We start from the raw sequence: 57,671 nt of genomic DNA, 5'->3' as shown, positions 1-57,671 counted from the left end.
GTCCCGCGCGTTCCCGGACTTGTACCGTGATTTGCAGGTGCAGCACCTCACCGGTTTCTTTCGCACGCTCCAGGAAACCCTGGCTCGCCAGGCGCCGGGCGACGACCAGCCACCGCTGATCGTGCTGCTCACGCCAGGCCGTTTCAACGAGAGCTATTTCGAACACCTGTACCTGGCGCGCCAACTCGGCTACCCGTTGGTAGAAGGCGGCGACCTCACCGTGCGCGACAGCACTGTGTTCCTGAAAACCCTCAGCGGCCTGCGTCGGGTCCACGCGATCATGCGCCGCCTCGACGATGATTTCTGCGACCCGCTGGAGCTGCGTACCGACTCGGCCCTCGGCGTGCCTGGCCTGCTCGACGCCGTGCGCCAAGGTAACGTGCTGGTGGCCAATGCCCTGGGCAGCGGCGTGTTGGAGTCCCCAGGCTTGCTGGGTTTCCTGCCAAAGATCAACGAATTCCTGTTCGGTGAAGCGCTGATCCTGCCGTCCATTGCCACCTGGTGGTGCGGTGAAGCGCCGGTGCTGGCCGAAGCCCTGGAAAAACTCCCGGAGCTGCTGATCAGGCCGGCATTTGCTTCGCAGAGTTTCGCCCCGGTGTTTGGTCGCGACTTGAACGATGAGCAACGCCAGGCTCTGGCCGAGCGTATGTGTGCTCGGCCTTACGCCTACGTTGCCCAAGAGCTGGCGCAGCTGTCCCAGGCGCCGGTGTGGCATACCGAGGAAGATCATCTGCAACACCGCGCCATCGGTATGCGCGTGTACGCGGTGGCCAGTGATGAGGGGTATCGCGTGCTGCCCGGTGCCCTGACCCGTGTGGCTGCCGAGGCCGATGCTGAGGTGGTATCGATGCAGCGCGGCGGTGCCAGCAAGGACACCTGGGTGTTGGGTGAACGTGCCAGCGTCGGCGAACAGTGGCGTGCCCAGCGTGCGATTGGCGCCCACGACCTGGTACGTCGCGACCCTTATTTGCCGTCGCGGGTGGTGGAAAACCTGTTCTGGTTTGGCCGCTATTGCGAACGCTGTGACGACAGTGCGCGCTGGCTGCGTGTCGTGCTGGCGCGTTATGTGGATGGCGATGATCCGTTGGCATTGCAGGCAGCGATCGAACTGGGAGAAAGCCTGCGCCTGTTGCCAGAGGAGGGCGAGCTGCCCGAGCGCCTGCTCGCCGCCTTGCTCGGTGATGATTGGCCTTCGAGCCTGCGCGCCAACTTGCAGCGGCTGCAGTGGGCGGCGTCCCAGGTACGCGGCAAGCTGTCCCGGGAAAACTGGCAGGCGCTGGTGGAGCTGCAACGCGAAGCCATGGAGCTGGAAAGCCAGACCCCTGATTTTGGCGAGCTGCTGGATTTCCTCAACCGCCTGGTGATGTCCCTGGCGGCGCTGTCCGGGTTTGCCCTGGACGATATGACCCGCGATGAAGGCTGGCGTTTCTTGATGATGGGCCGGCGTATCGAGCGCCTGCAGTTTCTCAGCAGCAGCCTGGCAGCGTTCCTGCGTGGTGTAGCGGTGTTCGATCAGGCCGGGCTGGAGTGGTTGCTGGAGCTGGGCAACAGCAGCATCACCTATCGCTCGCGCTACCTGGCGGTGCCGCAGTTGATCCCGGTGCTCGACCTGTTGTTGCTCGATGAGCAGAACCCCCATGCGGTGCTGTTCCAGTTGAAACTGGTGAGCCGCACCCTGCGTCGCCTCAATGATGATTTCGGTGTGCCTCGGGAAACCGGCCTGGCGCCGTTGGTGGAGCGCCTGGCGCGCTTCGAGCTGGGCTGCCTGGAGAACCCGTTGTTCGGCAAGGCCAGCGTGCGTGCTGCGCTGGACGGCCTGGCCGACCTGTTGCAAACGGTCGCCGATGAAAGTGGGCAAGTGTCCGATCGCCTGGCGCTGCGCCATTTTGCCCATGTGGACGATGTCAGCCAGCAGACGGTGTCGGTGTGATGAGCGCGCGTTATCAGATTTTCCACGATACCCATTACCACTACGACAGCCCGGTGTCCCTGGCGCAGCAGTTGGCGCATTTATGGCCACGGCAGTGTGCCTGGCAACGATGTACCTGGCAGCAGCTGGAGATCAGCCCGCAGCCGTCTTCGCGTCGCGATGAGCTGGATGTGTTCGGCAACCCGATCACCCGCCTGGCGTTCGAGCGGCCCCATGATGAATTGCTGGTGAACGCGGCGCTGACCGTGGAAGTGCTGGCGCGGCCTGCGCTGGATTTCCAGCAGTCGCCGGCTTGGGACCAGACTCGCGACAGCTTGACCTACAGCAGCCAGCCCATGGCAGCGCAACTGATCGAAGCCTGTCGATACCGCTTCGAATCGCCCTACGTGCATTTGAAGAAAACCTTCGTCGAGTTCTCCGAAAGCTGCTTCCCGCCCGCCGAACCCTTGCTTTTAGGCACGCAGGCGTTGATGCAGAAGATTTTCAGCGAGTTCACCTTCGATGCCCAAGCCACTCAGGTCGCCACGCCGCTGGTGGAGGTGCTGGAGCGGCGGCGCGGGGTGTGCCAGGACTTCGCCCACTTGATGCTCGCCTGCCTGCGCTCGCGTGGGCTGGCGGCGCGCTATATCAGCGGTTACCTGCTGACCCAGCCGCCGCCCGGGCAGCCACGGTTGATCGGCGCCGACGCGTCCCATGCCTGGGTCTCGGTGTTTTGCCCGGAGTCGGGCTGGGTGGATTTTGATCCGACGAATAATGTGCAGCCGGCACTGGAGCACATCACCCTGGCCTGGGGCCGGGATTTCTCTGATGTGTCGCCGCTGCGTGGGGTGATTCTGGGGGGAGGTAGCCATGACCCGGAGGTGCGGGTAACGGTGATGCCACTGGAATAGCGGTGGGTTGTGGTGAGCAGGGAGGGCCTGCTCACCACAACAAAATTTATTCCGCCGGGTCTTTCGGGGTTTCGGTCTCGTCAGTCGCCACTTCACCTTCCGCATCCGGGTTCAGTGCGCCTGCTTCTTCGTCTGCAGCGGCTTTCTTGCGTTGCAGTTTTTCCTCTTTCTTCTGTTCCTTGGCCAAGTCTCTCTGACGTTTGGCGAAGGAGTAATTAGGTTTGGCCATGGGCGATCCTCTAGGGTCGAAGGTGAGGGTGGGCGGCGCGCAGCTGCCTTGGGTCGTCATGGTAGCAGCTTCAAGGTGCCTTTCGCCTTCACTTACCGCAGGCGTAGGCGGCCAGCAGGCCGTTGAACAGGTGATTGAGGTGCATGGCGCGAACTCCAGTGGGCAATGGGACGATCATAGGCAGCCTGCGGCACTTTGGCTGGTTGATTGTGTTGATCAAGCTGATAGCCTAAAGTTGTATACAATCTGTTGATGCAGATCATAAGAACCTAAGCCTGCTTGAGGCACCCTTGTCGCAATACGCGTTTTCTAACCCTGCCTTGGAGATTCACATGTTTGCCAAACTCGTTGCTGTTTCCCTGCTGACCCTGGCGAGCGGCCAGTTGCTTGCTGCAGAGTGCAAGGTCACCGTCGACTCTACCGACCAGATGTCCTTTAACACCAAAGAAATCACCATCGACAAGAGCTGCAAGCAGTTCACCGTTGAGCTGACTCACTCGGGTAACCTGCCGAAGAACGTGATGGGGCATAACTGGGTGCTGACCACTGAAGCCAACATGCAGCCTGTGGCGACTGACGGTATGGCTGCGGGCATCGATAAGGATTATCTGAAAGCCGGTGATGACCGCATCATCGCCCACACCAAGATCATTGGCGCTGGCGAGAAAGACTCGGTGACCTTCGACGTCTCCAAGCTCAAGGCCGATGAGAAGTACAGCTTCTTCTGCTCGTTCCCTGGCCACATTTCGATGATGAAAGGTGCCGTGGTCCTGAAGTAACACCGCGTCATCGTTCATCGGGGGCAAGCCCCCTCCCACATTTGAATGTATTCACAAATAAAAGTGTGGGAGGGGGCTTGCCCCCGATGGCATTCTGGCAATCACTGCAAAATCAGCTGGCTCACCTCAAGGCGCAAACGGCATCACCCGCTTGTGTTCAGTCTTGCGATAGGTCTCGCAGATAATCCTGAACGCCTCTTCACGCACGGGCTCACCGTGCAGGAACGCATCGATTTCGGCATAGGTCACCCCGTGTGACGCTTCGTCCGGCTTACCTGGCGACAGGTCCTCCAGGTCGGCGGTCGGGACTTTCTCCACCAACGATTCCGGCGCGCCAAAGTGCCGGGCAATCGCACGCACCTGGTTCTTCACCAGCCCGCTCAATGGCGCCAGATCGCAGGCGCCATCGCCGAACTTGGTGAAAAAGCCCATTACCGCTTCCGCCGCGTGGTCGGTGCCGATCACCAGCCCACCCGCCGCGCCGGCGATGGTGTACTGCGCCACCATGCGCATGCGCGCCTTGGTGTTGCCCAGCACGAAGTCGCGGGACACCGCTGCCTTGCCTTCAAACGCTGCCACTTCATTGGCCAGGGCCTTCACCGCCGGGCCGATGTTGACGGTGTGGCGTTCGTCCGGCTCGATGAATTCCACCGAGGCCTGGGCGTCGTGTTCATCGAACTGGGTTTCGTAGGGCAGGCGCACGGCGATAAAACGATAAGACTCGTCGCCGCTGCTGGCACGCAGCTCCTGCACCGCCCGTTGGGCCAGCAGGCCGGCGGTCAGGGAGTCGACGCCGCCGCTGATGCCCAGTACCAGGGTTTTGAGCCCGGAATTGCGCAGGCAGTCCTGGATAAAGACTACGCGTCGGGCGACCTCGGCTTCAAGGCTGGCCTGGTCGTTGAACGGCGCTTGGACCTTGAGCTGCTGCGCAATCTCACGCTGTACGGCTTGCATGATTCACTCCTTGCTGGAAAGGGCAGGTACTTTGAAAACGTGACGCAAATAGGCGACAAAATTCGGGTCGGTGCAATGGGTCTTGCCCGCTTCATCGGAGATCTTGGCGACGGGCTGGCCATTGCATGCGGTCATTTTTAGCACGATGCTCATCGGCTCCACCCCTGGAATATCGCAGGTCAGGTTGGTGCCGATGCCAAAGCTCACATTAATGCGGCCACGCAGCGCACGGAAAATCTCCAGGGCCTTGGGCAGCGTCAGGCTGTCGGAGAACACCAGAGTTTTGCTCATCGGTTCGATGCCAAGCTTGTGGTAGTGGGCGATGGCTTTTTCCGCCCACTGGATGGGGTCGCCGGAGTCATGGCGCAACCCGTCGAACAGCTTGGCAAAGTACAAATCAAAGTCGCCGAGGAAGGCGTCTGTGGTAATGCAGTCGGTCAGGGCAATACCCAGCAGGCCACGGTATTCACGCACCCAGCAATCGAGGGCGGCGATCTGGCTGTCGATCAGGCGCGGGCCGAGTTGCTGGTGGGCCATGATCCATTCGTGAGCCATGGTCCCCAAGGGCTTCATATCGAACTCGCGGGCCAGATGCACGTTGCTGGTGCCGACAAAACGCCCAGGGAAATCGTGCTTGAGCACACTGACCACTTCCTCCTGCACGCGGTAGGAGAAGCGTCGGCGCGTACCGAAGTCGGCCACTTGCAGTTCCGAGAGCTCGTCGCTGCTGGCATTCGCCGTCAGCCAATCGAATTTGCGGTACAGCTGCTCGCGGGCCTGTTCGAGGATCACCGTCTGGTAGCGGTAGCGGTTACGCACTTCGCTGACGATGGCCAGCATCGGCACTTCAAACAGGATCACATGCAGCCACGGCCCGCGCAGGCGGATAAACAACTCGCCGTTTTCGATACCGGTCTGCACGTAGCGCAGGTTGAAGCGGAACAGCCCGAGAAACCGCAGGAAGTCCGGCTTCATGAAGCTGATACGTTCAAGGAAACCCAACTGGTCGGGGCTCAGGCTCAGCTCGGCGAGGCGCTCGATCTGGTAGCGGATCTCCGCCAGGTACGGGCGCAGGTCTTCGCTGTTGCGGCAACGAAACTCCCATTCAACTTCCACATTCGGGTAGTTGTGCAGCACCGCCTGCATCATGGTCAGCTTGTAGAAGTCGGTGTCGAGCAAGTTCTGCACGATGCGATCGGCAAACACACTCTCGCTCATAACGGGAATCTCCAGACGGGTCGGCGATGAGGCGCCGGCCTTTACGCATAATTAAGTAAGGGGGCTAGTGGCGCATAGACCTGTGGGGTTTTGCCAGTGATTTTTTTGGAATGACCACTGGCCCCATCGCAGGCAAGCCAGCTCCCACACTTGAAATGCATTCCAAATGTGGGAGCTGGCTTGCCTGCGATGGCGGTGGTGCAGCCAAAAAATATCTAAACCTGTTCCATCATCCACTTCACAAAATCTCGCACTTTGGGCACTTCCGCCGAATGCTCGGGGTAGGCGAGGTAATAGGCATCCTGGCTCGGCATTGCATGCTGCCAGGGAATCACCAGCTTGCCCTCGGCCAGTTCCTCTTCCACCAGAAAGCGCGGCAGCAACGCCACGCCACAACCCACCTGCGCGGCGCGGATGCACATATAGAAGGTGTCGAAACGCGGCCCGTGGTAGCTGTGCTCGGTATGCAAGCCCTGGCTGGCAAACCAGTCATGCCAGCCCTGGGGCCGCGAGGCGTTTTGCAGCAGCACCAGCTCGCTCAGTCGCGTGGGGTCGGTGAAGGGCAGGGCGGGCAGGCTGTCGGGCGCACAGACAGGTACCAGCTCTTCGCTGAACAGCTTCAAGCTCTCGGTACCGGGGCGTGCGCCCTGGCCGAAATAGAACGCCATATCGGCCTTGCCTTGCAGTAACTCGTCAGGTTCCTGCTCGTTGCACAGGTCCAGGTGAATCTGCGGGTGGCGCAGGCGCCAACCCTTGAGGCGCGGCACCAGCCAGCGCGCGCCGAAGGTGTAGGGCGTGGATACCCGCAGCACTTCGGTCTCGCCGCCGTAGGAGCGCAGGTAATGGGTGGACATCTCCACCTGGGTGAGGATCTTGCGCACTTCCACCAAGTACAGATCACCCGCCGGGGTCATCTGCAAGCGACGGCGTACCCGGCGAAACAGCAGGTGTTGCAGCAGCTCTTCCAACTGTGCCACCTGCTTGCTCACCGCGCTTTGCGTAAGATTCAGCTCTTCGGCTGCACGGGTAAAGCTCAGGTGGCGGGTGGCGGCTTCGAAACACTGCAGGGCGGTGATCGAGGGCAAATGTCTTTTGTTCAGCACGGCATGCCTCTTTTTATTCTTTGCATGAATAAACGGAATGATATCTCGCCTAATCGTCGTTTGTTGGCAAGTCTTGGGCCAGCTACAAATAAGCTCTGGATCGCCGTGTCGGTGGCGGCGCGAATTTTCTGTTTGAGATTGAAGGAGTGACCCATGGTTGCCGCATTGCTTGATCGTCTCGGGGTAAACCCGGCGCTGTACCAATCGGGCAAGCAGCCCGTGCATTCGCCGATCGATGGTAGCCAGATCGGCAGTGTGCACTGGGAAGGCGCCGCCGAGGTGGAGCAACAGGTCAGTCGCGCCGAGCATGCATTCGAGGCCTGGCGCAAGGTGCCGGCGCCGCGACGCGGCGAGCTGGTACGCCAGTTTGGCGACGTGCTGCGCCAATACAAGGCCGACCTCGGCGAACTGGTGTCATGGGAAGCCGGCAAGATTACCCAGGAAGGCTTGGGCGAAGTGCAGGAGATGATCGACATCTGCGACTTCGCCGTCGGCCTGTCGCGCCAGCTGTATGGCTTGACCATCGCCTCCGAGCGCCCCGGCCACCATATGCGTGAAACCTGGCACCCGCTGGGCGTGGTCGGCGTGATCAGCGCCTTCAACTTTCCGGTGGCCGTGTGGGCGTGGAATACCACCCTGGCCCTGGTGTGCGGTAATGCGGTGATCTGGAAACCCTCGGAAAAGACCCCGCTCACCGCACTGGCCTGCCAGGCACTGTTCGAGCGCGTACTGAAAAAATTCGACGGTGCCCCCGAGTACCTCAGCCAGGTGATCATTGGCGGTCGCGACGCCGGCGCCGCGCTGGTGGATGACCCGCGCGTCGCCCTGATCAGTGCCACCGGCAGCACGCGCATGGGCCGCGAAGTGGCGCCGAAAGTCGCCGCCCGCTTCGCCCGCAGCATCCTCGAGTTGGGCGGCAACAACGCCATGATCCTCGGCCCGAGCGCCGACCTGGACATGGCCGTGCGCGCGATTCTGTTCAGCGCCGTCGGCACTGCCGGCCAGCGCTGCACCACCCTGCGCCGCCTGATTGCCCACGAGTCGGTCAAGGACGAAATTGTCACTCGCCTCAAAGCCGCCTACGCCAAGGTGCGCATCGGCCACCCGCTGGAAGGCAACCTGATCGGCCCGCTGATCGACAAGCAGGGCTTCGACAACATGCAGGATGCCCTTGAGCAAGCCTTGAGCGAAGGCGGCAAGGTGTTCGGCGGCAAGCGCCAGCTGCAAGACCAATTCCCCAATGCCTATTACGTGTCACCGGCCATCGTGGAGATGCCCGAGCAGAGCGACGTGGTGTGTACCGAGACGTTCGCGCCGATTCTCTACGTGGTCGGTTACACCGATTTCGCCGAAGCCTTGCGCTTGAACAACGCCGTGCCCCAGGGCTTGTCGTCATGCATCTTCACCACCGATGTGCGCGAAGCCGAACAATTCATGTCGGCCGTGGGCAGCGACTGCGGCATTGCCAACGTCAACATCGGCCCGAGCGGCGCGGAGATTGGTGGCGCGTTTGGCGGCGAGAAAGAGACCGGCGGTGGGCGTGAATCGGGGTCGGATGCATGGCGCGGGTATATGCGCCGGCAGACCAATACCGTGAACTATTCGCTGGAGTTGCCGTTGGCGCAGGGCATCACGTTCGACTAAGTCCTCAAGTCCAAGTGAGGTCAAAATGTGGGAGGGGGCTTGCCCCCGATGGCAGTGTGTCAGTCAAAAGATGTCCAACTGAACTACCACCATCGGGAGCAAGCCCCCTCCCACAGTTGATCTCATTTACACATCAAGATTGTTGTCTGTTAGGTCTCATCGGAGTCTGGCAATGGCACTACGCGAAACATGTTTATGGGAACACCTCACCCCTGGCCGGCCGGATCGTGCCGCGCTCAAGGGCGCGGTCAAGGTGGATGTATGCGTGATCGGCGCCGGCATCACCGGTTTGTCGGCGGCCATACATTTGCTGGAACAGGGCAAAAGCGTTGCCGTGCTTGAAGCACATCGCACCGGCCATGGTGGCTCGGGGCGCAACGTCGGGCTGGTGAATGCCGGCATGTGGATTCCACCGGACGAGATCGAAGCCGGTTTCGGTACGGCGGTGGGCAGCCAGCTCAATCGCATGTTGGGCGCGGCGCCGTCCCTGGTGTTCGGCCTGGTCGACAAGTACCGCATCGATTGCCAATTGCGCCGCGAGGGCACTTTGCACATGGCCCACAATGCCCGTGGCGAGGCGGATTTGCGCAGCCGTGAAGAGCAGTGGAAACGCCGTGGTGCGCCGGTTGAGTTACTGACCGGGCAAGCATGCGAGCAAGCCACGGGGACCAAGAAAATCGCTGCCGCGTTGCTGGATCGGCGCGCCGGCACCTTGAACCCCATGGCTTACACGACGGGCTTGGCGAATGCCGCCGTGGGGCTGGGCGGGCAGCTGTTCGACCATTCCCCGGTCACCCAGCTGGAGCGCCAAGGTGCCGATTGGTCAGTGCAGACCGCCGAGGGCGCGGTGCAGGCCGCACAGGTGGTGATCGCCTCCAACGCCTATACCGAAGGCGAATGGACCGAGTTGCGGCGCAATTTCTTCCCCGGCTATTACTACCAAGTGGCGTCGGCACCGCTGACCGACGATGCCGCCCAGCAAATCCTTCCCGGCGGCCAGGGCTCATGGGACACGCGCCAGGTATTGAGTAGCATCCGTCGTGATGCCGATGGCCGCCTGTTGCTTGGCAGCCTGGGCAACGGCAACCAGAAACCAGCCTGGTTCCTCAAGGCGTGGGCTGATCGGGTGCAGCAGCACTACTTCCCCTACCTCAAATCGGTGCAGTGGGAATGCACCTGGACCGGTTGCATCGCCTTCACGCCAGACCATCTGATGCGCCTGTTCGAGCCGGCGCCAGGGCTGGTGGCGGTCACCGGCTATAACGGCCGTGGCGTGACCACCGGCAGTGTGGTGGGCAAGGCGTTTGCCGACTATCTGTGTCACCAGGATCCCCAGGCCCTGCCGATCCCGTTTGCGCCCATGCAATCCTTGACCGGGGCAAGCCTGCGCAGCTGCTTGTATGAAGCTGGATTCTCGCTGTATCACGCCGGGCAATGCCTGAGGATCGTGATCTGATCAGCGAAATACCTGTCAGAAGCCTGCATTTTCTTAGCAGGCTACCCATCTGTATTGGTGCAAGTCGTAGCAATCACGCACTGTAAATGTGCAGTTCCGTTACGCGCATTGTTACAGGTGTAGGAACTGTCGTTTATCCCTCTGGTTGCAGGTGCGACCTATCGAGGTTGTACTTTTTTGGCTGTCTGGTTGCACCTGTCGGTGCTAGACGGTTGCACGTCCTGGCAAAACGCGTCGAAACGCCTGTAATAACAATGACACCGTGTCTTTTTGAAGAATAAAAACGTAATGGCACGCGGCTTGCTCTGAGCTTTCGGTGAAAAGTTTGAATGCAAGTTGTCGTGCCAAAAATCAAAAATATCGGAGCACCACTCATGTCCCAGACGTTTTACAAGAAAGGTTTTCTGGCCCTCGCCGTTGCAGCGGCGCTGGGTGTTTCTACGTTTGTTCAAGCCGATGTGAAGATTGGTGTGGCGGGCCCGATGACGGGTGCCAACGCCGCTTTCGGTGAGCAGTACATGAAGGGTGCCCAGGCGGCAGCCGACGTTATCAACAAGGCCGGCGGCATCAACGGCGAGCAGATCAAGCTGATTGCCGGCGATGACGCCTGCGAACCCAAGCAAGCCGTGGCCGTGGCAAACCGCCTCGCGGACCAGGACAAAGTCATCGGCGTGGTCGGGCACTTCTGCTCCTCGAACACTATTCCGGCATCCGAGGTCTACGACGAAGCCGGCATCATTGCCATCACCCCAGGTTCCACCAACCCCCAAGTCACCGAGCGCGGCCTGAGCGCCATGTTCCGCATGTGCGGGCGTGACGACCAGCAAGGCATCGTCGCCGGCGACTACATCGTCGACGTGCTCAAGGGCAAGAAGGTCGCGGTGATCAACGACAAGGACACCTATGGCAAGGGCCTGGCCGACGCTACCGCTGCGCAGTTGACCAAGCGTGGCGTCAAGCCGGTGCTGGAAGAGGGCCTGACCCGTGGCGAGAAAGACTTCAGCGCCCTGGTTACCAAGATCCGTTCCCTGGGCGCCGATGTCGTGTATTTCGGCGGCTTGCATCCGGAAGCCGGCCCGTTGGTGCGCCAGATCCGTGAAGCCGGTTTGAAAGACGTCAAGTTCATGTCCGATGACGGCGTGGTGACCGACGAACTGGTGGCGACTGCCGGTGGCGCGCAGTACGTCGATGGCGTGTACATGACCTTCGGCGCCGACCCGCGCCTGCTGCCGGACAGCAAGGCGGTGGTAGAGGAGTTCCGCAAAAACGGCACCGAGCCGGAAGGCTACACCCTGTACGCCTACGCCTCGATCCAGGCCCTGGCTGCCGGCTTTAACGGTGCCAAGTCCAACAAGGGTGAAGACGCTGCCAAGTGGCTCAAGGCCAACCCGGTTAAAACCGTGATGGGCGAGAAAGCCTGGGATACCAAGGGCGACCTGAAAGTCTCTGACTACGTGGTTTACCAGTGGGACAAGGACGGCAAATACCATCAGTTGGAAAAGCAGAAGTAAGCCTGAGCACCACAGTACCAATGTGGGAGGGGGCTTGCTCCCGATAGCGCAGTGTCAGCCAATACATGCATGACTGACCCACCGCAATCGGGAGCAAGCCCCCTCCCACAGGAGAGTGGCGTTGTTATTGAGATCTGTTTTTTCCTCCAGAAGCGCCGCACACCCACTGGTGTGCAGGTGCTCACCGCGTGAGATTGCGTTATGGATGGTATTTTCCTGCAGCAACTGGTCAACGGCCTGACCCTCGGGTCGGTCTATGGCCTGATCGCCATCGGCTACACAATGGTCTATGGCATCATTGGCATGATCAACTTCGCCCACGGCGAGGTTTATATGATTTCCGCTTACCTCGCGGCGATCAGTCTGGCACTGCTGGCTTACTTCGGCATCGAATCCTTCCCGCTGCTCATTCTCGGCACCTTGATCTTCACCGTGGTCGTCACCGGCGTTTATGGTTGGGTCATTGAGCGTGTCGCCTATAAACCGTTGCGTAACTCCACCCGACTGGCTCCGCTGATCAGCGCCATCGGTATCTCACTGATCCTGCAGAACTACGCCCAGATCGCCCAGGGCGCCAAGCAACAAGGCATCCCGACCCTGCTGGCCGGCGCCTGGCGCGTCGATATCGGCACTGGCTTCGTGCAACTGACCTACACCAAAGTGTTCATCCTCGTGGCGGCGTTCGCCGGCATGGCTTTGCTCACCTACATCATCAAATACACCAAGCTCGGCCGCATGTGCCGTGCCACCCAGCAAGACCGCAAGATGGCCTCGATCCTGGGCATCAACACCGACCGCGTGATCTCCTACGTGTTTGTCATCGGTGCTGCCATGGCTGCCCTGGCCGGTGTGCTCATCACGCTCAACTACGGCACCTTCGACTTCTACGCCGGCTTCATCATCGGCATCAAGGCATTTACCGCAGCGGTACTCGGCGGCATCGGCTCCCTGCCTGGGGCGATGCTCGGCGGGATCATCCTCGGTATCTCCGAGTCGTTGTTCTCGGGGTTGATCAACTCTGACTACAAAGACGTGTTCAGTTTCTCCCTGCTGGTGGTGATTCTGATTTTCCGTCCCCAGGGCCTGCTTGGTCGCCCACTTGTGGCGAAGGTGTAAACATGTCTGCTGCCAAATCTATCGATATCAAGAAAAGTGTGGTCGATACGGTCCTCGCCGGGCTGATTTCGCTGATCGTGTTCGGCCCGATCGTCGGCGTAGTGCTCGACGGCTATAGCTTCAACCTGGAGCCGCTGCGTGTTGCCACGTTGGTCGCCATCGTCATGGCTGGGCGTTTTGCCTTGAGCCTGTTCCTGCAAACCCCCAAGGGCGTGAAGATCCTGCAGGGCTTCGAAAGCAGCGGCTCGGGCGTGCATGTGCTGGCGCCGGATTACAAGTCGCGGCTGCGCTGGATCATCCCGGCGCTGATCGTGATCGCTATCGTGTTTCCGATCTTCGCCAACAAATACCTGCTGACCGTGGTGATTCTCGGGCTGATCTACGTGTTGCTTGGCCTGGGCCTGAACATCGTGGTGGGCCTGGCCGGCTTGCTCGACCTGGGTTACGTGGCGTTCTACGCCATCGGTGCCTATGGCCTGGCGCTGGGTTATCAATACCTCGGCCTGGGATTCTGGACGGTGCTGCCACTGGCGGCCATTGCGGCGGCATTGGCGGGGTGCATACTCGGCTTCCCGGTGCTACGAATGCACGGTGACTACCTGGCCATCGTGACCCTGGGGTTTGGCGAAATCATTCGCCTGGTGCTCAATAACTGGCTGTCGTTTACCGGTGGGCCCAATGGTATGCCGGTGCCATCGCCGACTTTTCTCGGGCTTGAATTCGGGCGCAGGGCAAAGGAGGGCGGGGTCCCGTTCCATGAGTTCTTCGGCATCGACTACAACCCCAACATTAAATTCCTGTTTATCTACATCGTGCTGTTCCTGGTGGTGCTGGCGGTGCTGTACATCAAGCATCGCTTGACCCGCATGCCGGTGGGCCGCGCCTGGGAAGCCTTGCGCGAAGATGAAATTGCCTGCCGTTCCATGGGCTTGAACCACGTGCTGGTCAAGCTCTCGGCGTTCACCATCGGCGCATCCACCGCCGGGTTGGCCGGGGTGTTTTTTGCCAGCTACCAGGGCTTCGTCAACCCGTCGTCGTTTACCTTCTTCGAGTCGGCATTGATCCTCGCCATTGTGGTGCTAGGCGGCATGGGCTCGACGGTCGGCGTGGTGATTGCGGCGTTCGTGCTGACCGTGGCGCCTGAACTGCTGCGCAGCTTCTCCGAGTACCGCGTCCTGCTGTTTGGCGTGCTGATGGTGGTGATGATGATCTGGCGACCGCGTGGCTTGATTCGAATCAGCCGTACCGGTGTCACCCCACGTAAAGGAGTCGCGCCATGAGCAAGGAAGTCGTGCTCTCTGTGGAACACCTGATGATGCACTTCGGTGGCATCAAGGCCTTGAGCGATGTGAGCCTCAAGGTCGAACGCAACTCGATCTTCGCCCTGATCGGCCCCAACGGCGCCGGCAAGACCACGGTGTTCAACTGCCTCACCGGCTTCTACAAGGCCAGCGGCGGCAAGATCGAACTCAACGTGCGTGGCCAGCAGACCAACGTGATCCAGCTGCTCGGCGAGCGCTTCAAGGCGGTGGACTTCGTATCGCCGAAAAGCTTTTTCAGCCGCGTGTACTACAAGATGTTCGGCGGCACCCACTTGGTAAACCGCGCCGGCCTGGCGCGGACCTTCCAGAACATTCGCCTGTTCAAGGAAATGTCAGTACTGGAAAACCTGCTGGTGGCCCAGCACATGTGGGTCAACCGCAACATGCTCGCCGGCATCCTCAACACCAAGGGCTACCGCAAGGCCGAAAGCGATGCCCTCGACCATGCCTTCTACTGGCTGGAAGTGGTCGACCTGGTGGACTGTGCCAACCGCCTGGCCGGCGAGCTCTCCTACGGCCAGCAGCGCCGCCTGGAAATCGCTCGCGCCATGTGCACGCGGCCGCAGATCATCTGCCTGGACGAGCCCGCTGCGGGCCTCAATCCCCAGGAAACCGAAGCCCTCAGCGCGATGATTCGCCTGTTGCGCGACGAACACGACCTCACGGTGGTGCTGATCGAACACGACATGGGCATGGTGATGAGTATTTCCGACCACATCGTGGTACTGGACCACGGCAACGTGATCGCCGAAGGCGGCCCGGAGGCGATCCGCAACGACCCGAAAGTGATTGCCGCCTACCTGGGCGCGGACGAAGAGGAGCTGGTATGAGTGCGCCTATCCTCGAAATGAAGGACCTGGACGTGTATTACGGCCCTATCCAGGCCCTGAAAAAAGTCTCGCTGTACATCAACGAAGGCGAAACCGTCAGCCTGATCGGCTCCAACGGCGCGGGTAAATCCACGCTGCTGATGTCGATCTTCGGCCAGCCTCGGGCCGAGTCGGGGCAGATTCTGTATAACGGCGTCGACATTACCCACAAGTCGTCCCACTACATCGCTTCCAACGGCATTGCGCAGTCGCCGGAAGGGCGGCGGGTGTTCCCCGACATGACCGTCGAGGAAAACCTGCTGATGGGCACCATCCCCATTGGCGACAAGTTTGCCGGCGAGGACATGCAACGCATGTTCGAGCTGTTCCCACGGCTCAAGGAGCGGCGCAACCAGCGGGCCATGACCATGTCTGGTGGCGAGCAGCAAATGCTCGCCATCGCCCGTGCATTGATGAGTAGGCCCAAGCTGTTGCTGCTGGATGAGCCGAGCCTGGGATTGGCGCCGATTGTGGTGAAGCAGATCTTCTCAACCCTGCGTGAACTGGCCTCCACCGGGATGACCATCTTCCTGGTGGAGCAGAACGCCAACCATGCGCTGCGGTTATCGGATCGGGCGTATGTGATGGTCAATGGCGAGATTCGCCTGACGGGCACCGGCAAAGAACTGCTGGTGAATGAGGAAGTTCGCAACGCTTACTTAGGCGGTCACTAACTGGTACTCAGTACCCTGTGGGAGGGGGCTTGCTCCCGATAGCGGTGTGTCAGTTTAAGAAGTGCTGACTGACAAATCGCTATCGGGAGCAAGCCCCCTCCCACATTTGATTGTGGGGTCCATCAGGCCTTTCCCCAAATTGTGGAAAACAAATCCAGCCACCCTCCAAAGCGCGACATATAGCCGCCGCAAATCCCTGTTTTGTCACAGTTTTGACTTGTCCCCATCCACTGTGGAACCGGCTGTGGGTAACGTGGGAGTAGCTAGCTGAAAGCCTTTAACTACGTGGCTTACAGCCTTGTGGTTGTTTTTTGATCAGTCGCTTTTTTGCGGCCGCCCGAGGGTTTTGTCAACCTGTTTAAAGACACAGGTATATGACAGGAATATGTCGGTCCAGGCTGTGGATAAGTCTGTGACTAAACTCTGGAAAGACCCCCGAAGGGGCCGGAATGACTGGCCTGGAGCCATCGTTATGGTTTTCCGCATATGTCAGCGGCTACATACGCTTGCATCCAGGTCAAGCAAAAAACTTTCCAGACCCGCCTGAAAGCCTTGTACACAGCGGCTTCGAGCAGTTTGTACTTGCCCCCAAAGACTGTGGGCGCAGTTGTGGATAACCTGCGCGCATATGGCTGCAAGCCACGGTTTATAAGGCTCTGCTCGAGGCGGTCAAAAAATGATCAGTCGTGCACGAAGGTGTGTGCATAGCGGTTGCCGCAAGGGCGGCGTAAGGGCATTCTGCTGGCTGCTTTTTTCCCCGATGCCCGCAAGGAGAACACCATGTCCGACACGCTATTTATCACTGGCGCCACTTCAGGTTTCGGCGAAGCCTGTGCCCGTCGTTTTGCCGAAGCCGGCTGGAAACTGGTGCTCACCGGTCGCCGTGCCGAGCGCTTGAATGCACTGGTTGAAGAGCTTTCCAAGCAGACCGAAGTGCATGGCCTGGTGGTGGATGTGCGTGACCGCAAGGGCATGGAAGACGCCATTGCCAACCTGCCGCCGTCGTTCGCCAAGCTGCGTGGGCTGATCAACAACGCCGGCCTGGCCGTTGGCACTGACCCTGCGCCCAAATGCAACCTCGACGATTGGGAAACCATGGTCGACACTAATATCAAAGGCCTGCTGACCACCACCAATCTGTTGCTGCCGCGCCTGATCGCCCATGGTCGTGGCGCCGGGATCATCAATTTGGGTTCCATCGCAGGTAACTATCCGTACCCGGGCAGCCATGTGTATGGTGGCTCCAAGGCGTTCGTGAAGCAATTCTCGTTGAATCTGCGTTGCGACCTGCAAGGCACCGGCGTGCGCGTGACCAATATCGAGCCGGGCCTGTGTGAGAGCGAGTTCTCGCTGGTGCGATTTGGCGGCGACCAGGCACGTTATGACGCCACCTACGCAGGTGCCGAGCCGATTCAGCCGCAGGATATTGCCGATACGATTTTCTGGGTGATGAACACGCCGGCGCACGTGAATATCAACCGCTTGGAGCTGATGCCGGTGAGCCAGACCTGGGCTGGGTTTGCGATTGAGCGTGGGGCCAAATAGGGCTTTAGACCGCGTCGCCTGCATCGGGGGCAAGCCCCCTCCCACATAAGTGTGGGAGGGGGCTTGCCCCCGATGGCGTCAAATCGGCCAAAACAGGACATAAGGTACACTCCGCGCCTGAAAACCCTCCGCGCTGTGCGGTTTAAAGGTTTTGACAGGAGGAAATGTGAGTAACCGAGGTGAGCAGGCACTGCTCAAACAATCGACGATCCTGATGTTCGCTGTGGCGATCGCCGGGATTGTCACGGGTGTGATATCCGGCGCCCAATCCATTCTGTTCGACGGCTTTTTCTCGCTGATCGCCACTGCCATCAAGGTGTTGATGCTGATCACGGCCAAGCTGATCGCCAAGAAAAGCAACGAGCGCTTCCAGTTCGGCTATTGGCACCTGGAGCCGATGGTGCTGTTGATCGAAGGCAGTTTCCTGCTGTTGATCGCCATCTACGCGTTCCTCAATGGTGTGTTCGGCATTATCAATGGTGGGCGCGAGATCGAGTTGGGGTTGGTGATCATTTATGCGGCGGTGTTTACCGTCGTGGAGTTCGCCTACTTCTTCTATGTGCGCTACCGCAACCGCAGGCTCAAATCATCGCTGATCCAGTTCGACAACATCAGTTGGCTGGTGGACGCGATGCTCTCGGTGGGCTTGCTGATCAGCTTCCTTGCCGCGCTGTTGCTCAAGTCCCAGGGCTATGGCGAGTGGGCGGTGTATGTCGACCCGTTGATCCTGATCCTGCTGGCCCTGAGCATGCTGGCGCCGGCGTTCAAGATCCTGCGCCCGGCGTTGCGCGAGGTATTGGGAATCGCCCCGGACCACCTGGACGACAAAGTGCGCGAAGTAATGGACGGGGCGCAGGCCAAGCACGGTTTCGACGATTACGTGTCCTACGTGCAGAAGCACGGTCGGGCGCGGTTTATCGAGATTCATGTGGTGTTGCCGGCGGATTACCCATTGGATAACGTCGCCACCCTCGACGGGCTGCGTGAAGAGATATCCACAGGGCTGGGCACGCCGGATGCGGCGCGTTGGCTGACGATCAGTTTTACGGGCGACCGCAAGTGGATTGCGTGAGGTCAGTCAGACCGAGTTGAGGCCATCGGGAGCAAGCCCCCTCCCACATTAGACCGGGTTCCCACATGAAAACGCGGACAAAGGTGGGAGGGGGCTTGCCCCCGATGAGGCCCTGAAGGTCACCCAAACTGCTTGATCAAACCCTGGTAGCAAGTCGCCAAATGATAAGGGGTGGTAGAAGGCATATCCCGTCGGCTCACGGTGCCCTGGGCATCCAGGCATTCATGCCAGCCCTTGGCATGCAGAAAATGCTCTTGCAGCGCCAGCAATTGGCGCTGCAGCACCGCCTCACTGCCTGGTCGCAACGTCAGCGCACGCAAGTACTCGGCCTGGGCCCAGATACGTTGGGTGCCGTCGCGCACCGTGCCATCCAGCGCAAGCATGCCACTGACCGCACCGCTCGATTTATCCACACCCATTTCTTCGGCATAGGCAAACGCCCGTGTCAGTGACGCATGCAGCGGCGTGTCGCGCAGCACCTCTGACGATTCCAGCAAAAAGAACCATTCGAACTGGTGCCCTGGCTCAAACCAGTTATCCACAGCCCCCAGCGGTTTTTCCATCATCACGCCATGCTCGCGGTCGATGAAGCGTTGCTGCATGGCCGTCGCCAACGCCAGCAGGGCCGCCTGTACGTCGGCATCCTCACGCACTGCGAGAGTCGCAAGGAAGCCTTCGGCCAGGTGCATCAACGGGTTCTGCAATGGCCCTGAACCCAGCGAGGCCCAGTTACGCTCCAGCACTGCCTCATACAGGCCATCGCCCGTGGCAAAGCGCTGGGCGACGACTTCCAGGGCGGCATTGAGCACCGATTCCACCAGCGGTTCACGCACCTTGGCCCAGTAATGGGCACAGGCAAAGATGATGAAGGCGTGGGTGTAGAGGTCTTTGCGTTTATCCAGCGGTTGGCCGGCGGGGTCGATGCTGTAGAACCAGCCGCCGTGCTCGGCATCGTGGAAGTGCCGCTGCAGGGAGCGGAACAGCGCCGCCGCACGCTCTTCGGCAAAGGCCGCGCCGGGCTCACCGATCAGGCTGGCGAACAGGTACAACTGCCGGGCGCAGGCCATGGCGCGGTAGCGTTGCGGGGGCAGCGGCTGGTGATCGGCATCCAGCGCCTCGAAGGGCAGTGCCAGGTCGGCATTCCAGCCCGGGCCTTGCCACAGGGGTACGATCAGGTTGTGGAAGTGCGTGAGCACGGTGTTCAAGGAAGGGGGGGAATCGCTGAGCATTGGCTGGCGTCGTCACGGCAGGGGTGTAGGCGCGCATGGTAGCAGGCTTGGCAACTGTGGTGTCTGCACCAGCGCTATCGGGGGCTTGCCCCCGATGAGGCCCTCAGCAGCGCCGCAAATCAGCCCGCCAATAGCCAAACCCCTGTCGCCGCCGAAGCCGCCCCGACCACTCGCACCAAGGGCGCCGCCGCAACCGGCAGAAAGCGCACCACCGCATAACCTGCGGCATGCAACACCGCAGTCGCCCCCACAAACCCAGCGGCATACGCCCAAGGGCTGGTCATGTCCGGCAATTCCAAACCATGGGCTACACCATGGAACAACGCAAACAACGCCGTGGCACCCACGGCCACAAAAAGCGGCGGCCGCACTGCCAATGCTACAGCCAGGCCCAACGCCAGCACCGACGCCGCAATCCCGCTTTCCAGCGCCGGCAATTGCAGCCCTTCAAAACCCAGCACGCCGCCAATCAACATGGTGCCCACGAAGGCACAAGGCAGCGCCCAGCGTGCGTTGCCTTTTTGCTGCGCCGCCCATAGACCGACCGCTACCATGGCCAGCAAGTGATCGAGGCCACCCAGCGGGTGGCTGATGCCGGCCACCAGGCCATTGTCGCCGTGGCCTGGATGGGCGAAGGCCAGGGCAGGGGCGAGCAGCAGCGTGGCCGCGGCGAAGAGTTTGTTGAGGCTCATGGACAGGTTCCTTATAGGTTGATCAGGCGGCGGTCAGCAGGCCCTGGCGTTCGATAAAGGCGACGATTTCTTCAAGGCCGACCCCGGTTTTCTGGTTGCTGAACACAAAGGGCTTACCGTTGCGCATGCGCTGGGTGTCGCTGTTCATCAATTCCAGCGAGGCGCCCACCAGCGGGGCCAGGTCGATCTTGTTGATCACCAGCAGGTCGGATTTGCAAATTCCGGGCCCGCCCTTGCGTGGCAGCTTGTCGCCGGCGGACACATCGATCACATAGATGGTCAGGTCCGACAGTTCCGGGCTGAAAGTGGCCGACAGGTTGTCACCGCCGGACTCCACCAGGATCAGGTCCAGGCCCGGGAAGCGGCGGTTGAGCTGGTCGACGGCCTCCAGGTTGATCGAGGCGTCTTCGCGAATCGCCGTGTGCGGGCAACCACCGGTTTCCACGCCGATGATGCGCTCGGGCGCCAGGGCCTGGTTGCGCACCAGGAAGTCGGCGTCTTCGCGGGTGTAGATGTCGTTGGTGACCACCGCCAGGTTGTAGCGATCACGCAGGGCCAGGCACAGGGCGAGGGTCAGGGCGGTCTTGCCGGAGCCCACCGGGCCGCCGATGCCGACGCGCAGGGGTTGGGTGTTCATATCTGATTCTCCAAAAAAACTAGGAACGGAACAGGCGGCTGTATTGACGCTCGTGGGCCATGCACGCCAGGGACAGGCCAAAGGCGGCGCTGCCCAAATGCTTGGGGTCGATGCGCTCGGCGTTTTGCTGGGCTTGTTGCAGCAGCGGCAACAGTTCGCTGGTCAGGCGTTGTGCGGCTTGCTGGCCGAGGGGCAGGGTTTTCATCAACACCGCCAGTTGGTTTTCCAGCCAGCTCCACAGCCAGGCGGCGAGGGCGTCCTCGGGGCTGATATTCCAGGCGCGGGCGGCCAGGGCCCAGCCGAGGGCCAAGTGCGGTTCGCCGCGTTGTGCGAGGAACTCACGGGCGGCGCTGTCCAGTTCCGGCAAGCCAGTGAGCAGTTGTTGCAGGGAATAGCCCATTTGCCGGCTCTCCTGATACAGCTCGCGGGTCTCGCGGCTGGCACGGTGTTCTTCACACAGCTGTGCCAACTGCGGCCAATCCTGCTCGGCGGCGGCGCGACAATGGGCGAGCAGCAGCGGTGCCTCGAAGCGCGCCAGGTTGAGCAGCAACTGATCACTGATCCAGCGCCGAGCGCTCGCGGCATCCTGCACGCGACCATTGTCCACCGCCATTTCCAGGCCCTGGGAATAGCTGTAGCCGCCAATCGGCAATTGCGGACTGGCCAGGCGCAACAGCGCCCAGGCTGGGTTCATGCGCGCACGCCAAACTGATGCAGCTTGGGCGCGTAGTTGAAGTCTTCGTCGCCATGCCGCGAATGATGATGGCCACCGCCGTAGGCCCCATGTTCCGGCTGGAACGGCGCCTCGATGGTCTGCGCGTCGGCACCCAGCTGTTCAAGCATGGCCTTGAGCACGTAGTCATCGAGCAGGCGCAGCCAGCCGTCGCCGACCTGCAGGGCCACATGGCGGTTACCCAGGTGGTAGGCAGCGCGGGTCAATTCAAACGCATTGCGGCAAGTGACGTGCAGCAGCTGTTCAGGTCTGGCGCGAACGCGTACGACACGTCCGTCTTCGGCTTGTAGGAATTCGCCATCGTGCAGCGGCGGCTGACCACGCTCCAGAAACAGGCCGACGTCTTCACCCTCGGCACTGAAACAGCGCAGGCGGCTTTTGCTGCGGGCTTCGAAGTTCAGCAGCAACTCAGCGGCCCAGAGGGCTTGGGGGGCGATTCGACGGTGTATCACCAGCATCAGGAGGCTTCCAGCTATGAGCGATGGATGAGCTAGAGCAAGGGGCTTGCCAATCCGCAGATTGAGTAGGAATTCCCTGTAGGTAGGCATGGGCATGCTGCCCAATAGGGCATCAGGGAGTTCTCCAAGTGTATCGATTTGGTGCGTGACGGGATTTATAGCACCGGTGAGGGGCGTTTTACGTTTAAGTCGGTGCGGACTTTGATGAAGTTTCTTTCATCATTTTCTTGTTGGTGTTTTTTCGGATTTGTCCTACGTGCTATCAGGATTTGGCGTTCATGACATTACTCTCGGCTTATTTAGGCTGTGCGCCGTGTTTAATTCCACCGCGACGTTCATCATGTTTAGATCAATTTTATGCGTATGCCTTGCCAGCCTGGCCTTTGTCATTTCATCGGCCTCGGCCAGTTTTCAACCACGCGCGACTCTCGGTACTTCCCTGCAGGCCATCAAGCCTGCGTCCATCGATGGCGTGATCGATCGCGCCCATGAGTTGTTGGGCACGCCTTACAAATGGGGCGGCACGTCGGCGGAGCAAGGCTTCGATTGCAGCAGCTTCCTGGTGTATCTGTTCAAGACCGAAGCCAACGTGCTGATACCCCGCACCACCGCGGCCATGCACCGGTCCTCGGCGGCGACTATCAAGCGCAATGCCTTGAAGCCTGGAGATGCAGTATTTTTCAAAGGCAACGGGCGCGGCCAGGTCAGCCATGTCGGCCTGTATATCGGTGAAGGCAAATTCATCCATTCGCCGCGCACCGGCAAAAAGATCCGTATCGATTCACTGAGCAACAGCTATTGGAATAAAAACTACACCACTGCCAAGCGATTCCACACGGCGGGCTGACCGGCTTATTCGGTGCTGCCCAGCCCCTGCCAATGCTTGAGGCCGATAAAGATAAAGCGCAGTTGCTGGGTTATTTTCGCCTGGGGCGTGAGGTGGGGCGGCAAGGCATGGGCCGGTGGGTCGATGATGTCGGGCAGGGTGGCGAACACACTTTTGACGATCAGGTCGGCCATTACATGCAAACCCTCTGGGTCCAGGTGCTGCAACTTCGGCATCAGCGTCAGGTCGGCCGCCAGGTCGCGGGTGATGTCTTCGCGCAGGGCCGCGATGGCTTGGCGTACCGCCAGGCAACCGCCGTACTGTTCACGGGCCAGGAACAGGAATTGTGAGCGGTTGGCCGAGACGACATCGAGAAAGATCCGTACGGAAGCATCGATAATGCCACCCATCACGAACTCGTTATGGCGCACCAGGCGAATCGTGGCGCGGAAGGTCTGGCCGACTTCGCTGACCAAGACCAGCCCCAACTGGTCCATGTCGGCAAAATGGCGATAGAAGCCGGTGGGCACGATACCGGCGGTCTTGGCCACTTCGCGCAGGCTCAGGCTGCCAAACCCACGGCCACACTCCATCAGATGGCGGGCTGCGTCCATCAAGGCGAGGCGGGTCTGTTGCTTCTGTTCGGCACGGGGCAGCATGAGCGAATGGGCTTTGTCGGCGAGTACAGCGACGCACTCTAGCAAAAGCGCTTTGTCGGCGTCGAACTTGGCGGGGGCGAGGCGTGACGCGGTCTATATAAAAGCAAAAGCCCGATCGGCGGATCGGGCTTTTTTCTGGGCCATCACGGGCTTAGCTCTGTGCTTGATGCAGTTCTTGCAGACGGTCGGCACCGCCTTCAGCAACGCCTTCGGTGTAGGCGCGTTTGTTGGCTTGTTCAGCACCGCCTTCTACCAAGCCTTTTTCTTGCAGACGGTTGTAGCCATTTTCAGCCACGGCACCTTTGGCATAGTCACGGTTTTCGTCTTCTTGCGAACCGCTGCGGGCCACGGTCTGGCTGGTTTGCACGGATTGGGCTTTATTTTGTGGGGTGGCCTGTTCGGCAGCTGGCAGGGCAAAAGCGCTGGAAGCCAGGACAGATAACAGGACAGTAGCGAGTAATTGACGTTTCATGGTGGTTGCTCCTCGGGAGGGCGTTAAAGTGGGTACAGGGCTAATGCTACTCTTGATAAGTCGATATAAAAGTTCATAAACACAATGGTAATAATCAACAGAATTGATTGTTCCCTGCAAAGGCTCTAGATCGAGCCTCTCAAGCACGCGGTTTTGCACCGAGGTGGGTATTTTCGACACGAACCTGGGTAACAATGGTGCGCCGGTGATGATCGAAATCTGTCCGTTCGATCAGGAAAGTGGCTTTTTGCGACTAAATTACGCGTCGGGTTAAACCCCCGGGCGGTTTGCCAGTCGTAGTCTTATAGGCTGCTCTAGAGGGGTAGCTCTGCCAGTCGTATTCAGGAGTCCTGTGCAATGACGCGCACTCGTAAAATCGTCGCTTGGAGCTGCGCCAGCTTCGTTCTGTTAATTGCCATCGTGGTCCTGATCCTGGTGTTCTTCGACTGGAATCGCATCAAACCGCCACTCAATGCCAAGGTCTCCGAAGAACTGCATCGCCCGTTCGCCATCAACGGCAACCTCGCGGTGGTGTGGCAGCGTGAGCCCGATGAGGGCGGCTGGCGCGCCTGGGTGCCGTGGCCCCATGTGATTGCCGAAGACCTGACCCTGGGCAACCCCGACTGGTCGAAACAACCGCAGATGGTCACGCTCAAGAAGGTCGAGCTGCGTATTTCGCCCCTGGCCTTGCTGGTGCAGCGCGTGGTGATCCCGCGCATCGACCTCACCGAACCGAGTGCCCAGTTGCAGCGCCTGGCCGACGGCCGTGCCAACTGGACCTTCAAGTTCGATCCAAAGGATCCCGACGCAGAACCCTCCAACTGGGTGGTGGACATTGGCGCCATCGGCTTCGACAAGGGTCATGTGACCCTCGACGATCAAACCCTCAGGACCCAGCTCGATGTGATCATCGATCCATTGGGAAAACCGATTCCGTTCGGCGAAATCGTCGGCGATGCCGATGCGAAGAAGGCCTTGAAAAAAGGCTCGGCACCCCAGGACTACGCGTTCGGCCTCAAGGTCAAAGGCCAATACCACGGCCAGCAGCTCGCCGGCACCGGCAAGATCGGCGGCCTTCTGGCCTTGCAGGACGCGGCCAAACCGTTCCCTCTGCAAGCCCAGGTGAAAGTCGCCGACACCAGCATCGCCCTGGCCGGCACCCTGACCGACCCGCTGAACCTCGGCGCCCTGGACCTGCGCCTGAAACTCTCGGGCAGCAGCCTGGGCAACCTGTACCCGCTGACCGGCGTCACCCTGCCGGACTCGCCGGCCTACTCCACCGATGGCCACCTGATCGCCAAGCTGCATGAAGCCAGCGGCGCCTCATTCCGCTACGAAAAATTCAATGGCAAGATCGGCAACAGCGATATCCACGGCGACCTGGCCTATGTCGCCAGCCAGCCGCGGCCCAAGCTCAGCGGCGCGCTGGTGTCCAACCAGTTACTCATGGATGACCTGGCGCCCTTGATCGGCGCTGATTCCAATGCCAAGCAAAAGGCTCGAGGTGGGGAGAGCAAGCAACCGGCGACCAAGGTGTTGCCGGTGGAAGAGTTCCGCACCGAGCGCTGGAGTGCCATGGATGCCGACGTGGAGTTCACCGGCAAGCGCATCGTGCACAGTGCCGATCTGCCCTTCACCGACCTCTATACCCACCTGGTGCTCAACGACGGCCAACTGAGTCTGGAACCGCTGCGCTTCGGCGTGGCCGGTGGCAAGCTCGATGCGCAGATTCGCCTGAACGGCCGCACCACGCCGATGGAAGGCCGCGCCAAGCTGACGGCGCGTAACTTCAAGCTCAAGCAGTTGTTCCCCAGCTTTGAACCGATGAAAACCAGCTTCGGTGAACTCAACGGCGACGCCGATATATCCGGGCGTGGTAATTCCGTGGCCGCGCTGCTGGGCACCTCCAACGGTGACCTGAAGATGCTGATCAACGACGGCGCCATCAGCCGAGGCCTGATGGAAATCGCCGGGCTCAATGTGGGCAACTACGTGGTGGGCCGCCTGTTCGGCGACAAGGAAGTGAAGATCAACTGCGCGGCGGCGGACTTCGGCATCAAGACGGGGTTGGCGACCACGCGGTTGTTTGTGTTCGATACCGAGAACGCCATCATCTACATCGATGGCACCGCGAACATGGCCACGGAGCAGTTGGACCTGACCATCACGCCGGAGTCCAAGGGCTTTCGCTTGTTTTCGCTGCGCTCGCCGCTGTACGTCAATGGGCCGTTTATCAAGCCCAATGCTGGCGTGAAAGCCATTCCCCTGGCCCTGCGCGGCGCCGGCATGGTGGCCCTGGGCGTTATTGCCGGCCCGGCTGCCGGGTTGCTGGCGCTGGTGGCACCGAGCGGCGATGAGCCGAATCAGTGCGGGCCTTTGCTGCAACAGATGAAAGAGGGCAGAGCGCCGAAAACCGTGAAATAACTGACTACACCTGAAACCAAATGTGGGAGGGGGCTTGCCCCCGATAGCAGTGGTTCAGTCAATATCTAATTCGACTGACACTCCGCTATCGGGAGCAAGCTCCCTCCCACAGGGGGACTGCTGTGTTGCTGATTACAGGTCCTGCAGAATATCCGCCATGTCATCGGCGTGTTCTTCTTCCTGGGCCAGGATGTCTTCGAAGATACGGCGGGTGGTCGGATCCTTATCACCGATGTACTGGATGATTTCACGGTAGCTGTCCACCGCGATACGCTCGGCCACCAAATCCTCGTAGACCATCTCTTTGAGTGAATTGCCCGCCACGTACTGGGCGTGGGAGTTCTTCGACAGCAGGTCAGGGTTGAACTCCGGCTCGCCGCCCAGTTGCACAATGCGCTCGGCCAGTTTATCGGCGTGCTCGGCTTCCTGGGTGGCATGCTCGAGGAACTCATCGGCGGCGACACTGGCTTTCAGGCCGTTGGCCATGAAGTAGTGACGCTTATAGCGCAATACGCAGACCAGCTCGGTGGCCAGCGACTCGTTGAGCAGGCGGATGATCTCCTGACGGTCGGCGTCGTAGCCTTCGGTCACGGCCCCGTTTTCGACATTCTGGCGGGCGCGGCTGCGCAGGGTCGCAATGTCAGTCAAGTGTGCTTCAGTCATTTCAATCTCCTGGGGCTAATCCGGTTTTACGCCACGCTCTGCCGGCGTGATCGCTATAGGTTGTGAGTCCCGGGCCAGGCGAAAAGTTTTATCGGATTTAACAGGATGTGTCATGAGTGGCTCTGACCGGCGTGGTCCAGCGCTCCGACAGAATCACCCCACCCAAGGTCAGCAAGCCGCCCACCAAGTGATACAGCGCCAACTCTTCCTTGAGCACCACCGCTGCAATCAGCGCGGTAATCAACGGCAGCAGATTGAAGAACAGCGTGGTACGGCTCGGCCCAAGCGTCTTCACCGAGTGCATCCACGCCAGTGGCGCCAGCATCGAAGCCAGCAGGCAGGCGTACAGCACCAGCGGAATATTCGCCCAGCCCAATCCCGCCTTGGCCGAGAACAGATACAGCGGGAACAGCACCACCACCGCTACCAGTACTTGTAAATACAGCAGCACCAACGGCGGCAGGCGCAGTTGCCATTTCTTCAGCAGGGTGCTGTAGACCGCGTAGGCCAGTGTGGCGATGAGCATCATGCCGTCGCCCAGGTTGACCCCGTGTTGCAGCAGCGCGGCCAGGCTGCCGGACGACACCACCACGACTACGCCGGCGAATGACAGCACTGCGCCGGTCAGCGCGCCATAGGTCAGGCGTTGGCCCAGGCTGATGATGGCGGCAGTCAGGGCCATCAGTGGCATCAGCGACAGGATGATGCCCATATTGGTGGCGCTGGTCAGCGTGGCCGCGTAATAGGCCAGGCTTTGATACACCGCCATGCCCAGCACGCCGAGGATGAAGATCTTGCCCAGGTTCGGACGGATGAGCGCCCAGTTGGAAACGACCGGCTTGAGCATGAACGGAGTGAACAGCAGCGCGGCTAGCAGCCAGCGGTAAAAACCTATTTCAGCCGGGAAGATCGAACCCACGGCAAGTTTGTTGATCACGGTGTTGCCGGCCCAGATGAAGATGGCCAGCAGCGGATACGCGTATTGCATCGAAAGAATCCAGTGTGTTGACGAGGCGGGATTATCCTCTGTCTGGATCGAAGCCTATACTGCGAACCAGACAACCGACCTCTGAATCCAGACAACATGCCCAGACATACCGTACGCCTCGCGGATTTCGCCAGCCTCCCAAGCCCTGCGTACTTCCGCTACTGCGAGTTCGCCCCGGATACCGAGTGCACCCCGCACCGGCATGGCTGGGGCTCCCTGGACTATTCGGCCAATGGCGTGATGCGCATGGAGGTCGCCGGCAACCGTTTTATGTCGCCGCCGCAGTACGCGGTATGGATCCCACCGGATACCGAGCACAGCTCCTATAACGCCCAGGCGATCGTGTATCGCTCGGTGGGCTTGGCGCCGGCGCTCTGTGAGCAACTGCCGCAAACCCCGTGCACCCTGGCGATCAGCGATATTCTCAAAGCCATCCTCAGCGATTTTGCCCAGCGTGACGTGAATATCCCGCAGACCGACGCCGATATTCGCCTGGCCCAGGTGCTGGTCGATCAGCTCAAACAGGCGCCGATTCACGACGGCTTTCTTCCCTACGCTCGCCATCCTGGACTGCTGGGAGTCCTGGAGGGCATGCAAGCTGAACCCGGCGACAATCGCCCGCTGGTGCAATGGGCCGAACAGGTACATGTCAGCGAACGCACCCTGGCGCGCCAGTTTGTGCGCGAACTGGGCATGAGCTTTGGCGAATGGCGCCAGCGCCTGCGCTACCTGGCCGCCATCGAAGCCTTGGACAGCGAACGCAGCGTGCAACACGTGGCGTTTGACTTGGGCTACAGCACCGCTTCGGCCTTTATCGCCATGTTCCAGCGTCACGCCGGCTGCACGCCGGAGCAGTACCGGCGCTCGAATATACGTGGTCGCTGAAGTTGTAACAGGTTTTGACTACACTGGCAGGTAGGCCGTGCCCGTCGGCACGGTAACAGGGAGAAAACTCCATGAAGATGCTGCGTATTCCGTTGTTGATGATGGGCCTGCTGCTGTGTTCCCAGGGCTTTGCCGCTACCGCCCAGCAGAACAAGATGACCACCTGCAATGCCGAGGCCACGACCAAGACCCTTAAAGGCGATGACCGCAAGGCCTTCATGAAGACCTGCCTGTCGGCGCCTGCCGCCAACGATGCCAAGACCCTGACGCCGCAGCAGCAGAAGATGAAAGACTGCAATGCGTCGGCTAAAACCAAAGCATTGACCGGCGATGCGCGTAAAACATTCATGAGCACCTGCCTCAAAGGTTAATCACGATTTCGCAGGCGCCGCAAAGCAAATGTGGGAGGGGGCTTGCTCCCGATAGCGGCAGGTCAGCTACAGATAAGTTGACTGACATAACGCAATCGGGGGTGCCCCCTCCCACACTGATCGCATTCGCAACCAACCTCCTCGCTTGATTGCCGCAAGGCTGGCAGACTGCCCATCCTTTAACGCCGTTCGTTTTGAGGCTGTATGCCAACGTTTTCTCAGCGTCATGTGTTGTTGCTGTCCAGCTACATCATCATTTTCGGCGGGTTGCTGCTGGTGCTGCCGCTCAAATTGCTGCCCAGCCTGCTGGCCGGCCTGTTGGTCTATGAACTGGTCAACATGCTCACCCCGCAACTGCAACGCCTGATCGAAGGCCGGCGTGCGCGCTGGCTGGCGGTGGCCTTGCTGGGCACCCTGATCGTCAGCGTGCTGACCCTGATCTTCGCCGGCGCCATCAGCTTCCTGCTCCACGAAGCGGAAAACCCCGGGGCGTCCCTCGACAAATTCATGGGCGTGGTCGACCGCGCACGCGGCCAATTGCCGCCGTTTATCGACGCCTACCTGCCCGCCAGCGCCGCCGAGTTCCGCGTCGCCATCGGCGATTGGCTGAGCAAACACCTGAGCGAACTGCAACTGGTTGGCAAAGATGCCGCCCACATGTTCGTCACGCTGCTGATCGGCATGGTGCTCGGCGCGATCATTGCGCTGCAGCGCGTGCCCGACCTGACCAAGCGCAAACCTTTGGCTGCGGCGTTGTTTGATCGTCTGCACCTGCTGGTCCAGGCGTTTCGCAACATCGTCTTCGCCCAGATCAAGATCGCTGCGCTCAATACCGCTTTCACTGCGATCTTCCTCGCGGTGGTGCTGCCGTTGTGCGGCATCCACCTGCCGCTGACCAAAACCCTGATCGTGCTGACCTTCCTGCTTGGCCTATTGCCGGTGATCGGCAACCTGATGTCCAACACCCTGATCACCATCGTTGCGCTGTCGCTGTCGATCTGGGTGGCGGTGGCGGCGCTGGGGTATCTGATTGTGATTCACAAGGTCGAGTACTTCCTCAACGCCCGCATCGTTGGCGGGCAGATCAGTGCCAAGTCGTGGGAGTTGTTGTTGGCGATGCTGGTGTTTGAGGCGGCGTTTGGTTTGCCGGGAGTGGTGGCGGGGCCGATTTATTATGCGTACTTGAAAAGTGAGTTGAAGTTGGGGGGGATGGTTTGACCATCTTCAGGCAGGGCGACTGAAAAGCCGCCCCGTTCTAGCTTACGACGCTTGCGGACTTAGTCTGCGTCCAATTACATCCATCAGATCACACCCATCCCGCAAGGGAATGGCCAGCAGTTGTGCAAAGTCGTGGAGCACCACGGCATCGCTGCTGATTTCTTCTCGGAATGCGAGATTTTCAAGTAATTGCGTCACTGCGCGAATGCGGTACGCCGCGGCTTCGTGTAGGACGTCGAGAGGTGCCTGTGTATCGATGATTAGAGCGGGGATGGTGCAGTCGTTGCCAGTCAAAGGGATGTAGCGATTCATAAGTGAAACTCCGTGGACTAATAAGAAGGAGCTCCCACTCGATTGTCGCCAAACAATTGGGTGGCAGCTGTACGCAGGTTGGCGAACCGGTCCACGGGCCCGGCAGACCCGAAGGTCTCCCGCGCACAGCCGCCATAATGCGGCTTTGCGGGTACAAAAATGCCTGCCAACGAAGCAGGCATTTTTGAACGTGGATGCAGGTCGCCAAACCTGATCGCCATGAGGGCGACGGCCGGACTATAAGCGTCATCACGCAAATCGTGCAAGGTTGGTTACAACATTCATCCGGTAGGGCGGTGGTGGCACAAGGTATTGAGTGCGCGCAGGCCAAAATGTGGGAGGGGGCTTGCTCCCGATGGCGGTATGTCAGTCAGCTTATCTGTAGCTGAACCGCCGCTATCGAGGGCAAGTCGAATCGTCGCACCGCCCCTCCCACATTGGGTTTGCAGCGCCTGCGAGATTGGGGCAGGTCAGCTGCCGTAGCGCTTGCTGGCCTCAATCGCCAGACCGCTGCCGATACTGCCGAAGATATTGCCTTCCACATGCCGCGCATTCGGCAGCATTGCCGAGATGCTGTGGCGCAGTGCCGGGATGCCGCTGGAACCACCGGTAAAGAACACGGTGTCCACCTGGGCCACGTCTACCGAAGCATCATTCAGCAACTGGGTCACGCTGTTGCGCACGCGTTCGAGCAGGCCGTCGATGGCCGACTCGAACAAGGTGCGACTCAAATCCACGCTCAACCCCGGCTCGACCCGATCCAGCAGCACATGGCGGTTGTCTTCGTGGGTCAGCTGGATCTTGGTCTCTTCAACTTCCATCGCCAGCCAGTGCCCGGCGCGCTGTTCGATCAGCTTGAACAGGCGGTCGATGCCGCCGGTGTCTTCGATGTCGTAGCGCATGCTGCCCAGGGCCAGTTGGGATTTCTGCGAGTACACCGAGTTGATGGTGTGCCAGGTAGCCAGGTTCATGTGGTGGCTGGTGGGCATGTAGGCACCGCTTTTCATGCGGCTGCCATAGCCGAACAGCGGCATTATGCCGGCCAGGGACAGTTGCTTGTCGAAGTCGGTACCGCCGATGTGCACGCCGCCGGTGGCGAGGATGTCGCTCTGGCGGTTGTCGTTGTGACGGCGGTCCGGGGACAGGCGCACCAGGGAGAAGTCGGAGGTACCGCCGCCGATGTCGACGATCAATACAAGCTCTTCCTGCTCGATGGTGGACTCGTAGTCGAATGCTGCCGCAATCGGTTCGTACTGGAACGAGATGTCCTTGAAGCCGATCTTGCGCGCCACGTCTACCAGGGTGTTCTCGGCTTCCTGGTCGGCCATGGGGTCGTCATCGACGAAAAACACCGGGCGGCCCAGTACCACTTCCTCGAACTCACGGCCGGCGGTGGCCTCGGCGCGGCTCTTGAGTTGGCCGATAAACAGCGCCAGCAGGTCGGTAAACGGCATGGCCGTGCCCAATACGCTGGTGTCATGTTTGATCAGCTTGGAACCCAGCAGGCTCTTGAGCGAGCGCATCAGCCGGCCTTCGTAGTTTTCCAGGTATTCGTGCAGGGCCAGGCGGCCATACACCGGGCGACGCTCCTCGAAGTTGAAGAACACCACCGACGGCAAGGTGATCTTGTCGTCCTCCAGCGCGATAAGCGTCTCCTCGCCGGGCCGGATCCAGCCGACGGTGGAGTTGGACGTGCCGAAGTCGATACCGCAGGCACGGGCTGGGGATGGGTTTTTCATGTCTATCGGGTTCCGGTTGAAAAACGGCCGCGCAGTGTATGTCAGTCGCAGGCGCTTGCGTAGGCCGACTATCCGTTAAATCACGCTTGAAAGCGCGGGATTTGCCCCCACATCTGGTGCATACGGCTGATGCCGATAACACTTTGACGTACCCCCAGGCCACCACCCTCAACAGGTGCAAGCCAGCGCACGTGGTGCCCCGGGCAGTGCGATCTCGATAAAGGATGGTGAACCGCCGATGGATTTCAAAGATTACTACAAGATTCTGGGTGTAGAGCCGACGGCCAATGATAAGGAAATCAAGGCCGCCTATCGCAAGCTCGCACGCAAATATCACCCCGATGTCAGCAAGGAAAAAGACGCCGAAGCGAAATTCAAGGATGCGTCCGAAGCCTATGAGGCGCTTAAAAGTGCCGACAAGCGCGCCGAGTACGATGAGCTGCGCAAATACGGCCAGCACGGCCAACCGTTCCAGGGGCCACCGGGCTGGCAGAGCCGTGGTGGGTTCGGCGGTGGCGGCGCGGGTACCGAGGACTTTTCCGATTTCTTCAGCTCGATATTCGGTGGTCGTGGCGACGCTTTCGGTGGCGGCCAGCGCCGTCCTGCGGGACGCAAGGGTCAGGACGTGGAGATGCAACTGACGGTGCACCTCGAGGAAACGCTGTCCACCGAGTCCAAGCAGATCAACTTCCAGGTGCCGCAATACGACGCCTCGGGCCGTCACGTCAGCAACACCACCAAGAGCCTGAACGTGAAGATCCCGGCCGGTGTGGCCGACGGCGAGCGCATCCGCCTCAAGGGGCAGGGCGCACCGGGTATCGGTGGCGGCGCCAATGGCGACCTGTACCTGATCATCAAGTTTGCGCCGCACCCCAAGTTTGAAGTGGATGGTGAAAACCTGATCATCAATTTGCCCCTGGCGCCGTGGGAACTGGCGTTGGGCGCGGAAGTGGCGGTGCCGACGCTCACCGGCAAGATCAACCTCAAGGTGCCCGCCGGCAGCCAGAATGGACAGCGTATGCGCGCCAAGGGTCATGGCTTGTCGAACAAGGCCGGGCAGCGCGGTTATCTGTTCGTGCAGCTCAAGGCGGTCATGCCGAAGACGAGCGACGAAGAGGTGAAGCAATTGTGGCAAGCGCTGGCGCAGAAAGCCGCGTTCAACCCGCGTGAGCATTTTTGAGCAGCGATAAATAGCTAGGGCTTGCCAGGCCGGGCGATTCGATAGGTTGGTGTTTTCGCAACCCGTCATGGATGGCCCGCTATGTCAGAGCAACCCGTCACTCCGACCCCCGAAGGTACGTTCAACGTTGACCTTCGGGGCGTGCACTACAACTTCCTCAAGGAACGTGTGCCCGCCTGGTTCAACCAGGCCACCACCCAGCGCCAGCAAGAGCTCGCCGATCACGAACTGGAACTGCCCAGCTGGTACCTGAGCGCTACGACCCAGCAAAAGGCCGACCTGGCCGACAGTCATAACCGTTACCGTGAAGCCTTGAACCAGGTAGAAGAGCACCTGGGCCAGATCGAGGACGTGCTGGCGTTTGCCGAGCCGCTGCTCAAGGACGCGATCAAGACCCGCTTCAAAATGGAACTGGACGTCAGGAACGTCTATTTCGCACGCAAGTACGGGTTCAAGAGTCGCGACGACTTGTACGGCGCCTTTGTCTTCGATCAGCAAGGCGACCCGGCCCAGCGCTATGAATACCGCGGCGTTTCCCTGCTGGAAGCGGCTCTGGCCAACTTCGCGCCTGACGAAGAGAAGGCCAATGCCTGCGCGGATTGCCAGGTGATTACCACCTGGAGTGCCTTCGACAGCGAAATCATTCCGACCCCTAGCGTGGTCCAGGCGCATGCCCTCGCCATTCCTGCCCATGAATTTGCCCAACTGTGCCGCAGCCTGGATCTCGGCAAGCTGTATCAGCAACACATCAAAGACATCGTCCGACCCACGGATGACAGCCAGCGCAGCGCATTGGAGCGCCAGCTTGAAGAGCACCAGCGCCAGCAGTTGGCGTTGAGTGCCGAGGTGGCGGTGCAAACGCGGGAGTGGGGGATCAGTGCTGACGCCTATCGCATGCTCAAGCAGGTCATCAAGGACCCCGCCAGCGCGAGCCTGGACAGCAAGCCGGTGACCTTTGCGGCGCTGAAGATATTTGGCAGCGTGTTAGTCGGCCCGTTGCTGATCGGCCCTGAGCGCAAAGACAGTGACCAGGTCGAGCGCCTGGTGGTCTTCATCCCCAATGACCCCCAGCAGCCACTCAAGGAATATGCCTCCAGCGGCGACTTCATGGCCGACCTCAGGACACGGCTGCACAGCGCTTCCTACCGGCGGTTTTTCAGCCGCTTCGTGCCCCAGCGTGAACAGGGGGCGTTCTTTCAGCATTTCAATCGGCTCTACAAGCCCGCCAACGGCAATGGCGCGGCGGGTGATTACCCATTGGCCGTCAAGCCCGCGCGATTGCCCCTGGATGAGCTGGCGATCGGCGCCGGTCTCTGGCAGCCGCTGCGCGAGGCCCAGGTGCGCAAGATCCTTGCCGACGCCCGCGCCGTGGCCGTGCCCACCGGCGACGAAGATCGCCAGGCCCGACTCGACCGGCTGGCCAGTTACCTGGATGCCGTGATCAGCGCATTTAACCTCGCCGCTTTTGTGGTGCCAGGGCTGGGGCCGATCATGCTGGCGGTGGCGGTGCTGCAGATGTGCGCAGAGGGCTTTGAAGGTATCGAGGCCTATGAGCAAGGCGACTTGAAGACGATGTGGGCACATTTCGCCAGCGTGGCCCTGAACGCGGCCTTCCTTAAGGTCGGCGCCAAGGTACTGCCCGAGATCAAGCTGGCGAGCGTGGTGGATAACCTCAAGCCGGTCACCCTGCCCGACGGCAAACAGCTGCTGTGGAACCCCGACCTGACCCCCTATAAGGTGCAGGTCCAATTGCCCCTGGATGCCAAGCCCGATGCCCTGGGTCTCTACCCGTATAAAGGGCAGACGTTGCTGCCCCACGAAGGTGACCACTATCAGGTCCGCCAGGAACCCGAGACCGGGCGATACCGTATCCAGCATCCTGGCCGTCCTGGCGCTTATGAGCCGCTGCTGGAACATAACCATGCCGGCGCCTGGAGTCATGAAGTCGAGGAGCCGCTGACCTGGGACCTGCCGACCCTGATCCGTCGCCTGGGCCTGCAACAGCGCGGGCTCGACAGCGACACTCTGGAGCAGGCCCGCCTCGCCAGTGGTGTCGAGGAAGACACCTTGCGCCAAAGCTTCGTCGAGCATGAGCCGGTGCCCTTGGTGCTCGAAGACGCCCTCCAGCACTTCAAGGCCCATCAGGACCTGACCCGTTTCGTCGAGCAGATGCGCAGCAACGACCCGGTGCTCTACGCCCAGGCCGACCCGGCGCTGCAATTGCAAATCATGCAGCGGGGTGGGATGTTGCCCGTGGATACCGCCTTGCGTGTCTTGAGTGACGGCGGCCATGTGCTATGGACGCAAGAAGCCTCTGCCACTGTGCCCAGGCGCGTAGCCGTGGTCACTGAAGACCAGTTGGCCCGTGGTGAGTTACTCACTGAGGTGTTGCACACCTTGCAAGGCGTCGACCCACAGCTGGCGGCGATTCCCGGGCGTCCCGAAGAGTCCTTGACGGTGCGGGCTGCCAAGGTGCGCGAGTTCATCGCCACTATCGTCGATACATTCAAGGGCTCGTTGGTCGAAGAGCGCTACCGGGCGTTGAACGCGAGCGATGACCCTGACGTGGGGCTGGTCCAAGGCACTTACCCCAGGCTACCGGCGTCGATGGCCGCCGAGTTGCTCACCAGCATGACCGCGGAACAACGGCAGGTCTTTCGCCGCAGCGGCCTACTGCCCGAGGTGCAGCGTGAGCAGGCGCGTTGGTTCGAGCAGGAAACCCGAGTATCGCGGGCTTACGAAGGGCTGCACTTGGACACACTTGCTGACCTGGACAGCCAACGCCTGGCCCTGCGCACCCTGGAAACCTTGCCCGGCTGGCGACGGGGCACGCGCGTGGAACTGCGCCAGTATGCTCCCGAAGGCACCCTGCTCGACGCCATCGGTTCGCCGGACTCGACGAACCGCAAGACCCTGGTGCTCAAACCCAGCGGTTTGTTCGACGCGCCCATGCCCAGGGATTTCTACACCGCGGCCTGGAACCAACTGTCCAGCGTGGAGCGCCAGGCCCTGGGCTTCACCGATGCCCTGCAAATGAAGGCCGCGATCACTCGATCTCCGCTGCCGCGCCAGCCGCTGCGCACGGTGTTGCTGGAGCACCCGCTGCGCAAGCCGACCGTTGAGCCGGGGCTGCGCCTGCTCGGTGGCGGGCGCGGTCTGCGCCGGTTGCTGGAGCGTGTGACGGGGCCTTCGCAGGCAGCGGCAAAAGCCCGGGCCCAGGTCTTGTATCCCTCCATGGCCGATGACGAACTGACGACGTTTATCCAATCCTTGGGCACGGATGTGCGCGGCGGGCTGGCGCGCCGCGAAGCTGAGCTACAGACGCTGGAGAAGGAGTTGGCGGCGTGGGTGCAAACCCAAACCCATTCGGCAATGCCACAGGCCCAAGCCCCGGCCTATCGCGCCTCCCAGGAAATTCTGCGGGCCTGGCGTCGTATGGGTACAGGCACCCTGCGCTTGCTGATGAATGACCATCTGGAACTGCCGGCATTGAGCGCTGACTTCAGCCATGTGCAGAGACTTGATCTGTTTGGGGTCAAGTGGTCGAGTAGTGCGGACACTTTCCTTAAGACATTTACGGGCCTCAAAGATCTGAGCATTCGAAAAAGTGGCCTCACGGAGTTGCCCGACGCCATCGGCCACATGCGCAACCTGACTTCGCTGGACCTGAGCGCCAACCACATTCGCCTCACCCCCCAAAGCGCCCGGATGCTCAGTGGCCTGGGCGAACTTGAAACACTGCGGCTAACCAGCAACCGCTTGGGCCTTGCCCCGGATTTCAGTGGCATGCCGCGCTTGAAGCAACTGAACCTGAGAGCCGCGCAACTGGAGCAGTGGCCTGCAGGACTGACCGCGTGCCCCGATCTGGAGGTGGTCGACCTGAGCCATAACCTGTTGCGCGAGGTGCCCGCGCAATACCTCGACCCGGCTCCGGGGCAGCTCGAAGAAACTGCCCGACTCAATGGTGTCACCTTGCTTGAGGGCAACCCGTTCCCGCCTGATTACTGGCAGCAGTTCGATAACTATTGGAAACGCCTGGTGGAGGCCCGGTCGCCGGTGGTGTCAAGTGCTCGCGACGGCGCGTTTGACAGTGGCAACCCCAGGCTGGCAAAGATTCGGCGTATGTACCCGAACAAGCGCACGTACGAGGCGAGGGCGTGGGTTTGGCTGATGCGCGAGGAAGCCGATGTGACGTTGGCCAGGCTTGAAGCGCAATTTAATACCCTGGAGCGACAGTTGAATGCCTGGACGTTTTCGGGGGGCGGAGAACGCCAGCGTTATGTGCGGGCGGGCGAACGGCAAATCAACGCCGATAACCTGGACGATCGCTTCCAGGCCCAGCATCGGATCCTCGCCTGCTGGCGCCAAGAGACCCCGCAAAAGCTCAGCAATGACGGGCAGCCGATTGGCCTGGAGCTGGATTTGAGTGGGTTGACCCTGCCGAGCTTGCCGGACCTGGATGTGGATTTCAGCCATGTAGGCTCGCTGAAACTGAGCAATATGCAGCTCAGTGCCTCGCCGGAGGGCTTCCTTGCGCGCTTTCGGCATCTGCGCTGGCTGGACCTGTCCCACAACCAGTTGCGCGCATTGCCGCCGGCCCTGGGGGAAATGCCCAACCTGACCCGGCTGTTCCTGAATGACAACCAGATCCGCCTGAGCGCCGAGACGGCGCAGATCCTATCGGAACGAGTCACGTTGCGTGCGCTCTGGCTGCATCGCAACGTGCTGGGCCTGGCGCCGGACTTCAGCCGTATCACCGACATGCGTTCCCTCGTCCTGAACGGCGCGGGTCTTGATCACTGGCCGCAGGGTTTGGCCGAGCAACCCAACCTGGACCAAGTAGACCTGCGCAATAACAACATCAGCACTATTCCGGCTGCGGTCATTGCTCCGCCTGACGCGCTACTGGCGCAGACAGCACGGGTCAATCGCGTGACGTCGGTCGCTGGCAACCCCTTGACCCCGGACACCCTGCAACAGGTCAGGGACTACAACCAGCGGCTTGAGCAGGCGGGTCTGGCGTCAACGGATGACCCGAACCTGTTGGTAACCACCGCGCTGAATATTCGCGCCCCGGCAGTGACGGACGCTGGTGCCCAGCAGTCATTCCTGCGCTGGGCCCAGGACTTGCCGGTGGAACAAGTGGCAACCAGGAGGGCTCAGTGGCTGGCATTGCGCAACGAGGAGGGCGCCGGCCCGTTCTTCGACATCCTCAACCGTCTCGAATCGGCCGGCCCTGGCCATGCCGACTTGCAACGCCGGGTCTGGGAGGTGATCGACAGCATCAGTGAAAACACCTCGAGTTCAGACAGCCACCGCAAGGAGCTGTTCGACCGCGCGGGCGAGCCAGGTTGCTGTGACCTTGCTGCGTTCTCCTTCAGCAATCTGGAAACCCTGACGCTGGTCTACAGGGCACGCACCCAGGCCGCGGGGCAGATGCAAGGTGTACAACTGTCGAGTCTCTCCAAGGGGCTGTTCCGTCTGCACGAAGTCGACAAGATCGCCTCGGCGGATATCCAGCGCAGCGAGGCCATCGTCAATGATTCGTCGGTGTCGATGAGCGATAAGTTGCCCCATACCCAACGCCTGGCGGAAGAAGTGGAGATCCGGCTGGCCTATCGCTTCGGCCTCAAGGGCCGGCTGCAATTGCCGGGGCAGCCGCAGAAGGTCAGGTTCACCAGCATGGGCGGGGTTACCCCAGCGATGCTGGAGGCCGCCTACGAAAAAGTCATCGCCCTGGACAACTCCGTCGAGGAGTTCCAGGCCCTGTTGTCCCGCGAGTTCTGGAAGGACTATGTGACGCATAAATACCGGGCGCAATTTGATCGGCTCAGCGAGCCCTACCAGCAGCAACTGGCTGCCCTGCATGACCAGCGTGTGGCCGAAGCGGTGTCAGAGACGGTCTATAAGGCCCAGGCCGATGAGTTGCAGGCCCGGCTGGTGATCGAGGAAAGCCAATTGATCGAGGCCTTGAGCCGGCAGGAAATAGCCGAGGTACTGTTGCCACGTGGCCCCCTTGAAGGGTTAGTCGAGCTTGGCGCGGGTCCTGCCTCCGGGTTGCAGCTCAGCCAGGCGCGCACCATCGAGCTGGATGGCAAGCGGTACTTTGTCGCGAGCATGCCCGATGCCCGGGATGGCGAGTACTACATATTGTGGGTGCAGGCGCCGGAGAATCCATTTGCCCTGGTCAGCAGCGGCATCGTCGCCAAGCCCGATATCGACGGCGCATGGATACGCAGGGGCTCGGCGGGCGGCATGCGGTCCGGCAGTTCCAGCGATGAACTTGAAGATGCATCCGAGTCCATGCCGGTGGACCACTACACGGCAACTGAACTGGGCGCCATGAAGCGCGAGGTGCATTTCACCCAACTGCGCAATGTACCGGGCAGTTATGACCGGGTTAACAACGGCAGGTACCCGCTTCGAGATCTACAGGGCAAACCCATGCGTATCCGAAAACTGCAGAGAGAAGTCGTGACCGAATCGGGTGTCAAGTACAGCTCTGAGCAGATCAAGCCTTACATCCAGTTTGAAGGCTACGAGAAGGTGGCGGCGCGTTATGACGAGAAGCTGCAGCAGCGACTGTTCACTGCGCAGGATATGCAGGTGCCCGAGGAAAAGGCGCTGATCGGGCAGTCCATGGTGGTGGCCAACCGGCGTATTGCCAAAGGTGAAATCCTCGGCGTCTACGGCGGCACCGTGCTGCCTTCTCAGGTTGGCAGTCCCGGCGGGCAGACCTATGTGATCCTGGCAGGTGCCAGGCCGACTCCTGGAAAAACGGGCATGGAGCCCATTGAAATTTCGGGGGACAACATCCTCTCCAGGATCAATACCCACTTTGAATATGACGCCAACGGCAAACCCATACGCCAGGCCGCCAGCGGCTACAACGTCGAAGGGGTAGGGTTCGACGTTGAAGTGGAGGAAGGGCAGGGCACGAAGAGCGCAAGGCGCAATATGATCCTGACGGCGGTATTTGCCACTGAAGATATCCCGGCGGGTGTCGAGCTGCGCATGGATTACCAATACAGCGAAGGCATGATCGCGACGCTGTTTGCGTAGCCCCCATTACCTGCAGGCGCGAGCTTGGCGCGCCCGCAGGGGCGGTTCAGAACAGGAAGTAACGTTGGGCCATCGGCAATACATCCGCCGGCTCGCACCACAGCAACTGGCCGTCGGCCTTGACCTGGTAGGTCTGTGGGTCAACCTCGATCTCGGGCAGGTAGTCGTTGTGGATCAAGTCGGTTTTCTGCACACCGCGACAGCCCTTGACCACCGCAATCTGCTTCTTCAAGCCCAGGGCCTCGGGCAAGCCGGCCTCCTGGGCGGCCTGGCTGATAAAGGTCAGGCTGGTGGCGTGCAATGCGCTGCCGAAGCTGGCGAACATCGGGCGGTAATGCACCGGCTGCGGCGTGGGGATCGAGGCGTTGGCGTCGCCCATGAGGCTTGAGGCAATCGCGCCGCCCTTGAGGATCAACGTCGGCTTGATACCAAAGAACGCCGGACGCCACAGTACCAGGTCGGCCCACTTGCCCACTTCGATGGAACCGACGATATGGCTGATGCCGTGGGTGATTGCCGGGTTGATGGTGTACTTGGCGATGTAGCGCTTGGCGCGGAAATTGTCGTTGCCGGGGCCATCACCGGGCAGGGCGCCGCGCTGTTTTTTCATCTTGTCGGCGGTCTGCCAGGTGCGCGTGATCACTTCACCGACGCGGCCCATGGCCTGGCTGTCGGAGCTGATCATCGAGAACGCGCCGAGGTCGTGCAGGATGTCTTCGGCGGCGATGGTCTCGCGGCGGATGCGGCTTTCGGCGAAGGCCACGTCTTCGGCAATGCTCGGGTCCAGATGATGGCAGACCATCAGCATGTCCAGGTGTTCATCGATGGTGTTGCGCGTGAAGGGCCGCGTCGGGTTGGTAGAACTGGGCAGCACGTTCGGGTAACCGCATGCCTTGATGATGTCCGGCGCGTGACCGCCACCGGCGCCTTCGGTGTGGTAGGTGTGGATGGTGCGGCCCTTGAGGGCGGCGAGGGTGGTCTCGACAAAACCGGATTCGTTGAGGGTGTCGCTGTGGATCGCCACCTGCACATCGTATTGGTCGGCCACGCTCAGGCAGTTATCAATGCTTGCCGGAGTCGTGCCCCAGTCTTCATGCAGCTTCAAACCGATGGCGCCGGCCTTGACCTGCTCGATCAGCGGCTCGGGCAAACTGGCGTTGCCCTTGCCGGTGAAACCAATGTTCATCGGGAACGAATCGCTGGCCTGCAGCATGCGCGCCAGGTGCCATGGGCCGGAGGTGCAGGTGGTGGCATTGGTGCCGGTGGCCGGCCCGGTGCCGCCGCCGATCATGGTGGTGACGCCGCTGGTCAACGCTTCTTCGATCTGCTGCGGGCAAATGAAATGCACGTGGGAGTCGATGCCGCCGGCAGTGAGGATCATGCCTTCGCCGGCAATCACCTCGGTGCTGGCGCCGATGGCCATGGACACGCCGGGCTGGATATCGGGATTACCGGCCTTGCCGATCGCGTGGATGCGGCCGTTCTTGAGGCCAACGTCAGCCTTGACGATGCCCCAGTGGTCGATGATCAGCGCGTTGGTGATCAGGGTGTCCACTACCTCATGGGCGAGCAACTGGCTCTGGCCCTGGCCATCGCGGATCACCTTGCCGCCGCCGAATTTGACTTCTTCGCCGTAGACGGTGAAGTCCTGTTCCACCTCGATGAACAGGTCGGTGTCGGCCAGGCGGACCTTGTCACCGACGGTGGGGCCGTACATATCGGCGTAGGCTTGGCGGCTGATTTTCATGTGTGCTTGCCCTGATAAAGATGTGTTGAATGTGCGATCGCTATCGGGGGCAAGCCCCCTCCCACATTTGAAAGTATTCACAAATCAAAGGTGGGAGGGGGCTTGCCCCCGATGAGGCCCTAAAGGTCACCCATGACCCGCCCTGCAAACCCAAATACCCGCCGCCCCCCGCTCAAATCCACCAACTCCACCTCCCGCCGTTGCCCCGGCTCAAACCGCACTGCCGTGCCCGCCGGAATATTCAGGCGCATGCCACGGCTTGCGGCACGATCAAATTCCAGGGCGTCATTGGTCTCGAAAAAATGGTAGTGCGAACCCACCTGGATCGGCCGGTCACCGCTGTTGGCCACGTCGAGGGTGAGGGTGCGGCGGTCGACATTCAGTTCGATGTCGCCCGGCTGGATCTGATATTCGCCAGGAATCATGCAGGTTGCCCCAGGGTCTTGAAGTAGATGGCGGTCGGGCTGTAGTGCCCGTCCGGGCTTTGGCAGTAGTCGGGCAGCTCACCGACCTTGGTATAACGCAGCGACTGGTAGAACGCTTCGGCAGCGGAGCCGGCCTCGGTGTCCAGGTACAGCAGACCGCGCTTGTGCTGGCGTGCGGCGAGCTCCAGGGTGGTCATCAATTGCTGGCCCAGGCCGTGGCGGCGGGCGCTGCTGTGCACCAGCAGCTTTTGCACTTCGGCGCGGTTGAGGCCGTTGGCTTTCTGGCACAGCGCCAGTTGCACGCTGGCGATCACCTGCTCGTCACGCACCACCACCCACAGCAGCAGGCCGGCGTCTTCGATGCTGGCTTGTACGCCGCTCAAATAGGCGCGAGCCTGGGCTTCGTCGAAGTCGTCCATGAAACCCACCGAAGCGCCATGCTGCACTGCGTCCAGCAACAGCTCGATCAAACCCAGGCGGTAATGGGCGAAGCTTTCAGCATTGACTCGACGCAATTGTGCAGCGTTCATCGATCTCACTCCTTGGGCGGTTCGGCGCCCGGGTTCAAGGTCAGTTGCATAAAGGTCAGGTCCAGCCAGCGGCCGAACTTGATGCCCACTTGCGGCATATGCCCGGTGGTGATGAAGCCCAGGCGCTCATGCAGGTGGATGGACGCCTGGTTGCCGCTTTCGATGGCTGCGACCATTACGTGCTTGCCGCCGCTGCGCGCACGCTCGACCAGCGCTTGCATCAGGCGTGGGCCAAGTCCCTTGCCACGTTGATCGTTGCGCACGTACACCGAGTGTTCGACGCTGTAGCGAAAGCCTTCGAAAGGCCGCCAGTCGCCGAATGAGGCGTAGCCGATGACTTCATCGTGTTCCACCGCCACCAGGATCGGATACTGCTGGGCCTGGCGCGCACTGAACCAGGCTTGGCGATTGGCCAAGTCCACCGGTTGCTCGTTCCAGATCGCCGTGGTGTTGAGCACCGCGTCGTTGTAGATAGCGCAGATCGCCGGCAGGTCGTGTTCGGTTGCATCACGAATCATCGCAGTGCCTCACGCAATGGGTTGGTGGACGGTGACCAGCTTGGTGCCATCGGGAAAGGTGGCCTCCACCTGGATATCCGGAATCATCTCCGGGATGCCTTCCATCACCTGTTCGCGGCTGAGCAGCGTGGTGCCGTAGTGCATCAGGTCGGCCACAGTGCGGCCATCGCGGGCGCCCTCCATCAGGGCGGCGCAGATGTAGGCGATGGTTTCCGGGTAGTTGAGCTTCACCCCGCGTGCCAGGCGGCGCTCGGCGACGAGGCCTGCGGTGAAGATCAGCAGTTTGTCTTTTTCCCGTGGGGTCAGGTCCATGGTTCAAGGTCCTTCAAAGAATGCATTCTTGAATTTGACAGAGATCAAGTGTGGGAGGGGGCTTGCTCCCGATGGCGGGGTGTCAGGCATACATCTGTGACTGGCCCACCGCCATCGGGAGCAAGCCCCCTCCCACATTTTGATCTTCATGTGCTCCAGATTCTTGGTGATATTGCTTCTCTGCCGAGTATGGCCGGGCGCAGCAATCGCCATAGATCTATCAACCATCCTCGCGCCAGCAGTGCTTCACTGGCCAGGCAGCGGGCGACCAGCAAACCCGGCAATTGGGTCAAATCGCCGCGCACTGCGTGGGGCAGCGAGCGGCAACGCTCAAGCAATTGAGGCTCAACCTCACCCGTCACCAGCAACGTGGCAAACACCGGCTGCCCATCCAGCCCGATGGGCGAATCCAGCAGCCCATCGGCGCCTACAATGCGCTGGCGCTCATACCAGAGCAACTGCCCGTCGCGGCGGATATCCAGGTGTGATTGAAAGTGGCCGAGGTCGAACCGTTCGCCGCTGGCCGGGCGCCCCAGGGCGACCACATCCCAATAGAACAACCGCGCATCGCCCAAGAGCTCGATGCGCGTAGTGAGTTCGGCCTGGGCGGCGCTGAACACGATGGTTTCTTGGGGCAGCCATTCCAGCGTCGCGCCGGCCTCGACGGTCAACTCGACTTGCTGAAACGCCGGGCCGCTGGCGCGGTACCACTTGGCGGCGCCGGGGCTGGTCAGTTGCGCCCAGGCCCCAGTGCCGACATGGGCGCTGATGTCCAGGCGATCACCGCCGGCAATTCCGCCGGGCGGGTGCACGATGATGTGCTGGCACACCCCGGGGCCTTCGGCGTACAGGTGCTTTTGCACCCGCAGCGGGCCAAGGTGGCGGCGCAATACCGGGCGCGTGGTGTCGCCGAAACGTGCATAGCCGAGTTCCAGCTCGGCGTGCCAGCTGGGGGTGAACAGGGCAGGGGATATGGGCAGGTTCATGGCCGGTTGCTTATCGTCAAGAGGCTACAGATTAGATGGTTACCAGCCCACGCACACCTTCGCTTTCCATATTTTCACCGCGGCCTTGCTGCACGATTTCACCCCGGGACATCACCAAGTACTGGTCCGCCAGCTCGGCGGCGAAGTCGTAGAACTGCTCCACCAGCAGGATCGCCATATCGCCGCGTTCCGCGAGCTTCTTGATCACCGCGCCGATTTCCTTGATCACCGACGGTTGGATGCCTTCGGTGGGCTCATCGAGGATCAGCAGGCGCGGGCGGCTGGCCAGTGCGCGACCAATCGCCAATTGCTGTTGCTGGCCGCCGGACAGATCGCCGCCACGGCGATGCTTCATTTGCAGCAACACCGGGAACAGCTCGTAGATGAAGGCGGGCACTGCCTTGGCTTCGGCGCCGGGGAAGCGCGACAGGCCCATCAGCAGGTTCTCTTCCACCGTCAGCCGGGCAAAAATCTCCCGTCCCTGGGGCACATAAGCGATGCCAGCATGCACACGCTGGTGAGGCTTGAAGCCGGTGATGGCCTTGCCTTCCCAATTCACCGCGCCTTCCTTGGCCGGCAGCAAGCCCATCAGGCACTTGAGCAGGGTGGTCTTGCCCACGCCGTTACGCCCGAGCAGGCAGGTGACTTCGCCGATCTTCACGTCGAAGGACAGCCCGCGCAGGATGTGGCTACCGCCGTAGTACTGGTGCAGCTTGTCGACTTGCAGCATGTTCTGTTCTCCTTAGCGACCGAGGTAGACCTCGATCACCCGCTCATTTTCCTGTACCTGTTCCAGCGACCCTTCGGCCAGCACGCTGCCCTGGTGCAACACGGTGACGTGGTCGGCAATCGAGCCGACAAAACCCATGTCATGCTCCACCACCATCAGCGAATGCTTGCCCGCCAGGCGCTTGAACAACTCGGCGGTGAACTCGGTTTCGGCGTCGGTCATGCCCGCCACCGGTTCGTCCAGCAGCAACAGTTGTGGGTCTTGCATCAGCAGCATGCCGATTTCCAGGAACTGCTTCTGGCCGTGGGACAGCAAGCCGGCGGGCCGCTGCACCGAGGTGGTGAGGCGGATGGTCTCGAGTACCTCGTCGATACGGTCCTTCTGCTCGCCGCTCAGGCGTGCGCGCAGGCTGGCCCAGACCGACTTGTCGGCCTTCTGCGCCAGCTCGAGGTTTTCGAACACGCTGAGGGCTTCGAACACCGTGGGTTTCTGGAACTTGCGGCCGATACCGGCCTGGGCGATCTGCACTTCGCTCATGCTGGTCAGGTCCAGGGTTTCGCCGAACCAGGCCTTGCCGTGGCTGGGCCGGGTCTTGCCAGTGATCACGTCCATCAGCGTGGTCTTGCCCGCGCCGTTGGGGCCGATGATGCAGCGCAATTCACCGACGCCGATGTAGAGATTCAGGTCATTGAGGGCCTTGAAACCGTCGAAGCTGACGCTGATATCTTCCAGGGTCAGGATGGTGCCATGGCGGGTGTTGAGTCCCTTGCCTGCTGCCTGGCCGATACCGATCGCATCGCGGCCGCTGCCCGCATCGAAAATAGGTTCAAGCATGACGTTCCTCATTTCTTCAGCAGGCCAATAACGCCCTTGGGCAGGTACAGGGTGACGATGATGAACAGCGCGCCGAGGAAGAACAGCCAGTACTCCGGGAAGGCCACGGTAAACCAGCTCTTCATGCCATTGACCACGCCGGCGCCGAGCAATGGCCCGATCAGTGTTCCGCGCCCGCCCAGGGCCACCCACACGGCGGCTTCGATGGAATTGGTCGGCGACATTTCGCTGGGGTTGATGATGCCCACCTGCGGCACATACAGCGCCCCGGCAAGCCCGCACAGCACCGCACTCAATACCCATACGAACAGCTTGAAGCCACGAGGGTCGTAACCACAGAACATCAGGCGGTTCTCGGCATCGCGCAAGGCGGTCAGCACCCGGCCGAACTTGCTTTGCGCCAGGCGCCAGCCGATGTACAGGCTCGCCACCAGCAACAGCACTGTCGCCAAGAACAACACCGCCCGCGTAGCTGGTTCGGTGATGCCAAACCCGAGGATGCTGCGGAAATTGGTAAAGCCGTTATTGCCGCCAAACCCGGTCTCATTGCGAAAGAACAACAGCATCCCGGCAAAGGTCAGGGCCTGGGTCATGATCGAGAAATACACGCCCTTGATCCGCGAGCGGAAGGCGAAGAAACCGAACACCAGTGCCAACAGTCCAGGCGCCAGGATCACCAGACACAAAGCCCAGAGGAAGTGGTCGGTGCCGGCCCAGTACCAAGGCAACTCGGTCCAGGACAAAAAGGTCATGAACGCCGGCAACCCATCGCCGGAGGCCTGGCGCATCAGGTACATGCCCATGGCATAGCCACCCAGGGCGAAAAACAGGCCGTGACCCAGAGACAGCATGCCGGCGTAGCCCCATACCAGGTCCAGCGCCAGGGCGACGATGGCATAGCAGAGGATCTTGCCCACCAGCGTCAGGGTGTAGGCGGAAACATGAAAGGTACCCTCCGCCGGCAGCAGCGACAGCAGCGGCAACGCCAGCAGCACGGCGAGGATCACCACACCGGCTGCAATCGTGACCTTGGGGCCGGCCTTTTGCGTGGCCGTAAGCATCAATGGCTGGTTCATCAGTCGATCACCCGTCCTTTCAGTGCGAAGAGTCCTTGCGGGCGTTTCTGGATAAACAGAATGATCAGCGCGAGGATCAGGATCTTGCCGAGCACGGCGCCGATCTGAGGTTCGAGAATCTTGTTGGCAATACCCAGGCCGAACGCGGCCATGACGCTACCGGCCAGTTGGCCGACACCGCCGAGCACCACCACCAGGAACGAGTCGATGATGTAGCCCTGGCCCAGGTCCGGGCCGACGTTGCCGATCTGGCTCAATGCGACGCCTCCCAGGCCAGCGATGCCGGAGCCGAGACCAAAGGCGAGCATGTCCACCCGTCCGGTGGGCACGCCGCAGCAGGCGGCCATGTTGCGGTTCTGGGTGACGGCGCGCACGTTCAGGCCCAGGCGTGTCTTGTTCAGCAGCAGCCAGGTGAGCGCTACCACGAACAGCGCGAAGGCGATGATGACGATGCGGTTGTACGGCAGCACCAGATTGGGCAGTACCTGGATGCCTCCGGACAACCAGGCAGGGTTGGACACTTCGACGTTCTGTGCGCCGAACACCAGGCGCACCAGTTGGATCAGCATCAGGCTGATGCCCCAGGTGGCGAGCAGGGTTTCCAACGGTCGGCCATACAGATGACGAATGACGGTGCGTTCCAGGGCCATGCCGATGGCCGCGGTGACGAAGAACGCCACCGGCAGCGCGATCAACGGGTAGAACTCGATAGCAGCAGGCACATAACGCTGCATCATCAGTTGCACCACATAGGTCGAATAGGCGCCGAGCATCAGCATCTCGCCATGGGCCATATTGATCACCCCGAGCAGACCGAAGGTGATCGCCAAGCCCAGCGCCGCCAGCAACAGGATCGACCCCAGGGACATGCCGCTGAACGCCTGGCCGAGGATCTCGCCCATCATCAGTTTGCGCTTGACCTGGGCCAGGCTGGTTTCGGCCGCGGTGTGCACGGCGGCGTCGGCTTCCACGCCTGGCGCGAGCAGCGCTTCTAGGCGGGTACGGGCCAGCGGGTCGCCGGTACTGCCGAGCAAGCGCACGGCAGCCAGGCGCACTACCGGGTCGCTGTCCACCAGTTGCAGATTGGCCAGGGCCAGACTCAGGGCGCTGTGCACCTGCTCATCGGTCTCGGCGGCGACCTGCTGGTCGAGGAATTTCAACTGCGCGGGTACTGCGCTTTTTTGCAGGGTGCGCGCGGCTGCCAGGCGCACCTTGGGGTCGGCGGCGAGCAACTGCTGGCTGGCCTGGACGTTATTGATCAAGCCGCGCAGGCGGTTGTTCAGGCGTATGGTTTTGGCCTCGCCATTGAGTGTGAGTTGTCCTTGTTGCAGCGCGTCCACCAGCTCGATGCGCGCCGGGTCGGGCTGGGCGGCCCAGTCCTGGAGCAGCTTGGCTTGCTGTGTCGGGTTGGCGGCGAGGAAGTCTTCGGCGTCGCCTGCATATGCCGCCAAAGGCAGCAACAGCAGCAATGCCAACAAGCAGCGTGGGAGGGCAGTAGGCATAACACAATGTCCTAGTCATGCGCGGTCAACACTGTGGGAGGGGGCTTGCTCCCGATGGCGGTGTGTCAGGCATGCATGTATCACTGACCCGCCGCTATCGGGAGCAAGCCCCCTCCCACATTTTTGATCTGTGGTGGGCTTTAGTTGCTCTTCACGGCATAGTCCGGCTTTTTGTCGTTGCCCGGAATGTAGGGGCTCCACGGCTGCGCCCGAATCGGCGCTTCGGTTTGCCACACCACCGAGAACTGCCCGTCGGTCTGGATCTCACCGATCATCACCGGCTTGTGCAGGTGGTGGTTGGTCTTGTCCATGGTCAGGGTGAAGCCCGACGGTGCAGCGAAGGTCTGGCCACCCAGGGCCTCACGCACTTTGTCGACGTCGGTGGACTTGGCTTTCTCCGCCGCCTGCGCCCACATATGGATGCCCACGTAGGTGGCTTCCATCGGGTCGTTGGTCACGGCTTTGTCAGCGCCTGGCAGGTTGTGTTTCTTGGCGTAGGCTTTCCAGTCGGCGACGAACTTCTGGTTCACCGGGTTCTCCACCGACTGGAAGTAGTTCCACGCCGCGAGGTTGCCCACCAGCGGTTTGGTGTCGATGCCGCGCAGTTCTTCTTCACCAACGGAGAACGCCACCACCGGTACATCGGTGGCCTTCAGGCCCTGGTTGGCCAGCTCCTTGTAAAACGGCACGTTGGAGTCGCCATTGACGGTGGAGACCACCGCGGTCTTGCCGCCAGCGGAGAACTTCTTGATGTTGGCAACGATGGTCTGGTAATCGGCGTGGCCGAATGGGGTGTAGACCTCTTCGATATCTTTGTCGGCCACACCTTTGGCATGCAGGAACGCGCGCAGGATTTTGTTGGTGGTGCGCGGGTACACGTAGTCGGTGCCGAGCAGGAAGAAGCGCTTGGCGCCGCCGCCTTCTTCGCTCATCAGGTACTCCACCGCCGGGATCGCCTGCTGGTTCGGCGCCGCGCCGGTGTAGAACACGTTCGGCGACATCTCTTCGCCTTCGTACTGCACCGGGTAGAACAGCAGGCCGTTGAGTTCTTCGAACACCGGCAATACCGATTTGCGCGATACCGAGGTCCAGCAGCCGAACACCACGGCCACCTTGTCCTGGGTCAGCAACTGTCGACCTTTTTCGGCGAACAGCGGCCAGTTGGAGGCGGGGTCCACCACCACCGGCTCGAGCATCTTGCCGTTCACACCGCCCTTGGCGTTGATCTCGTCGATAGTCATCAGCGCCATGTCTTTAAGCGAAGTCTCGGAGATCGCCATGGTCCCGGACAACGAGTGCAGGATGCCGACCTTGATGGTCTCGGCGGCCTGCACGGTCCAGGACAAACCCATCGCGACAATGGATGCCGACAAAGTAAAAGCCTTGATCAAGCTACGACGCTGCATGGTGCGATCTCCGTAAACCGATATTTTTATGGGGCAGGTACACCGGACTCTGCAAAGGCTGTGCCTGCGGCGCAAACCACCGGTGTCTTTGATCGATTGCTGCGGGCGTTGGCAAGGGCGTGCACTAGCTTGGCGCCGCAATACCCGCAAAGTGCATGCAGGGCGCTAAAACGGGGCATGAAGATAGATATGCAGCGCAAACACTGTGCAGGGATGCTCCAGCATGGGGGTTCAGGTAAGGCGTACGCGATGCGCCTTCGCTCCTTTTTCGCGAGAGCTTTTATGGACAAAACCCCCGGTACAGCAGCCCACCCGTCAAACCAGGCCGTGCATTTGCCGCCTCTGAGCCCGCCTTTTATCAGTGCCGACGACGCCGCTTGCTGGGCACATGCGGCTATCGGGCAGCGCCGCGATGTCGAGTATGGCGGCGTGATTCTCAAGCGCGGCGGCCGCTATTACGCTACCGACCCTGTGGCGGACCAACGCAACAGCTTTGATCATGGGCTAGTGTTGGCCAAGGACAGCGACGGGCACTTCATTGGCCCTGACGATTATGTCGCCGAGGCTTTCTATCATTCCCATCCTGCCGATGCCGCGCAAATCCAGGGCATGTTTCCCAGCTTCACGGCCGACCAGGTGCTGCTTTTCAACAACTACTATTCGGTGGCGGACCAACTCTTCAGCTTCAGGCAGCGGGCGTTCGCCAAGACCCACTATTTTTCCGGGCCGGATAACGTGTTGCTTAAATACGTCAGCAACGGTTCTGCGACGGAAAAAAAACTGGAGCAGCAGTTGCGTGATGGGACGCTTGAACCCAGCAGCGATTTTGAACATCTAATCTGGAAACTGGCCGAGGCCGGCGAACTCTGGGTGGTGATCGCGAACCCTGTGTGGGGCGGCGTTCGCGGCCGTATCACCCGCGGCTGGCGGATCAGGACGCCGGCGACAGTGGTGCAGCAACTGCCATTTTTCACGGCGGTGTTTCCAACCCCTGGAGCTGCCGTGTTGCGTGCATTGTTGCTCTCCGGTGCGCCTGACCAGGGCGCCAAGGTAGGCTTTGTGCTCAAGCACAGCCGTGAGGAGGCCTACGTTGCGACCTTGGCGTTGCCCAAGCGTCACCCGCTGTTCTCGCTCGACGGGGTGTTTCCTAAAGGCCCCGTCGGCAAATTTCGATTGCCTTCCCATTACCGGCTGGAGGCCATCTACTTCACCAGTTTCTACCGGACCCATGAAGTCGCGGCGCGGGAAAAGTGGCTGGCCAGTACTTTCTTTACACCGGCGCAGATAGTGGCGGCGACCCGTCAGGCGCGGGCGACCCTGGAGATCCAGAACACGGGTCGTGGATTGTTCCTGTATATGCGAGCCTCGGACGGTGCCCTGCTGGCATTCAAGGTGCCCGAGGCCACACCCACCAGTGAGTTGGTCCGGCAGGGCAGGGGGGGCGAGTTGAACGACAACGGTGCACAGGCCGCGCTGCTCAGTGGCACCCTGAGCCCGCGCGACTATGTGCGCAGGGTCATTGCGGCAACCGAACTGTCGGTGGTGCAGGCCGGTGGCTTGTGGCGCAAGGTGGGCAGTGTGGATAACCGCTCCGACCTGTTGACGTCGTTCTACACGGCGACCTTGAGCCGCTCGTTTCTCTCGGCACGGGATGCGGCAGTGTATGCCCATGAGCAAATTGGTAACTGGCGCGATCACTACTACGGTGGTTATGTGCTCAAGGGGGAAGACGGTCGCTTTGTCATTACCGAACCCATCGCCAGCGCCGCCAACCCCTTTGCCTTTACGTTGTTTTTCCCTCTGGGCCACGCCGGGCCGTTGATCCCACCAGAACCCTATGTGCTGTATGCGCGCTACGGCTCGCACCTGGCGCTGTCGATGGCCGACCCGGTGGCGGTCGCGCAGCGCGGCTGGACCCGCGATGAGGCGCAGATCAACCAGCAAGTGTTCAGCACCGCCGAAATCTACTCGATCATCCCGGCTGGCCGGCCCGCGTATCTGTCGGGGGCGCAGGACTGCCTGTTGGAATACACCCCGAACAACTCGTCCCAGGAAATGTTGCTGTTGGCCAACCTCGGCCCGCAGGCCGGTAGAGACAGCCTCGGTAAACGCCTCGACAGCGGGCGTATCAAACCTGCCGATTGGGTCTGGCGTCTCGCCGAGGCGGGAGACTTCAGGATTATTCAAGGCAATGCGTTGTGGGGGCCGCGCTCGGTGGTCTACAGCGACTGGGCGCCCAACTATACCTACGCCCCTCGATCGGGCCCACCTGACTACGTCACCTACGGCGCGGTGTACGCCAGCGCCGATGAGGCCGCGCGCAACCTGCATGGGCGGGTGCACGGGCGCAATTTCGCCGATTCGGCCTGCTTTGCGTTCATCCTCAAGCACAAAGACCAGGAGCAGTACATTGCCAGTGAAGTCGTGGGCGTCACAGCCCCGAACAGGCTGTTCAATCTCAATCGTTTGTTTGAACGTAAGGATGGTGGCAGCTATCGCCTGCCCGACGGGTTTGTGTTGCACGGGCTGTTTCGCTCGCAACAATGGTCGCCTTCCGGATTGAATACGTCGAACGCGTGGCTGACGCTGTTTTTTGTCACGCCGGATGTGCTGTATACCGCGCTCTATGCCGCTGAACGAACGGGTGTGAAAAAACCGCCGATGTACTTTTCAACCCTTGATGGCGCGCTGTTGCGTTATGTTCCCGCCCCCCTTGATGTAAGCAGTGGCGGCCCGGCAGATACCTTATTGACACAGGCACAGGAACAGTTGAACTCCGGTCAGACGACCCCCCAGGACTTTCTCAGGGAGTGGGCGCTCAAAGGCATGCTCCATGTGGTACGTACCAGCCAGTACTGGGATAAACCAGGCTTGGTCGCCCCCACATCGGCCGGTTATGAAACCTTGATGCCGCGGCGGTTGAGCCCCTCCTTCGCCAGTGCCGATGATGCGGCCCGCCATGCTGCCGGGAGGCTCGACAATGGCTATCGTCGTGCCTATGGCGGCGTGGTCCTCAGGCTGGTCAATGGGCTGTTCGCTTCGACCGAGCCCCTGGCGCTGCCGCCTCAGGGGTTTGCCCTGAATTGGATCTACCCTGAGCAGGCCGTCGCGGCGGGGCTGTATCCGGGAGGCAGTACGATTGTGGCGCGGTATCGTTCCCTGGTGAACCAGGAGGTACCGCTGCTGTTGTCCGCGACTCAAAAAGCCATCTACCAAACCATGATACCGAGTGCAGTGCTGGGATCCTTCTTGCACCGTGAGCGCCATCTCAACCGGGAGTACGTATTCGGCGCAAGGGGCTCGATCCTCAGTTACCAACTGTCCAGCGCCGCCGAAGAGTCGTTGCTCATGCAGCGTCTGGCACCCCTGAACCCGGTGAGGGCGGATTACGGCGATAACCTCATCGAGCAGCAAATACGCGGCGGGGCACTTTTGCCGCAGGACTTTGTGACTGAGGTGGCGAAGGCTGGTCAATTGCGTGTGCTAGAGGGGGATCAGGTATGGGGGCCGCCAAGAACGCTCATGGCGAGATTCTTACCGAATCAACCTCAAGTCAACGCCAGGGATATTCGCGCGGTGTTCCTCGATCCGCCCTGCGGTCCCCTCTTCACCCAGGCGTACGATGCTGTCCGTTACGCCCAGCGTTTGGGCAAACCGCACACAGACGTGGCGTTCGGTTACGTACTGAAGTCAGTGAGCAAGCCGCTGTACATGACAACCTTGGCACTGGTTCGAGAAAACTTTGCCGACTTCAGGCAGGTATTTGTCGACGGGAAATTGCCTCAGGGCTATGTGATTGATGGCCTGTATCTTTATGCTTCCAACGTTGCCATCGCCGCTGCGGATGATGAAATGGCGCACAGTTTCTTCCCGCCCCATCGCATCGCCAGCGCGCTCAACTTCCTCACTTATGCACGCAACGGTGATATTTTGCCGCTTTATTTGCTGTGTGCTGACGGTGCGTTGCTCAAGTATGTATTTCCCAAAAGCGCGCCGCTGTATCCGGTGACCGGTGAGGCACATTTGGACCGCACGAAGCTGCTTGAGGGCACCCTCAAAGTGCGCGATTACGTGCGTCGCCTGGCGGGTGCCGGAGCGCTGGATATCCGAGTAACCAGCGAAATCTGGGGCAAGGTCGAGCGGGTTACTGGCGAATGGGCACCGAAACAAGCCCCCCATGCGTTTGCCGACGATCCCTATCTTCATTCGTTTTGCGGGCCGCTGTTTCTTTACCCCGATGATGCGGCCCGTTATGCCCAGGACTTGGTGGCACCGTTCAAGATCAAGCAGTACCTGGGCGCGGTACTGAAGCCGGAGAGTACACAGGGGTATGTGGCGATCGATCCGGTGGAGGAACAGGACGCAGGCGGTGTAACGACCCTGGCGCGGTTATTCCGCGGCGTTCATGCCGGGCTGGACGTACCTTTGGGCAATATACTGAGCACCTATAAGATTGCCGCTGTGCAACTCTTCTATCAGTCCATTCGTTCAGCCTCCAGCTTTGAGCAGTTAGACCAGGCGCTGTTGCACAACTTCGTTTCCAAAGACGACCTGCGCAACGCTGTGTCGGTGGTCAAGAATAATGTTCCCGATGCCAAGAGTTGTTACCTCTCCTGCCGAGGCGGTGCTCTGCTCAAATATGTACCGGCCTTTACCCAAGCTGAAACCACGCTGCTCAGCCCGGGTTCACCTCCGGACCCTAAAGTGTTGATCAGTCGGCTGAGGGCTCAAGGCAGTCTCTCGGTGCTGGTTACCGATGCCTTCTGGACGCGGGCGGGCGTATTGGATGCGCAGTGGAGCGTCAACGAGGTGCGCGAGCCACAAATCGATGAGTTCTGGTATGCCCGGGAAAAAGATGAGCTCTGATTTCAACGCCTGCGCATCAGGCCGATAAAAAACAGCCCGCCAATCGCTGCCGTCGCCACGCCAATCGGCAGGTCTTCGGGGGCGATCAGGGTACGTGCCGCGACGTCGACCCACACCAGGAACACACTGCCCAGCAGCACGCACACCGGCAGCAAGCGCCGATGTTCGGCCCCCACCAGGCGTCGGGCGATGTGCGGCACCATCAGGCCGACAAAGCCGATCGAACCGCTGATAGATACCAGCACGCCGGTCATCAGCGACGCGATCAGAAACACCTTGAGCCGCACATTGCGGGCGTTCAAGCCCAGGGTCACGGCAGTCTGTTCACCGGCCATCAAGGCGTTGAGCGGGCGCGCCATGCCCAGCAGCAGGGCCAGCCCCAAGACCACCGTGATGGCGGGAATCGACAACAGTTCCCAGCGCGCCAGACCCAGGCCGCCGAGCATCCAGAACATCACCGCCGAAGCGGCGCGGTGGTCGCCCATGAACAGCAGCAGGTTGGCCACTGCCATCATCACGAATGACACCGCTACACCGCACAGCAGCAGGCGGTCACTGTCCAGGCGGCCGTTGCGGCTGGCCACGGCCAGCACCACCAGCATGCTCAGCAGCGCACCGACAAACGCGGCGATGGGCAAGGTCAACAGGCCGATGATTTCACCTACATGCAGCACCACGATCACCGCGCCGAGGGTAGCGCCGGAGGTCACGCCGAGCAGGTGCGGGTCGGCCAGGGGGTTGCGCGTGACCGCCTGCAACACCGCGCCGATCAACGCCAGCCCGGCGCCCACCAGCGCCCCCAGCAGCATGCGCGGCACACGGATCAGCCAGACGATATGTTCCTGGCCCGTATTCCAGTCCACCGCACCGACGCCGAACGCCTTGTTCAGCAGAATCCGCCCTACCACGTCCACCGGCACCCGCGCCGAGCCAAACCCCAGGGAGACTACGCAGGAGACCAGCAACAACGTGCCAAGGGCGCTCAACAGCAGCAGGTAGCGACGGGTGATCATTCGCCGTGGAACCCCTTGGCCAGGGCTTCAACGGCCAGCACATTATCGATACCCGGCGTGGCCTGCGCGTAGGGGATCACGATAAAGCGCTGGTGTTTGATCGCGTCCACCGCTTGCAGGGCCGGGTTGTTGAGCAGGAACTGCTTTTTCTGCTCGGCAGTGATTTGGCTGTAGTCGACGATCACGATGACCTGCGGGTTGCGCTCCACCACGGTTTCCCAGTTGACCCGGGTCCAGCTGGCATCGACGTCATCGAGGATATTGCGCCCGCCGGCGACGTCGATCAGCGCTTGTGGCATGCCCAGGCGGCCCGAGGTCATGGCGCGGTCTTCGCCGCTGTCATACAGGAACACCCGTGGCTTATCGGCGGGAAGGTCTTTTTGCACTTCGGCCACCTCTGCCTGCATCTGCGCGATCAAGGCATTGGCGCGCTCCTGCACGTCGAAGATCCTGCCCAGGTTGCGCAGGTCGTTATAGGTATCGTCCAGGCTCGCAGCCGGGCGCTTCATCACGAACGCGCATGACTCGGTCAGCTCATACACATTGATGCCCAAGGGTTGCAGGGTGTGCGGCGTGAGGTCGCCGCCCACACGCATGCCGTAGTCCCAGCCGGCGAAGAAGAAATCCACATTGGCGTTGAGCAGGGTTTCCACCGACGGGTATTTGCTCGCCAGTTCCGGCAGGCCGTCGAGAGTCGTGGCCATGCCCGGCGGCACTGACTTCCAACCGCTGACGCCACTGTAGCCGGCCATATGTGGCTTGAGACCCAGGGCGAGCATCATCCGGGTCATGTTGATGTCGTGACTGACTGCGTGTTGCGGGGCTTGCTGGAAGGTCACGTCGCGGTCGCAGCTCTGGATGGTCAG

General features: G+C 60.9%; 48 protein-coding genes (2 of these 48 running past the window's edge). 20 read left to right on the top strand and 28 right to left on the bottom strand.

Annotation, left to right across the window (positions count from 1 at the left end; translation table 11 throughout):
- On the top strand, window positions 1-1,930 hold the 3' portion of the coding sequence (locus tag NMB39_RS26045; protein ID WP_494339877.1) for a circularly permuted type 2 ATP-grasp protein. It extends 557 nt beyond the left edge of the window; the window shows 1,930 of its 2,487 coding nt (coding positions 558-2,487); the start codon falls outside the window, past its left edge; its stop codon occupies window positions 1,928-1,930.
- A complete protein-coding gene (locus tag NMB39_RS26040) occupies window positions 1,930-2,820 on the top strand; it encodes a transglutaminase family protein (RefSeq protein ID WP_494339878.1) in 891 nt (296 codons plus the stop codon). The genes NMB39_RS26045 and NMB39_RS26040 overlap by 1 nt, the downstream gene beginning before the upstream one ends.
- A gap of 46 nt (window positions 2,821-2,866) precedes the next feature.
- Here the strand turns inward: NMB39_RS26040 and NMB39_RS26035 are convergent, their stop codons facing one another.
- On the bottom strand, window positions 2,867-3,049 hold the full coding sequence (locus tag NMB39_RS26035; protein WP_034117461.1) for a hypothetical protein: 183 nt from the start codon (window positions 3,047-3,049) through the stop codon (window positions 2,867-2,869).
- Between the two features lie 332 nt (window positions 3,050-3,381).
- On the opposite strand from NMB39_RS26035, the gene azu reads away from it, so the two are divergent.
- A complete protein-coding gene (gene azu, locus NMB39_RS26030) occupies window positions 3,382-3,828 on the top strand; it encodes an azurin (RefSeq protein WP_043047849.1) in 447 nt (148 codons plus the stop codon).
- 126 nt (window positions 3,829-3,954) lie between these two features.
- Here azu and nadE read toward each other — a convergent pair whose 3' ends face one another.
- From nadE to NMB39_RS26015, 3 genes are all read right to left on the bottom strand, one after another.
- The gene (gene nadE, locus NMB39_RS26025) at window positions 3,955-4,782 is read right to left on the bottom strand and encodes an NAD(+) synthase (RefSeq protein WP_057023413.1); all 828 of its coding nucleotides are present in this window, start codon (window positions 4,780-4,782) and stop codon (window positions 3,955-3,957) included.
- A gap of 3 nt (window positions 4,783-4,785) precedes the next feature.
- Window positions 4,786-6,000 (bottom strand): nicotinate phosphoribosyltransferase, encoded by a 1,215-nt coding sequence (pncB, locus tag NMB39_RS26020; RefSeq protein ID WP_003188094.1) that lies wholly within the window; start codon window positions 5,998-6,000, stop codon window positions 4,786-4,788.
- Window positions 6,001-6,215: 215 nt separating this feature from the next.
- Window positions 6,216-7,103, bottom strand: a complete 888-nt coding sequence (locus NMB39_RS26015) for a LysR family transcriptional regulator (protein ID WP_057023412.1) — start codon at window positions 7,101-7,103, stop codon at window positions 6,216-6,218.
- Window positions 7,104-7,256: 153 nt separating this feature from the next.
- On the opposite strand from NMB39_RS26015, the gene amaB reads away from it, so the two are divergent.
- The 9 genes from amaB (at window position 7,257) to NMB39_RS25970 (ending at window position 18,312) form a co-directional block, all read left to right on the top strand.
- Window positions 7,257-8,747 (top strand): L-piperidine-6-carboxylate dehydrogenase, encoded by a 1,491-nt coding sequence (gene amaB, locus NMB39_RS26010; RefSeq protein ID WP_057023411.1) that lies wholly within the window; start codon window positions 7,257-7,259, stop codon window positions 8,745-8,747.
- A 172-nt stretch (window positions 8,748-8,919) separates the two neighbouring features.
- Window positions 8,920-10,203 carry an L-pipecolate oxidase gene (gene amaA / locus NMB39_RS26005; RefSeq protein ID WP_494339879.1) on the top strand — a complete coding sequence of 428 codons (1,284 nt, stop codon included), beginning with the start codon at window positions 8,920-8,922 and terminating at the stop codon, window positions 10,201-10,203.
- Window positions 10,204-10,577: 374 nt separating this feature from the next.
- Window positions 10,578-11,714, top strand: a complete 1,137-nt coding sequence (locus tag NMB39_RS26000) for a branched-chain amino acid ABC transporter substrate-binding protein (protein WP_057023531.1) — start codon at window positions 10,578-10,580, stop codon at window positions 11,712-11,714.
- A 201-nt stretch (window positions 11,715-11,915) separates the two neighbouring features.
- Window positions 11,916-12,830: an ABC transporter permease subunit gene (locus NMB39_RS25995; protein ID WP_003188099.1), complete on the top strand. Its 915-nt coding sequence runs from the start codon at window positions 11,916-11,918 to the stop codon at window positions 12,828-12,830.
- 2 nt (window positions 12,831-12,832) lie between these two features.
- Window positions 12,833-14,110 (top strand): high-affinity branched-chain amino acid ABC transporter permease LivM, encoded by a 1,278-nt coding sequence (gene livM / locus NMB39_RS25990; protein ID WP_057023409.1) that lies wholly within the window; start codon window positions 12,833-12,835, stop codon window positions 14,108-14,110.
- Window positions 14,107-14,982 carry an ABC transporter ATP-binding protein gene (locus NMB39_RS25985; protein WP_124376052.1) on the top strand — a complete coding sequence of 292 codons (876 nt, stop codon included), beginning with the start codon at window positions 14,107-14,109 and terminating at the stop codon, window positions 14,980-14,982. The genes livM and NMB39_RS25985 overlap by 4 nt, the downstream gene beginning before the upstream one ends.
- Window positions 14,979-15,695, top strand: coding sequence for an ABC transporter ATP-binding protein (locus NMB39_RS25980; protein WP_046070667.1), 717 nt, complete (start codon window positions 14,979-14,981; stop codon window positions 15,693-15,695). Before NMB39_RS25985 ends, NMB39_RS25980 begins: the two co-directional genes overlap by 4 nt.
- A 780-nt stretch (window positions 15,696-16,475) precedes the next feature.
- The gene (locus NMB39_RS25975; RefSeq protein ID WP_198719895.1) at window positions 16,476-17,240 is read left to right on the top strand and encodes an SDR family oxidoreductase; all 765 of its coding nucleotides are present in this window, start codon (window positions 16,476-16,478) and stop codon (window positions 17,238-17,240) included.
- 166 nt (window positions 17,241-17,406) lie between these two features.
- Window positions 17,407-18,312 carry a cation diffusion facilitator family transporter gene (locus tag NMB39_RS25970; RefSeq protein ID WP_057023407.1) on the top strand — a complete coding sequence of 302 codons (906 nt, stop codon included), beginning with the start codon at window positions 17,407-17,409 and terminating at the stop codon, window positions 18,310-18,312.
- A 119-nt stretch (window positions 18,313-18,431) separates the two neighbouring features.
- On the opposite strand, the gene NMB39_RS25965 is transcribed toward NMB39_RS25970, so the two are convergent.
- The 5 genes from NMB39_RS25965 to ureE all read right to left on the bottom strand — a co-directional run bounded on the left by NMB39_RS25965 (window position 18,432) and on the right by ureE (window position 22,061).
- A complete protein-coding gene (locus NMB39_RS25965; RefSeq protein ID WP_494339880.1) occupies window positions 18,432-19,541 on the bottom strand; it encodes an AGE family epimerase/isomerase in 1,110 nt (369 codons plus the stop codon).
- Between the two features lie 119 nt (window positions 19,542-19,660).
- Window positions 19,661-20,233: a HupE/UreJ family protein gene (locus NMB39_RS25960; protein WP_494339881.1), complete on the bottom strand. Its 573-nt coding sequence runs from the start codon at window positions 20,231-20,233 to the stop codon at window positions 19,661-19,663.
- A gap of 22 nt (window positions 20,234-20,255) precedes the next feature.
- Entirely contained in the window at window positions 20,256-20,870 is a 615-nt protein-coding gene (gene ureG, locus NMB39_RS25955) for an urease accessory protein UreG (RefSeq protein WP_012721947.1), read from the bottom strand.
- Window positions 20,871-20,889: 19 nt separating this feature from the next.
- Entirely contained in the window at window positions 20,890-21,564 is a 675-nt protein-coding gene (locus NMB39_RS25950) for an urease accessory protein UreF (protein ID WP_057023404.1), read from the bottom strand.
- Window positions 21,561-22,061 carry an urease accessory protein UreE gene (ureE, locus tag NMB39_RS25945; RefSeq protein ID WP_046070673.1) on the bottom strand — a complete coding sequence of 167 codons (501 nt, stop codon included), beginning with the start codon at window positions 22,059-22,061 and terminating at the stop codon, window positions 21,561-21,563. The genes NMB39_RS25950 and ureE overlap by 4 nt, the downstream gene beginning before the upstream one ends.
- A 340-nt stretch (window positions 22,062-22,401) precedes the next feature.
- Between ureE and NMB39_RS25940 the strand changes: the two genes are divergently transcribed.
- Window positions 22,402-22,908: a C40 family peptidase gene (locus NMB39_RS25940; RefSeq protein ID WP_306956939.1), complete on the top strand. Its 507-nt coding sequence runs from the start codon at window positions 22,402-22,404 to the stop codon at window positions 22,906-22,908.
- 5 nt (window positions 22,909-22,913) lie between these two features.
- Here the strand turns inward: NMB39_RS25940 and NMB39_RS25935 are convergent, their stop codons facing one another.
- Together NMB39_RS25935 and NMB39_RS25930 are read right to left on the bottom strand one after the other, a co-directional pair.
- Window positions 22,914-23,546, bottom strand: a complete 633-nt coding sequence (locus NMB39_RS25935; protein ID WP_046070674.1) for a TetR family transcriptional regulator — start codon at window positions 23,544-23,546, stop codon at window positions 22,914-22,916.
- A 151-nt stretch (window positions 23,547-23,697) separates the two neighbouring features.
- Complete coding sequence (locus NMB39_RS25930) at window positions 23,698-24,018, bottom strand: hypothetical protein (RefSeq protein WP_046070675.1); 321 nt, start codon at window positions 24,016-24,018, stop codon at window positions 23,698-23,700.
- A gap of 357 nt (window positions 24,019-24,375) precedes the next feature.
- Between NMB39_RS25930 and NMB39_RS25925 the strand changes: the two genes are divergently transcribed.
- A complete protein-coding gene (locus NMB39_RS25925) occupies window positions 24,376-26,442 on the top strand; it encodes an AsmA family protein (RefSeq protein WP_494339882.1) in 2,067 nt (688 codons plus the stop codon).
- 132 nt (window positions 26,443-26,574) lie between these two features.
- Here NMB39_RS25925 and NMB39_RS25920 read toward each other — a convergent pair whose 3' ends face one another.
- Entirely contained in the window at window positions 26,575-27,105 is a 531-nt protein-coding gene (locus NMB39_RS25920) for a ferritin-like domain-containing protein (protein WP_005784304.1), read from the bottom strand.
- Between the two features lie 97 nt (window positions 27,106-27,202).
- Window positions 27,203-28,093, bottom strand: coding sequence for a DMT family transporter (locus NMB39_RS25915; protein WP_306956940.1), 891 nt, complete (start codon window positions 28,091-28,093; stop codon window positions 27,203-27,205).
- Between the two features lie 96 nt (window positions 28,094-28,189).
- Here NMB39_RS25915 and NMB39_RS25910 point away from each other — a divergent pair, with 96 nt between their 5' ends.
- From NMB39_RS25910 to NMB39_RS25900, 3 genes are all read left to right on the top strand, one after another.
- Window positions 28,190-28,978 (top strand): AraC family transcriptional regulator, encoded by a 789-nt coding sequence (locus NMB39_RS25910; RefSeq protein ID WP_057023400.1) that lies wholly within the window; start codon window positions 28,190-28,192, stop codon window positions 28,976-28,978.
- Between the two features lie 71 nt (window positions 28,979-29,049).
- Window positions 29,050-29,349 carry a PsiF family protein gene (locus tag NMB39_RS25905; protein ID WP_005784310.1) on the top strand — a complete coding sequence of 100 codons (300 nt, stop codon included), beginning with the start codon at window positions 29,050-29,052 and terminating at the stop codon, window positions 29,347-29,349.
- A 204-nt stretch (window positions 29,350-29,553) separates the two neighbouring features.
- Window positions 29,554-30,567, top strand: a complete 1,014-nt coding sequence (locus tag NMB39_RS25900; RefSeq protein WP_046070680.1) for an AI-2E family transporter — start codon at window positions 29,554-29,556, stop codon at window positions 30,565-30,567.
- A gap of 42 nt (window positions 30,568-30,609) precedes the next feature.
- On the opposite strand, the gene NMB39_RS25895 is transcribed toward NMB39_RS25900, so the two are convergent.
- Together NMB39_RS25895 and NMB39_RS25890 are read right to left on the bottom strand one after the other, a co-directional pair.
- The gene (locus NMB39_RS25895) at window positions 30,610-30,879 is read right to left on the bottom strand and encodes a hypothetical protein (RefSeq protein WP_059398419.1); all 270 of its coding nucleotides are present in this window, start codon (window positions 30,877-30,879) and stop codon (window positions 30,610-30,612) included.
- A gap of 470 nt (window positions 30,880-31,349) precedes the next feature.
- The gene (locus tag NMB39_RS25890; RefSeq protein WP_057023398.1) at window positions 31,350-32,618 is read right to left on the bottom strand and encodes an Hsp70 family protein; all 1,269 of its coding nucleotides are present in this window, start codon (window positions 32,616-32,618) and stop codon (window positions 31,350-31,352) included.
- A 238-nt stretch (window positions 32,619-32,856) separates the two neighbouring features.
- Between NMB39_RS25890 and NMB39_RS25885 the strand changes: the two genes are divergently transcribed.
- Together NMB39_RS25885 and NMB39_RS25880 are read left to right on the top strand one after the other, a co-directional pair.
- Window positions 32,857-33,798, top strand: coding sequence for a DnaJ C-terminal domain-containing protein (locus NMB39_RS25885; protein ID WP_057023397.1), 942 nt, complete (start codon window positions 32,857-32,859; stop codon window positions 33,796-33,798).
- An 81-nt stretch (window positions 33,799-33,879) separates the two neighbouring features.
- Entirely contained in the window at window positions 33,880-40,860 is a 6,981-nt protein-coding gene (locus NMB39_RS25880; RefSeq protein WP_494339883.1) for an NEL-type E3 ubiquitin ligase domain-containing protein, read from the top strand.
- A gap of 46 nt (window positions 40,861-40,906) precedes the next feature.
- On the opposite strand, the gene ureC is transcribed toward NMB39_RS25880, so the two are convergent.
- From ureC to urtA, 11 genes are all read right to left on the bottom strand, one after another.
- Window positions 40,907-42,607: an urease subunit alpha gene (gene ureC / locus NMB39_RS25875; RefSeq protein ID WP_057023395.1), complete on the bottom strand. Its 1,701-nt coding sequence runs from the start codon at window positions 42,605-42,607 to the stop codon at window positions 40,907-40,909.
- A 119-nt stretch (window positions 42,608-42,726) separates the two neighbouring features.
- On the bottom strand, window positions 42,727-43,032 hold the full coding sequence (locus NMB39_RS25870) for an urease subunit beta (RefSeq protein ID WP_057023394.1): 306 nt from the start codon (window positions 43,030-43,032) through the stop codon (window positions 42,727-42,729).
- Window positions 43,029-43,562: a GNAT family N-acetyltransferase gene (locus NMB39_RS25865; RefSeq protein ID WP_494339884.1), complete on the bottom strand. Its 534-nt coding sequence runs from the start codon at window positions 43,560-43,562 to the stop codon at window positions 43,029-43,031. Before NMB39_RS25865 ends, NMB39_RS25870 begins: the two co-directional genes overlap by 4 nt.
- A 5-nt stretch (window positions 43,563-43,567) precedes the next feature.
- Entirely contained in the window at window positions 43,568-44,080 is a 513-nt protein-coding gene (locus tag NMB39_RS25860) for a GNAT family N-acetyltransferase (protein ID WP_057023392.1), read from the bottom strand.
- 9 nt (window positions 44,081-44,089) lie between these two features.
- Complete coding sequence (gene ureA, locus NMB39_RS25855; protein ID WP_057023391.1) at window positions 44,090-44,392, bottom strand: urease subunit gamma; 303 nt, start codon at window positions 44,390-44,392, stop codon at window positions 44,090-44,092.
- 146 nt (window positions 44,393-44,538) lie between these two features.
- Window positions 44,539-45,378 (bottom strand): urease accessory protein UreD, encoded by an 840-nt coding sequence (locus NMB39_RS25850; protein ID WP_057023390.1) that lies wholly within the window; start codon window positions 45,376-45,378, stop codon window positions 44,539-44,541.
- Window positions 45,379-45,409: 31 nt separating this feature from the next.
- On the bottom strand, window positions 45,410-46,108 hold the full coding sequence (gene urtE / locus NMB39_RS25845; RefSeq protein WP_057023389.1) for an urea ABC transporter ATP-binding subunit UrtE: 699 nt from the start codon (window positions 46,106-46,108) through the stop codon (window positions 45,410-45,412).
- A 12-nt stretch (window positions 46,109-46,120) separates the two neighbouring features.
- Window positions 46,121-46,954, bottom strand: a complete 834-nt coding sequence (urtD, locus tag NMB39_RS25840; protein ID WP_164484811.1) for an urea ABC transporter ATP-binding protein UrtD — start codon at window positions 46,952-46,954, stop codon at window positions 46,121-46,123.
- Complete coding sequence (gene urtC / locus NMB39_RS25835) at window positions 46,951-48,018, bottom strand: urea ABC transporter permease subunit UrtC (RefSeq protein ID WP_057023387.1); 1,068 nt, start codon at window positions 48,016-48,018, stop codon at window positions 46,951-46,953. The genes urtD and urtC overlap by 4 nt, the downstream gene beginning before the upstream one ends.
- Window positions 48,018-49,520, bottom strand: coding sequence for an urea ABC transporter permease subunit UrtB (gene urtB / locus NMB39_RS25830; protein ID WP_494339885.1), 1,503 nt, complete (start codon window positions 49,518-49,520; stop codon window positions 48,018-48,020). Before urtB ends, urtC begins: the two co-directional genes overlap by 1 nt.
- Before the next feature lie 140 nt (window positions 49,521-49,660).
- Window positions 49,661-50,926, bottom strand: a complete 1,266-nt coding sequence (gene urtA, locus NMB39_RS25825) for an urea ABC transporter substrate-binding protein (protein WP_494339886.1) — start codon at window positions 50,924-50,926, stop codon at window positions 49,661-49,663.
- 282 nt (window positions 50,927-51,208) lie between these two features.
- Between urtA and NMB39_RS25820 the strand changes: the two genes are divergently transcribed.
- Window positions 51,209-55,792 carry a DUF4329 domain-containing protein gene (locus NMB39_RS25820; protein ID WP_494339887.1) on the top strand — a complete coding sequence of 1,528 codons (4,584 nt, stop codon included), beginning with the start codon at window positions 51,209-51,211 and terminating at the stop codon, window positions 55,790-55,792.
- A 2-nt stretch (window positions 55,793-55,794) separates the two neighbouring features.
- Here the strand turns inward: NMB39_RS25820 and NMB39_RS25815 are convergent, their stop codons facing one another.
- Together NMB39_RS25815 and NMB39_RS25810 are read right to left on the bottom strand one after the other, a co-directional pair.
- Window positions 55,795-56,805, bottom strand: a complete 1,011-nt coding sequence (locus NMB39_RS25815; RefSeq protein WP_198720008.1) for a FecCD family ABC transporter permease — start codon at window positions 56,803-56,805, stop codon at window positions 55,795-55,797.
- Window positions 56,802-57,671, bottom strand: partial view of an ABC transporter substrate-binding protein gene (locus tag NMB39_RS25810; RefSeq protein WP_494339888.1) — the 3' portion only. Its footprint extends 78 nt past the window's final position; 870 of the gene's 948 nt are visible here — the last part of the coding sequence; its start codon lies off the right edge, out of view; the stop codon is at window positions 56,802-56,804. Before NMB39_RS25810 ends, NMB39_RS25815 begins: the two co-directional genes overlap by 4 nt.

Source organism: Pseudomonas sp. FBCC-B545 (assembly GCF_059134095.1).
The sequence above is the reverse complement of the archived record's forward strand: the minus strand, read 5'-3'. Positions and strand labels throughout refer to the sequence as shown.

Excerpts from the sequence above, each read along its gene's own strand:
- ureE (WP_046070673.1), bottom strand. The coding sequence starts at position 22,061 with ATGCTGGTGATACACCGTCGAATCGCCCCCCAAGCCCTCTGGGCCGCT.
- NMB39_RS25900 (WP_046070680.1), top strand. The coding sequence starts at position 29,554 with ATGCCAACGTTTTCTCAGCGTCATGTGTTGTTGCTGTCCAGCTACATC.
- NMB39_RS26040 (WP_494339878.1), top strand. The coding sequence starts at position 1,930 with ATGAGCGCGCGTTATCAGATTTTCCACGATACCCATTACCACTACGAC.
- NMB39_RS25960 (WP_494339881.1), bottom strand. The coding sequence starts at position 20,233 with ATGAGCCTCAACAAACTCTTCGCCGCGGCCACGCTGCTGCTCGCCCCT.
- urtA (WP_494339886.1), bottom strand. The coding sequence starts at position 50,926 with ATGCAGCGTCGTAGCTTGATCAAGGCTTTTACTTTGTCGGCATCCATT.
- NMB39_RS26035 (WP_034117461.1), bottom strand. The coding sequence starts at position 3,049 with ATGGCCAAACCTAATTACTCCTTCGCCAAACGTCAGAGAGACTTGGCC.
- NMB39_RS25865 (WP_494339884.1), bottom strand. The coding sequence starts at position 43,562 with ATGAACGCTGCACAATTGCGTCGAGTCAATGCTGAAAGCTTCGCCCAT.
- NMB39_RS25820 (WP_494339887.1), top strand. The coding sequence starts at position 51,209 with ATGGACAAAACCCCCGGTACAGCAGCCCACCCGTCAAACCAGGCCGTG.
- NMB39_RS26000 (WP_057023531.1), top strand. The coding sequence starts at position 10,578 with ATGTCCCAGACGTTTTACAAGAAAGGTTTTCTGGCCCTCGCCGTTGCA.
- NMB39_RS25895 (WP_059398419.1), bottom strand. The coding sequence starts at position 30,879 with ATGAATCGCTACATCCCTTTGACTGGCAACGACTGCACCATCCCCGCT.
- ureG (WP_012721947.1), bottom strand. The coding sequence starts at position 20,870 with ATGAACACCCAACCCCTGCGCGTCGGCATCGGCGGCCCGGTGGGCTCC.
- NMB39_RS25890 (WP_057023398.1), bottom strand. The coding sequence starts at position 32,618 with ATGAAAAACCCATCCCCAGCCCGTGCCTGCGGTATCGACTTCGGCACG.
- azu (WP_043047849.1), top strand. The coding sequence starts at position 3,382 with ATGTTTGCCAAACTCGTTGCTGTTTCCCTGCTGACCCTGGCGAGCGGC.
- NMB39_RS25980 (WP_046070667.1), top strand. The coding sequence starts at position 14,979 with ATGAGTGCGCCTATCCTCGAAATGAAGGACCTGGACGTGTATTACGGC.
- NMB39_RS25815 (WP_198720008.1), bottom strand. The coding sequence starts at position 56,805 with ATGATCACCCGTCGCTACCTGCTGCTGTTGAGCGCCCTTGGCACGTTG.
- urtD (WP_164484811.1), bottom strand. The coding sequence starts at position 46,954 with ATGAGGAACGTCATGCTTGAACCTATTTTCGATGCGGGCAGCGGCCGC.
- NMB39_RS25995 (WP_003188099.1), top strand. The coding sequence starts at position 11,916 with ATGGATGGTATTTTCCTGCAGCAACTGGTCAACGGCCTGACCCTCGGG.
- NMB39_RS25880 (WP_494339883.1), top strand. The coding sequence starts at position 33,880 with ATGTCAGAGCAACCCGTCACTCCGACCCCCGAAGGTACGTTCAACGTT.
- NMB39_RS25965 (WP_494339880.1), bottom strand. The coding sequence starts at position 19,541 with ATGCTCAGCGATTCCCCCCCTTCCTTGAACACCGTGCTCACGCACTTC.
- livM (WP_057023409.1), top strand. The coding sequence starts at position 12,833 with ATGTCTGCTGCCAAATCTATCGATATCAAGAAAAGTGTGGTCGATACG.
- NMB39_RS25930 (WP_046070675.1), bottom strand. The coding sequence starts at position 24,018 with ATGAAACGTCAATTACTCGCTACTGTCCTGTTATCTGTCCTGGCTTCC.
- NMB39_RS25975 (WP_198719895.1), top strand. The coding sequence starts at position 16,476 with ATGTCCGACACGCTATTTATCACTGGCGCCACTTCAGGTTTCGGCGAA.
- NMB39_RS25920 (WP_005784304.1), bottom strand. The coding sequence starts at position 27,105 with ATGACTGAAGCACACTTGACTGACATTGCGACCCTGCGCAGCCGCGCC.
- NMB39_RS25940 (WP_306956939.1), top strand. The coding sequence starts at position 22,402 with ATGTTTAGATCAATTTTATGCGTATGCCTTGCCAGCCTGGCCTTTGTC.
- ureA (WP_057023391.1), bottom strand. The coding sequence starts at position 44,392 with ATGGACCTGACCCCACGGGAAAAAGACAAACTGCTGATCTTCACCGCA.
- NMB39_RS25870 (WP_057023394.1), bottom strand. The coding sequence starts at position 43,032 with ATGATTCCTGGCGAATATCAGATCCAGCCGGGCGACATCGAACTGAAT.
- NMB39_RS25885 (WP_057023397.1), top strand. The coding sequence starts at position 32,857 with ATGGATTTCAAAGATTACTACAAGATTCTGGGTGTAGAGCCGACGGCC.
- amaA (WP_494339879.1), top strand. The coding sequence starts at position 8,920 with ATGGCACTACGCGAAACATGTTTATGGGAACACCTCACCCCTGGCCGG.
- NMB39_RS25910 (WP_057023400.1), top strand. The coding sequence starts at position 28,190 with ATGCCCAGACATACCGTACGCCTCGCGGATTTCGCCAGCCTCCCAAGC.
- pncB (WP_003188094.1), bottom strand. The coding sequence starts at position 6,000 with ATGAGCGAGAGTGTGTTTGCCGATCGCATCGTGCAGAACTTGCTCGAC.
- NMB39_RS25850 (WP_057023390.1), bottom strand. The coding sequence starts at position 45,378 with ATGAACCTGCCCATATCCCCTGCCCTGTTCACCCCCAGCTGGCACGCC.
- nadE (WP_057023413.1), bottom strand. The coding sequence starts at position 4,782 with ATGCAAGCCGTACAGCGTGAGATTGCGCAGCAGCTCAAGGTCCAAGCG.
- amaB (WP_057023411.1), top strand. The coding sequence starts at position 7,257 with ATGGTTGCCGCATTGCTTGATCGTCTCGGGGTAAACCCGGCGCTGTAC.
- NMB39_RS25950 (WP_057023404.1), bottom strand. The coding sequence starts at position 21,564 with ATGAACCCAGCCTGGGCGCTGTTGCGCCTGGCCAGTCCGCAATTGCCG.
- urtE (WP_057023389.1), bottom strand. The coding sequence starts at position 46,108 with ATGCTGCAAGTCGACAAGCTGCACCAGTACTACGGCGGTAGCCACATC.
- NMB39_RS25935 (WP_046070674.1), bottom strand. The coding sequence starts at position 23,546 with ATGCTGCCCCGTGCCGAACAGAAGCAACAGACCCGCCTCGCCTTGATG.
- NMB39_RS25925 (WP_494339882.1), top strand. The coding sequence starts at position 24,376 with ATGACGCGCACTCGTAAAATCGTCGCTTGGAGCTGCGCCAGCTTCGTT.
- urtC (WP_057023387.1), bottom strand. The coding sequence starts at position 48,018 with ATGAACCAGCCATTGATGCTTACGGCCACGCAAAAGGCCGGCCCCAAG.
- urtB (WP_494339885.1), bottom strand. The coding sequence starts at position 49,520 with ATGCCTACTGCCCTCCCACGCTGCTTGTTGGCATTGCTGCTGTTGCTG.
- NMB39_RS25860 (WP_057023392.1), bottom strand. The coding sequence starts at position 44,080 with ATGATTCGTGATGCAACCGAACACGACCTGCCGGCGATCTGCGCTATC.
- NMB39_RS25915 (WP_306956940.1), bottom strand. The coding sequence starts at position 28,093 with ATGCAATACGCGTATCCGCTGCTGGCCATCTTCATCTGGGCCGGCAAC.
- ureC (WP_057023395.1), bottom strand. The coding sequence starts at position 42,607 with ATGAAAATCAGCCGCCAAGCCTACGCCGATATGTACGGCCCCACCGTC.
- NMB39_RS25985 (WP_124376052.1), top strand. The coding sequence starts at position 14,107 with ATGAGCAAGGAAGTCGTGCTCTCTGTGGAACACCTGATGATGCACTTC.
- NMB39_RS25905 (WP_005784310.1), top strand. The coding sequence starts at position 29,050 with ATGAAGATGCTGCGTATTCCGTTGTTGATGATGGGCCTGCTGCTGTGT.